Here is a 56,108-nt window from a genome sequence, read left to right as displayed (position 1 = left end):
CAAGGCCACCTCCACCGAATGCCTCGTGCCCCTGGCCAACAGCCGGCGCTGGGTGCTCGTGGGCGATGAGAAGCAGCTGCCGCCGTTCGTGGACAGGTCGTTAGAGGAAACGCGTTTGCTGGAGGAGTTCTCCCTGACAAGCAAGCAGGTCAGGGAGACGCTTTTCTCAGTGTTGGCCGAGCGGCTACCCGACACCTGCCGGTTCGCGCTTACGCACCAGCACCGCATGCATCCCGTCGTGGGCCAGCTGATCAGCGACTGCTTCTACGATCGCACGCTCACCTCGGAACCTCGCGACATTCGCGGTTCCGTGCAGCTGGCATTGACAGCCCCCGTGGTGTGGCTGGACACAAGCGGTCGTCGCGACAAAGCCGAGCGCAAATCCGGTACCAGCGCCCGCAACAAAGGCGAGGCCAGGGTTATCGCCAATATGCTCGACAAGCTCCAATGGGTGGCGGACCTGCAAAAGGACACGTTGTCCGTCGCGGTGTTGACAGGCTACGACGCTCAGCGTCAGGAAATCCTGGACACCTTGGCGCCAGGAGAACTTGAACGTCCCCGCCTGAACGTTCGGGTGGCGACCGTCGACTCCTACCAGGGGCAGGAGGCTGACGTTGCCATCTTCAGTGTGACCCGCTCCAACGGGGACAAGGAATTCGGGTTCCTGCGCAGCGAGGAACGCATCAACGTCGCCCTGTCGCGGGCGAGGGATGCCCTGATCGTGATCGGCGACGCCGACTTCATCGATTCCGCCCCGGACCCGTCCGGGAACCCACTTCTGCGGGTGCTCAACTACATCAGGTCGACTGACTCCTGCGTTCTCGAAAGGGTTGACTAGACGTGCCCGAAACCAAGGTCGAGGACGTGGTCCAGCGGCTGTCTCGAAGGCCCGGTTACCGCCTGATCACTTACCGGGAGGTCGCGATCCCTCACTGGGACGTGCCTCTTCAGTGCCGAGTGCTGGCCAGGAAACCTCTTCCGCCACTCGACGAGTTCTCGCTCCGCTCGATCGAGGCAGGCCTGCACACCAGCGATGAGGTGACGCGCTTCTTGGGTGTTCCCGCCAACGTGGTTGAGGCGACCCTGGGGAAACTCCTGTCACACGGCCACATCGCACCGACGCCGGTCGCGTCGGACACGTCCGTGCTCAAGTACTTCACCACTGAGAGCGGCAAGAAGTTACTTCGCGACATGTCCGAGATCTCCATCCAGGACAAGACAATCAACATTCCGTACGACGGTCTAACGAACCAGTACAAGATAGTTGACAACACGCTTCGCTGGCGTCCGCGCGACCTGCGTGACGAGAATGTGCTCGAAATTCCAGCTTTCCCCGCCGATCCACCAGAGGTGTATGCATCTGACACAGCCGCGATCGCCGGCGCGATCAAGGAGATCACAAACAAGATCGACATCGAGGTGATCACCGTAACCGGAGTGGACGGGAGGCGAAGCCGGTTCTTCGTGCGCGGCATCGCACTCGTGTTCCAGTCAGTCGACAGTCCCAACGAGTTCCAGGTGCGTTTCGCGATCGACGGCAGGCCCAGCGAGGAACATGATCTGGCGTTCGCCAGGGCGGAGGGAATGCGCAAGCTCGGCATCACCGACGCGTTGAAGCAGTCGGCGATGGCTGCTGAGAAAGTCCTGTCCCAGGACCTTCTCAGCCAGCGGCTCGACGAGACGCAGGTGTCCTCGCTCCGGCGGACCACTGAGTTGCTCAAGGCCCAACTCAACACGCTCGAGGAGAAGGGCGCGGTCGCCACCGAACCGGACTCTGACGCGGGTGAGATGCTGACCGATGAGGTGGCGGATCTAGCATCGAGGCTCGACGACGCGCAGGCCGCGCTTGAACGAGCACCCGTCCGGATCCTCGAGGTGCACGAGCACCCCTCGGTTCTAGAGGACGCGCTGGGCACCGCGAGAAACCGTCTCCTCATCATCTCTCCGTGGATCCGGGCAGCGGTGGTGGACGACGCGTTCGTCAGAAGCGTGCGCATCCTGCTGGAGTCGGGTGTGCAGGTCTCCATCGGGTACGGCATCGACGACGGAAAAGGTGCTTTCGACAGGGACAGGGCTGCGGAGGGCAAGTTGCAGCAGCTCTCCGAGAACTTCGAGAACTTTCACTTCGCGCGCCTCGGCGACACCCACGCCAAGGTGCTGGTCGTTGATGACCGGCACGCCGTAGTGACGAGCTTCAACTGGCTTTCGTTCCGCGGTCACCCCAACCGCCCGTTTCGGGACGAGCGTGGCACCCTGGTCACGGTCGGCCGCGAGATCGAACGCCTATACACCGACTACCTCGGCCGTATACGTGTGGCTACGGCGGTAGGAACGATCTCCTGATCCCGCTTCCGTGATCCCCGCCGCGTTGAAACGATGCAGTGGGGCGAGGGACACGAGCCAGCAGCGGACGAGCCGCGAATTCCGATTGTCCTACAGAACAGGTCAGGGACCGTTGAAAGTTCGGTGCAACTCCCGATCATTGACAGAATCTGAGACCTATGGATACAAGGGGCCGCTGGCTCATTCTAAGCGAGCTATGTCGATGTGGATCTCATTTCCCGGAAATTGAGCTGCAGGCATTCGGATCCATGCTTCGAGCTGAATATCCAAGAGACTTAGATATCTTGGATATTTGTAAAAATAGAGGTGATGTTGTTTTTTCGGGCCAGATGGGATTGTGTGAGGTGGCTGCGCCTCCCGTAGATCTAATTGCCATGACGCTGGATGAAGAGCGTCATTACCAGTTCATTCGGACAACTGGTGCTCAACTTCTGTCCGGTGACGGTTCTACCCGAGCCGCTGAGTAGCAGGACGCGTGACGGCGTCACGGTTGAGTCCGTTCGCGATCGCCCGGCCACCCCGTCCACTCAGCTACTTGGCACAGATCCAGCCGACCGCCTTAACACACGACTCAACGATCGATAGCGCCCTCAAGCAGTAGCCCAGGGCGGGCCTTGCTGGGATGCAGTTGACCGCCGCATATCCGGACGACGCGTGACCACCATGATGTCGTCCTTCATTGACCGCTTGGGTACCCTTGGTGAGCTTTCCTCCAAACACCGATGCCGAACTCAGTCTGCTGTCGTAAGCGCGCCTTGGTCAGCCGACGGCGACATGGTGGAACGATTGTCGGATGCTCGTCACCCCGTATTCCGGCACAGACATCTCCAACCTGCGCATGGTACTGGAGCGAGTGCGCATGGCCGCGCAGAACGTGGTCAGGGGAACCGATCCGAAGCAGTACCTCCGCGACTACCGCCGATGGGTAATTAACTCTTACCGCCTGCTGCGCAGCCCAATTGACGAGGGAGACATCTCGCGACTGGTGATGACAAAACGCTAAGACCGCCTGCTGGCCGAACCCGGGTCGATCTCCGAAGCCTCCTCCATCGCAGACCTCGCCGCCCTCGAACTCGACGAGCGAGTGGCCATACTCGAAGACGCCCGTACGGCTCTTGTCCGCGAACGAGCACGCTGGAAACGCCCGGGGGTGTTCGTCATGCCAGACGCCAATGTCTACCTCCACTACAAGAACAAGATCAGGGATATCGACTTCGCGGCCGAGGTCGACATGCCGGGCTCTCCGGTGCAAGTGATCGTGCCCCCTGTGGTCGTAGACGAACTTGACCAGCTCAGGCGCAACAGCAACCACCGCAGGCGAGCCGGATTAACCTTGTCGGTCCTCAGCCGCGAGCTCGCCGAACCCGATACCAGTGGGCGACTGCGCGAACCCGTCGGCTCTGGCAACTCGCCGCCCCCTGTCGGCCACCCCGATGACACCATCGAGTTGCTGCTCGACCCACCTGGACATGTGCGACACGACCGCGCTGACGCGGAGATCATCGCCAGAGCTCTCGTCGTCGAGATATGGCTGGGACGCAAGATCAAGCTGGTGACATTTGACATCGGAATGGCACTGCGAGCGCGAGCCGAAGGGCTCGCCGTAATCACGCTGTCCACGCCGCCTGACGAGGATCCGCCTCCAGGCAAGGCAAGTTCACCACGTTGTGGCGACAGGGAGTCGACGACCTGACCTCACAGGCCGCCCGTCGGTACCCGCCATCATGCCGCAAATTCTCACGGAGACCACAACCGTGGCACTGCGCGGGTTCACTCAGAGAGAACGTGGTGGCGAGCCGGGTGGATAGTGTGCAACTCGCCCCTCGGACACAATCTCGTGGCGTTCACGGTGCATCTGACGTTGTCGTGTGCAAGCACGCTTGAACACCCCGCCGCATCGTCTGGCGGCACCCATCCCACTGTCTGCGGTGGTGGTCTTGGCCGGCACCCTGATCGCACCGGGACGAGCCGGGCCAACGTTCTGGGTGTCGGTGACATGTCCCCGGCATGAACACGATCGCGCCTGCGCGGGTTCCGCGTCCACCCCGGCCTGCCCTGTGTTTGGTCGGCTCCCGTCGTGTGCCGAGCCGCAGCTCGGAATTCGTTGCCCCTGTGGGCAGTCACGAGGGCAACACCGTCCATTGTGGCCGGTGCGGTCCTAGGGTGCCCGCCATGGGGAGGACGACGCGCGCCACGATGCTGGTGCTGTTGCTGGGTGGACTGGGTTTGGCCGTGCCTGCTGTCGCGGTGGCGGCGGAGACGCCGGTGGAGGTGGCGATCCAGAGCCGGGCGGAGGGTGGCGGGCCGGGTGAGCTGACCATGACGGTGACCAACCGGGGTGCGCGGCCGTGCAAGCTGGCCGCCACGCCGGCGGGCACGGTGGAGGTGCTGTCGGTCACCAGGGATGGGCAGCCGGTCGAGCCCGAGTTCATCCAGACCGCTTACCACGCCGGGTTTGACGCGATGTTCGCCGCCGCGACCCGCGAGGTGGCGCCGGGGCAGAGCCTGTCCTTTCCGCTGGCCGAGGGTGGTGCGCTGGACACGGTGACCCCGGTTCCCGGCGGCGGCCTCGGCGCGCACTGGGCGCTGGAGCAGGCGGGCCGGTACGCGGTGACCGCCGCCTACCGGATGCCGCGGGACGTGGAGACCGGCGAGGGTTCGGTGTGCGCGGGGGCGGGTGCGCCGGTCACGGCCGCGCTCGCGGTGGGGCAGCCCAGTGCGAACGGCTTGTCCTGGTTGGTGATCGGCGGGATCGGGGCCGGTGTGCTGGTACTGGTGCTGTTGCTCGCGTTGCTGTTGCGGCGGCGCCGGCGTACCGGGGTCGCGGTGCTGGTGTTGCTGGCCGCGGTGGCCGGGCAGCTCGCGCCGACCCGGACGGCACAGGCGAGCTTCAAGGTTGTCGCGGGTGATGACGGGTTCGGGGCCGCGGTGGCCGGCTGCCTGTCGCTGTTCCGGGGCAACGATCCCAAGGGGCCGCCGCGTGGGCCGCTGGACCCGGCGAAGATCATGCCGTTCCTGGACGGCAGCTACAAGGTGTGGATCAAACCGGCCAAGGGCCAGACCAACGTAGAGACCCGCGGCACCGCGGACTGGTCATCCATCTACTGGGATCCCAGCGACAACAGTCCGATCATCGGCGATCCCGCCGTCTCCTACCATCCCTGCGCGGCGCTGTACCACGAGCTGACGCACGCTTTCGACGCCGGCAACAACCAGCTGCCCGAAGGGGAATGCGCCGCGGCCAAGCCCACCAAGGCAGGAAAACGGGTGCCCACCAAGGATGTCCGGGCGGTCCGGGCGGAGAACGAGTTCCGGGCCAGCCAGGGTTTGCCGCCGCGCAACAACTACGGTGGCGCGCAACTCCCGCCCGGCAAGGAGCTGGACGCGGCGAAGATCAAGGGCGAATGCGGCGAGGACAAGACCAAGACACCGGCCAAGGGCGGGCCGCAGCGGAGCAAGCTGGTACCGGGCGGCAGTGTCGGCGATCCGCACCTGACCACGTTCGACCGCAGGGAGTACGACTTCCAGGCGGTCGGCGAGTTCGTGCTCGCCAAGTCACCGCAGTGGGAGGTGCAGGTCCGGCAGAGCCCGCTGGCGGGCAGCCGCACCGTCTCGGTCAACCAGCAGGTCGCGTTGCGCGCCGGTGCAGACCGGGTGGTCTTCGACCTCGCCGCCGACTCGGGTGTGCAGCGGATCCTGGTCAACGGCAAGCAGCTCAGCCCCGCCGACGAGCGGCTGCCCGGCGGTGGGCGGATCGTGGCCACCGACTCGGGGCACACCGTGAGCTTCCCGGACGGCAGCGAGGCCGACATCGATCCGATCGGCCGCTGGGGCCTGCACGTGCTGCTGTTCCCGCGTCCGGAACTGGCCGGGAAGCTCACCGGCCTGCTCGGTGACCTCAACGGCGATCCGGCCAACGATCTGTCCACTAAGGATGGTCGACCGCTGCCGGAGAAACCTTCCAGGGAACAGCTTTACGGCGAGTTCGCCGACCGTTGGCGGGTCGGCACCGAGTCGCTGCTGGACTACCCGGCCGGGCGCGGCACCGCCGACTACACCGACCGGTCCTTCCCGGACAAGGAGGTCGTGGTCGCCGATCTGCCCGCGCCGCGCCGGGAGGCCGCAGCCCGTCGCTGCGCCGCACTGGGCCTGTCCGGCCCGGCCCTGGACGGCTGCACGCTGGACCTGGCGCTCACCGGCCAGCCCGCCTTCGCCCGCAGCGCCGCCACGATGGCCGACACCCTCGCCCGCGGCCCGGAACCCAAGCCGGTCAAGGGCGAGCAGGGGGTGCTGCGCGACGGTTCGACCGTGTCCGGCCGGGTGAGCAAACCCGGCATGGTGCACACCTATCGCCTGGAACTGGGCGAGGCCACCGTGTTCCGGCTGCACGAGGTCCGCGGCGAACTCCTGGACCGCGGCAAACTGTCGATCAAGCTTGACGGCGTCTACGACCCGGACTCTCCCGGCTTCACCATCACCAGCGTGTACCAGTACCGGATCATCAAGGGCGGCAAGTACACCTTGACGGTGACCAGTGACGACGGCGCGACCGGGACCTTCGCCTTCCGGCTCGACACCGCCAAGGAGCGGCGCATCCCGGTCCGCCTCGGCGAGACGGTGCGGGGCAGGCTGGACGTGCCGGGCCGGGTTGACCTGTATTCCTTCCAGGCCACCGAGGAAGTGCAGCTGGTGCCCGCCGACGGCACCGGCTGCGAGATCACCATGGCCCTGGTTGAGGACAGCCCGGCGCCGTCGGCGCACACACCGCACGGGGTCTGTTACGGCGTCGGGATGGGCCGGTTGGAGCCGGGGCGGCGGTACCTGCTGGCGGTGTGGTCGGCGGAGGGGCGGACCGGGGCGTACTCGTTCAAGCTGACCGGCGAAGGCTGAGCGGTCAGCTCCAGGGCCGCGATCATCGCGCGGATTCACGCACCGTGGAATCCGTGGCGTGCGCGGGTTCGCTGGCCTAGCCTTGATCGCGTGTTGATCGGCGTGAACGTCCCGAACTTCGGTCCCGGCACCAGCCCGGCCGTGCTGCGCGACTGGGCGCGGACAGCGGAGGGCCTGGGCTTCGACCTGCTCATGGTGTCCGACCACGTGGTGGTGACGCCCGATGTGGCGCAGCAGTACCCGGCGCCGTTCTACGAGCCGTTCACCACGCTGTCCTGGCTGGCCGGGGTCACCGAACGGATCAGGCTGGGCACCACCGTGCTGATCGCGCCGTACCGGCATCCGCTGCTGGTCGCGCGGATGGCGGCGAACCTGAGTGAGCTGAGCGGCGACCGGCTCGTGCTCGGGGTGGGAATCGGCTGGGCGCGCCAGGAGTTCGAGGTGCTCGGGGTTCCGTTCCAGCGCCGCGGAAAGCTGACCGACGAGCTGATCACGACCGTGCGCGAGGCGTGGCTGGACGCGGGTTACCGCGCGGGCCGCATCCCGATCTGGGTGGGCGGGCACAGCGACGGTGCGCTGCGGCGCGCGGTCCGGCTCGGCGACGCCTGGCACCCCCTGCGGCAGAGCGCCGGGCAGTGGCGGGAGTCCTTGGCGCGGCTGGCAACGGTCGCCGCCGACGAGGACCGCCCGCTGCCCGAGTTGACGCCGCGCATCCTGCTCCGGCTGACCGAGGAGCCACTCGCGGACCGGCGGCTGGGCGAGGGCACCCTCGATCAGGTCGTCGGCGACCTGGAACTGCTGCGCGCGGACGGCGCGCGGGCCGTGGTGCTGGACCCGTTCCTCGGCGACCCGGAGGAGACGCGGCACCCGGAGGCTGCCTGGCACGCACTGGCCGCGGTACGAAAGGAATTCCGGTGAACGAAGAACACTTGCGGCGGGCCATCACACTGGCGGCCGAGGCTCGGGCAGGCGGAAACCCGCCGTTCGGATCACTGCTGGTCGGGCCGGAGGGATCAGTGCTCGCCGAGGAACGCAACTCCAGCCTCACCGACGACGACATCACCGCCCATCCCGAGCTGAAGCTGGCCCGCTGGGCTGCCCAGTCGCTGGACGCGGCCACGGCCGCCGGCACCACGATGTACACCAGTTGCCAGCCGTGCGGGATGTGCGCGGGGGCGTTGGCGCGGTCGGGGATCGGGCAGGTGGTGTTCGCGCTGTCGGGCGAGCAGCTCAACGGGTTGAAGACCACTGGCGGCTTCTCCGAGGTGCCGACCGACGGGCCGCATCTGTACGACGAGGCGAAGGTCCCGGTCGAGGGGTACTACGCCTAGCAGCCGCGCCGCCGCCGTCGGGCACGCGTGGCCGGAGCGGGCAACGTTAGACGAGGCCGTCGAGCACATCGGCGCGGGGGTCACCGCGGTGGCCGGTGACATCACCGATCCCGCCGACCTGGACCGGCTCTACGACACGGTCCGCGCGCACGGCCGGGGCCTGGACGTGGTGTTCGCCAACGCGGCCACCGCCTCGTTCGCGACGGTGGATCAGATCACCGAGCAGGACTACGACCGGATCTTCGACGTCAATGTCAAGGGCACGCTGCGCACCGTGCAGAAGGCGTTGCCGCTACTGAACGACGGCGCCTCGGTGATCTTGAACGCCGCCACCGCAGCCGAGAACGGCACCCCGGCCTTCAGTGTGTTCGCGGCGTCCAAGGCCGCCGTCCGGTCCTTCGCCCGGACCTGGGCCAATGAACTCAAGGACCGGGGCATCCGGGTCAACGCGATCTCGCCGGGCCCGATCGACACCTCCGGGATCACCGAACTCGTCGACCCGGGGAACGCGGCCGCCGCCGTGGCGTTCCTCGCCACCGCGGACAGCAGCTACATGATCGGCGCCAACCTGTACGTCGACGGCGGGGAGAACCAGATCTGACGCCGTGTCATGCGCCGGACGCATCCCGGTGATCCGCGATTCGCGTTGGTGGCCGGCTGATCCGCGGTGAACGCTGACGCGCATGACGCAGTACGAGGGCATCACCAGACGCGGCCTGCTCGGCGGCCTGGTCGGCACCGCGGCCGCGGCCGCCACCGTCCCGCTGGGCAGCGGGGACGCCGGGGCACAGAGCGCGCCGACTGGGGAGGTCACCGTGCGCCTGACGGTCAACGGGGCGGCCACCTCGCTGACCGTGGACCCGCGGGTGACCCTGCTGGACGCGGTGCGGGAGCGGCTGCGGTTGCCTGGCACCAAAAAGGGCTGCGACCGCGGGCAATGCGGCGCGTGCACCGTGCACGTCGACGGGCGGCGGGTGCTGTCCTGCCTGACCCTGCTGGCCACAGTGGACGGTGCGGCGGTGACCACAATCGAAGGGCTGGCCGACGGCGATCGGCTGCATCCGTTGCAGCGGGCGTTCATCGAGCAGGACGGCCTCCAGTGCGGGTTCTGCACCCCGGGGCAGATCATGTCCGCGGCCGCGATCATCGGCGACGGGCGCGCGGGCACGGACGCGGAGATCCGCGAGCAGATGTCCGGCAACATCTGCCGGTGCAGTGCCTACCCGGGCATCCTGGCCGCGATCCGCCAGGCCCGGACGGAGCTGAGCTGATGCGCCCCTACGTGTTCGAGCGTCCCGGCACCGTCGAGGACGCGGTGCGCCGGTCCGGCGACGGCACCGCGTTCCTCGCGGGCGGGACAACGCTGGTGGACCTGATGAAACTCGAAGTGATGACGCCCGGTCGCGTGCTCGACCTCAATCGCCTGCCACTACACGGGATCGAGGCGGCGGGTGACGGACTACGGATCGGTGCGCTGGAAAGGATGAGCGAGGTGGCGGCGGATCCCCGCGTCCGCCGCGGCTACCCGATGCTGAGCCAGGCACTGGAGTCGAGCGCGTCCGGCCAGCTCCGCAACATGGCCAGCATCGGCGGGAACCTGTTGCAGCGCACCAGGTGCGGCTACTTCCGCGAGGTGAGCACGCCGTGCAACAAGCGGCAGCCGGGCAGCGGATGCCTGGCGATCAACGGGGAGAACCGGATGCACGCCGTGCTGGGCACCAGCGACTCCTGCGTGGCCACCCACCCCAGCGACCTGGCCGTGGCGCTGGTCGCGCTGGATGCCAAGGTGCGGCTGCGCGGCCGGGACGGCGGGCGCACCGTCGAGCTGCGAGACTTCTACCCGCTGCCAGGCGACACCCCCCACCGCGAACATGACCTGCGGCCGGGCGAACTCCTCACCGAGGTCCTGGTGCCGCGGCTGGACTGGGCCCGGCACTCGCTCTATCTGAAGGTCCGCGACCGGCAGTCCTACGAGTTCGCGCTCTCCTCCGCGGCGGTGGCGGTTCGCACGGCAGGCAACACCATCGTCGAATCGCGGGTGGCGGTGGGCGGCATGGGCACCCGGCCCTGGCGATTGCCCGCGGTGGAACGGGCGCTGGCCGGTCGACCGGCGACCGAGGCCAGCTACACGGCAGCGGCCGCCACCGCCGTGGACGGGGCACGGCCGTTGCGGCACAACGCTTTCAAGCCGGCGCTGATGAAACGCACCATCGTGCGCGCCCTGCTGGAACTGGAGCGGACCCGATGACCACCTCTCCGCTGGGACGCGAGATCGATCGCGTCGACGGACCGCCGAAGGTCACCGGCAGCGCGCCCTACGCCGCCGACTACCGTCCCGACGGCCTGGTGCACGGCTACCTCGTGCAGGCCACCGTCGGCCGCGGCACCGTGCGCGCCATGGAGGTCGCCCGCGCCGAGGCCGCACCCGGGGTGCTCGCCGTCTTCACGCCCTTCCGCCCGCTCCCGCTCAACCCGCCGAACGGGGGCGGCGGTGAGAACTACAGTGCGTTGCAGGACACCGCGGTGCGCTTCCGCGGTCAGATCATCGGCCTGGTCGTGGCCGACACCTTCGAACACGCCAGGGACGCGGCCGCGCTGGTCTCCGCCGACTACGCGGTCACTCCGTCGCGGACCTCCCTGGCCGGGGCGAGCCCGGGTGTGTCCCAGGGTGTCGTGCAGAAGCTCGCGCCGGGAGTGCCCTCCATCGAGGCCGCGCTGGCCGCCAGCCCGGTCACCGTCACCACCTCGGTCAGCCAGCCCGCCCACCACCACATCGCGATGGAACCGCACGCCACCACGGCGGTGTGGGTGGACGACCAGCTCACCGTCTACTGCGGGGCGCAGGCGCCGCAACGGGCCGCCGCCACGATCGCCGATCGCCTCGGGGTGGAGCGGGCCAAGGTCCGGCTGATCTGCCGGCACACCGGCGGCGGTTTCGGCCAGCGCTCACCGGTGTGGAACGAGGCGCTGCTGTGCGCCGCCGCCGCCCGCGCGCTGCGGCGGCCGGTGAAACTGGTGCTGAGCCGCGAACAGGTGTTCACCGCCATCGGCCACCGCGGCGCCGTCCGGCAGACGATCCGGCTCGGCGCGGAGGCCGACGGCAGGCTGCGCGCGCTCAGCCACGACAGCGACGGTGAACTGCCCGCGGCGGGCGGCTGGCAGATGATGCCCGGCCGGGACACCTCGGCGGTGACCTACCGCACGCCGAACATCCGCATCGACCAGCGGCTGGTCACCCTGGACACCCCGCCGACCTGGTCGATGCGGGCGCCCGCCGAGTCACCCGGCATGTTCGCGCTGGAGACCGCGATGGACGAACTCGCCGTGCGCACCGGCGTCGATCCGGTGGAACTGCGGCTGCGCAACTACGCGACGGAAGACCCGGTGGAGGGCCGCCGCTTCTCCAGCAAGCACCTCGACGAGTGCTACCGGGCCGGGGCCGAGCGATTCGGCTGGAAGCGCCGCCAGGCGCGTCCCCGGTCCCGGACCGAAGGCGACTGGCTGATCGGGATGGGCATGGCCAGCGCGATCTACCCGGCCTGGCGCCAGTTCGCCACGGCGCGGGCCCGGTTCCGCGACGACGGTTTCGTCGCCGTCGCCTCGGCCACCTCCGACATCGGCACCGGCGCCCTCACCATGCTGGCGGCGGTCGGGGCGGACGAGCTGGGCCTGCCGGTCAGCGCCATCGCGGCCGAGGCAGGCGATTCCGCCCTCCCACCCGGCGGCGTCGGCGCGTACGGATCCAGCGTCACCACCAGCACGGTGCCCGCGGTGCAGGCCGCCTGCCGGGCCGCCGTCACCGCGCTCATCCAGGCGGCCGTGGCCAACCCGCGGTCCCCGTTCGCCGGCCTCGATCCCGCGACCGTGCGCTATCGACGGGGCCGGATCGAGGCGTCGGGGAGAGCGGTTGATTTCGGCACCCTGTTGCGCACCATGGGTGTGCCCTCGGTGGAGGCGGTCAGCACCTCGGCGCCGGCGGCCGGCGCGGACCAGTACCGGTTCCACTGCTTCGGCGCGCACTTCTGCGAGGTGCGGGTGAACCGGCTGACCGGTGAACCGCGGGTCAACCGGTTCACCTCGGTGTTCGACGTGGGCCGGGTGGTCAACGCCAAGGCGGCCCGCGGCCAGCTGGTGGGCTCGATCATCTGGGGCATCGGGCACGCCCTGCTGGAGGCCGACCCGATCGAACCGGACGGCCGGTTCGCCGCGGCGAGTCTGGCCGACTACCTGGTCCCGGTGCACGCCGACACCCCGGAGATCGACGTGCACTGGCTGGACCGCCCGGACCCGCACATCAGCGAGTTCGGCGCCAAGGGGCTGGGCGAGATCGGCCTGGTCTCGGCCGCCGCGGCGATCGGCAACGCCGTGTACAACGCGACCGGGATCCGCGTGCACGACCTGCCGATCACCCTCGACAAGCTGCTGTGAGACAGCAGTGGTCAGCCGGTCAGGTCCCGCGCCGCCGCCCGGATCATCTCGCGCAACCAGGAGTGCATCGGATCGGATTCCAGGCGGGCGTGCCAGATCATCCCGTACGGGAACGCGTCGAACCCCTCCGGCGCCTCGACCAGCCGCACCCGCGGATCAGTGGCCGCCTGCGGTTCGGCGAGCCGCCGCGGAATCGTGGCCACCAACGTTGTGCCGGGCAGGGCGCCGAACGCCGCGCTGAAGTGCGTCAGCCGCACCGCGGCCGTCCGGTGGTGGCCGACTGCCTGCAACCACCGTTCGATCATGGGTTGCTCGCGTTCGATCAGGGCGACGACCACGTGCCGGGCCGCGACGTAGTCGGCCAGCTCGAAGCGGTCCCGCACCGGGTGATCGCGGTCCACCGCGCACACCACATCGTCGGTGAACAGCCGTTCCCAGCGCAGCGGGGTGGCCGGGCGGAGCACGGACAACGCGAGGTCGGCCCGCCCGCGTTCGAGGTCGGCGTAGGAGTCCTGGTCCCGCGGTTCGATCCGGATCTCCAGCTCGGGCGCGGCCAGGTGCAGCCGGGGCAGCAGGTGCGGTCCCAGTGTCGCGGTGGAGTAGTCGGTGCCGATGATGCGCACGATCCCGGTCGCCGTGGCCGGATCGAAGACCCGGCCGGCCACCAGACTCTCCAGCCGGGGCAGCAGCAGGGCCAGTTCGCGCTGCATGTCCCGCGCCCGCGGGGTCAGCTCGTAGTCGCCGCCGGACCGGACCAGCAGCTCGTCCCCGAACAGCGTGCGCAGCCGCTGCAGCGTCCGGCTCATCGAGGACTGGCTCAGGTGAAACCGCACCGCGGCCCGGGTCACGTTGCGTTCCTCCAGCAGGATCGAGAGCGCACGCAGTTCGTGCAACAACCCGAGATCACTATGCGGCATGCGCATAGTATGCACCCGCATAACGCGTTGGCGGCGCCGGACACGGCTCGGCAGACTTACTGACGTGTTTCGGACCTCGGTCGCGGTGCCGAAATGCCCGTGAAATACCAGGCTGTTCTCAAAAGGCGTGCGGAATACCCGACCGGCCTGGGCGGCAAAGCTGTGCGAAAGGTTGATGTGCTGTGCCTGATGATACTGCTGCTGATGACGCTGAGCTGGATATCGCCACCGCGCTTTACTTCAGCGCGGCTGAGCCCTACGTGCGAATCCTGGGCCGGCTCGCCGCCGATGCGCCACACCAGCTCGCCATCAGTTGTGCCGGCGAGACGATCACGCGGGCCGAACTGGCGGCCCGGTCGAACCGGCTCGCGCGGGCGTTCGCCACACTCGGCGCCGGGTACGGCGACTTCGTCACCATCGGCCTGCCCAACTCGATCGACTTCTTCGTGACCGTGCTCGCCTGCTGGAAACTCGGCGCGGTGCCCCAGCCGATCTCCGCACGGCTGCCCGCCGCCGAGCGCGCGGCGATCGTCGACCTCGCCGACTCCGCGCTTGTCATCGGCGCCGACCCGGCCGAGCACCCCGGCCGGACCTGCGTCGCCGCGGACTTCCAGCCCGATCCGGCCCTGGCCGACGGGCCGCTGCCGGAGGTGGTGTCGCCGTCCTGGAAGGCGCAGACCTCCGGCGGCAGCACCGGCCGGCCCAAACTGATCGTGGCCGGCGCCGCCGCTGAGGGCACCCCGGAGCTGGCCGCAGCCGTGGCCCGGATGCGGCCGACAGACAGCCAGTTGGTCGCGGGCCCGCTGCACCACAACTCCCCGTTCACCGCCGCGTTCACCGGGCTGCTCGTGGGTCAGCACCTGGTGCTGCTGCCCAGGTTCGACGCCGGGCGCGCGCTCGCGGCGATCGCCGGGCACCGGGTCGGCTGGGTGCAACTCGTGCCCACGATGATGCTGCGGATGCTGCGGCTGATCGAGGAAAGCCCTGGTACGTATGACGTGTCCTCGCTGCACGCGCTGTGGCACGGGGCCTCGGCCTGTCCGCCGTGGCTCAAGGAAGCCTGGATCACCCTGCTCGGTGCCGACAAGGTCTTCGAGATGTACGGCGGCACCGAGTCGCAGGCCGCCACGCTCATCACCGGCGAGGAGTGGCTCACCCATCGAGGCTCGGTCGGCAGGGCCGCGCTCGGCGAGATCGTGGTGCTCGACGCGGAAGGCGAACGCGCACCGACCGGCGAGGTCGGCGAGATCTACCTGCGCGGACCAGCTGGGGCCCCGCCCAGCTACCGCTACATCGGCGCGGAGGCCAAGAAGCGGGACGACTGGGAGTCGCTCGGCGACCTCGGCTGGCTGGACGCCGAGGGCTATCTCTACCTCAGCGGCCGACGCACCGACCTGATCATCGCCGGCGGCGCGAACATCTACCCCGCCGAGGTGGAAGCCGCCATCGACGCCCACCCACTCGTGCTGTCCAGCGTGGTGGTCGGACTGCCCGATGACGACCTCGGCGAGCGGGTGCACGCATTGGTGCAGGCCAAGCCCGGACTGACCGTCGACGACCTGATCGAGCACCTCGGCGCGCGCCTGGTGCGGTACAAGGTCCCGCGCTCGGTGGAGTTCATCGACGAGCCGCTGCGCGATGACGCGGGCAAGGTCCGGCACGGCGCGATGAGAGAAGCCGCCATTGCGCGGATGACGAATGTACTAGGAGGTTAGGTGCTCGGCATTCAGGAAATTTCCGACCGGTTGGAGATCCAGGAACTGATCGTGGCGTACGCGACCGCGATCGACAGCCGGGATTACGACGCGCTGGACGAGGTGTTCGTGGACGGCGCCCCCATCGACTACCGGGCCTTCGGTGGTATCTCGGGTACCTTCCCCGAAATCAAGGAATGGCTCGGCCAGAGCATGGCGCAGTTCCCCGCGTTCCAGCACCTGATGGTCAACCCGCAAATCCGCGTGGACGGCGACCGGGCGACCGGGCGGGTGATGTGCCTGAACTCGATGGCGTTGCCGGTCGGGGCCGAGGGCGGCGAGCCGCGGATCGCGCTGCTGGGCATGTGGTACACCGACGAGTACGTCCGCACCCCGCGCGGCTGGCGGATTTCCCGCCGCGGCCAGCAGCGCAGCTGGGTACAGGGACTCGACCTCACCGCCGCACCCGCGAGCTGACCCGGCCGTTCCCGGCCTGGCCCGCGGCAGACCGGGCTGACGCCGACGGCCTACCGCCGCAGGTTCGCCGTCTGAGCCGCTGTCAACGGGTTCATGCACCGCTGAAACCCTTGTCCAGCACGGGTTTCGCCTCGCTATGTTCGGATGGAATCCGATCTTGTGGAGGCAGACATGCGCATGTCCAAGCTCGCCGCCGCCGCTTCGGCGCTGGCCCTGACCGCCACCGGGCTGTTCGCGGGGGCCGCGAGCGCCGCGCCCGCGGCGGACCCGTGCGGCTACTTCGAGCGCGGTGCCGACGCGCTGTACAACCACTGTCCCCACGACGAGTGGCCGGTCGAGGTCTACATCGACAACCACGACGGCTCCAAGCGGCAGACCTGCGTGAACACCGGCACCACCAGGATCGGCGAGGCCAAGGTCATCGCGTTCGCCTGGTCCAACCGGAGCGCCTGCCGGGTCTGACCCCTGCGGGTGAGCCGGTTCCCACCTCGGCGGGAGCCGGCGCACCCGGTTCCGGACGACCCTTGCCCTGACGGCATAGAGGGGAGTCAGGATGATCGGGACGGTGTTGGCGGCGGCGTTGCTGGCGCTGCCGGGGGCGCCCGTGGGGGCCTCGGTGACTGGGACGGCGCTGATCCAGATGCAGGACCCGGTCAGCGTGTTCGAGGTGACCGTGGCCGCCAGAGGTGACGCGGGCACGATCCGGGTGGCGCACCACTACCAGGGCGAATCGGGCTGGCTGACCGGGATTGTGGACTGCGTGCGGACCGGGGGACCGGTGGGCGTGGTGACCGGGAAGGTCGACCGGGTGCACGGGATCGGGTGGCTCAAGCCGGGGGACCGGTTCAGCCTGAGCGTGTACGACCGCGGGCGGCGGGACCTGATCGGGATGGCCTGGCAGGCGGAGGCGGCGCACTGCCTCGGCCCGGCCCCGGACCGGGCGATCACCGGCGGGAACCTCAAGGTCGGGGCCGCGGCGGCGGACTAGACTTCGGGCACATGGGACTGGGGGGACCGGAAACCGTGGCCGAGGGCGTGCCGCCCGAGCTGACCCTGCTGGGCCGGGTTTCCTTCCGCGGCAACGAGATCACCGGCCCGCGGATCCACGGGCTGCTCGCGTTGCTGGCCGGGGACCTGCGCTCCGGACGCAGTGTGGGCTCGCTGGTCGCGGGGCTGTGGCCGGAGGTCCGGCCCGAGCACCCGGTGAAGGCGGTGCAGATCCTGGTGTCCCGGGCGCGGGCGCAACTCGGCGCGGAGGTCATCGCCAGCACCCCGACCGGATACCGGCTGGCGCTGGGCGAATCGCGGGTGGACGCGGCCGCGGTACTGGCCAACGCCGAGGCCGCCCGCCGGTGCGCACAGGCCGGGGAGCACCTGGCGGCGCTGACCGCGGCGGAGGCCGGATTGGCGCTGTGCCAGGGGATCGAGCCCGCGGACGGGGACGATCCCGTGGCCCGGTTGCGGACCGAGCGGGCGGCCACGGGGGTGGAGCTGGGCCGGATCCGAGCGATGGCGCTGGCGCGGCTGGGCCGGTTCGCCGCCGCGGTGGGACCGCTGAGCGAGCTGGCCGGGCAGCGGCCGCGGGATGAGGAACTGCTCCTGGAACTGCTGCGCGCCGAGCAGGCCACCGCCGGGGTGTCCGCGGCACTGGCCCGGTACGAGGACTACCGGCGCGGGCTGCGCGAAGAACTGGGCACCGAGCCGGGTGCGGCACTGCGACGGCTGCACAGTGAGTTGTTGCGGGCTACCCAGCCCGCGGTGCGGCGTGGCGTGCCGCACGAGCCGAACCCGTTGCTGGGACGGGAAGAGGACCTCGCCCGGGTGGCCGAACTGCTGCGCGGATCCCGGGTCACCTCGATCGTCGGGACCGGCGGACTCGGCAAGACCCGGCTGGCCTACGCGGTCAGCCGGGCCGCCGACCACCGCCTGGTCCACATCGTCGGACTGGCCGGGATCGGCGCGGACGAGGAGGTCGCGCTCACCGTGGCCGCCGCCCTCGGCGCGGACCGCGCCGACCCGGTGCGCGGGATCGCCAGGGTCCTGGCCGGCGGCTCGGCATTGCTGGTGCTGGACAACTGCGAGCACGTGGTGCGCGGGGTCGCCGAACTGGTGCGCGCGCTGGTCGCGCTGACCCCCGAGGCCCGGTTCCTGACCACCACCCGCACCCCGCTCGGCCTGTCCTCCGAGGCGGTCTACCCACTGCCCGAACTGAGCCCGGCGGCCACCGTGGCGCTGTTCACCCAGCGCGCCCGCGCGGCCCGGCCCACGGTGCCACTGCCCGCCGACACCGTGGCCGAGCTGTGCCAGCGCCTGGACGGCCTGCCGCTGGCGGTGGAACTGGCCGCGGCCCGGGTCCGGGTGCTCTCGGTGCCCGAGATCGCCCGCCGCCTGGACGACCGGTTTTCCTTGCTGGCCGGGGGATCCCGGGACGCCCCGCCCCGCCACCACACCCTGCGCGCGGCCCTGGACTGGAGCTGGACGCTGCTCGAACCCGCCGGACAGGCCGCGCTGCGGGCACTGTCGATCTTCCCAGGCGGGTTCACCGCGGCCGGTGCGGCCGAGTTGCTCGACGCGCCGGATGTGCTTGCCGTGCTGGAACACCTGGTCGACCAGTCGCTGCTGAAGGTGGTCGACACCCCGCTGGGCGCGCGGTTCCGGATGCTGGCCGCGGTACGCGAATTCGGTGCGGCCCAACGCGCCGAAGCGGGGGAGCAGCAGCAGGTCAGCGCCGGATTCCTGCGCTGGGCCACCGAATTCGGCCGCCGCCACCACGAAGAGGTGTTCCAGGACAACCCGGCCGAGACGGCCGAACTGATCCGCGCCGAACAGGACAACCTCACCCACGCGCTGCGCCTGGCGACGGAACTGGCCGACGGTCCGGCCACCGTGGCCGCGACCGCCCTGCTGTCCATCCTGGGCCTGCTGGACAACAACCTGCTCCGGCTGCTGCAGGTGGTCGAGCTGTCCGGCCCGGTGCTCAGCCGCTACCGCCCGTCCCCGGAGCTGACCGAACTCACCCGGACCGCGCTGACCCTGTGCTCGCTCCACAACTTCCAGGGCAGCGGCCTGCGCGCCGGGCGGGCCCTGCTGGCCCTGCGCCGGCTGCCACCCGGTCCGCCGGACTCGCCGATCCGCGCCTTGGCCCAGGTGCTCACCGTCCTGGTCCAGGTCAGCGGCGCGGACGACCCGCTGCTGCGCGCGCTCTGCGAACGCCCGGAGCCGCTGCTGGCCGCGACCGCGGAATTCCTGGCCGGCTACCTGTGGGAGCGCGACGGCGTGCCGGAACGGGCCCTGCGCTGCACCGAGAAGATGCTGGCCACGCTGCCGGCACAGGTTCCGCTGCTGGTGGTGCTGGCCCGCGGCCGGCTGGCCGAACTGCACCTGCAACTCGACCGCGCCGACCTCGCGCTCACCCAGCTGCGCACCGCGCTGGCCGAACTGGACGCGCTGCGGCTGAGCCCGGACTTCGTCGGCACCAGGGCCGGATTGATGCTGGCCAGCCTGCACCTGGGCGCGCTGGAAGAGGCCGAGGAGTGGCTGCCCCCTGGTGTGCCCGGCGACCAGGCCGACTACCAGGAAGCCTTCCGGCTCGGCGTGCGCGCGGAGATCCTGTTGTCCCGCGGCGAGATCGAGATCGCCCTGCGCCAGTACCGCGACCTCGCCGGCCCGCCCGAACCAGCCGCGGTGGAGCCCTGGGCGTTGCTGGCCCAGGGGGTCGCGGTGGTCGCGCACGCCCAGCACGGGCGCCTGGACCAGGTGGCCGGGCTGGTCCAGACACTGCCCGCGCGGCTCTCGGCGGTGCTGGCCACCCCGGCCAGTCCACGCACCACGGTGGAGGAGTTCCCGGCGGCCGGGGTGCTGCTGGTGGCACTGGCGCTGGTGCGGCTGGACCGCGGTGACCCGGCGGTGGCCGCCCGGCTGATCGCACTGGCCGAACGGTTCCGGTACTCCCGCGCGTTCCAGCCGACCATGTCCGCCGAACGGATCAGGGACACCGCGGTACGGGCCGATCCGGCGGCCTACGCCGAGGCGGTGCTGGCCTACGCGGGCCGCTCGCAGCACGAGTTGCAGGCGGCGGCCCGCGCGCTGGTCGAGCTGTGCCTCACCGGGTGAGCAGCGGCAGCGTGCGCACGCCCAGGGTCTCCGGGTTGGGCATGAACTCGGCCGGGCGGTCCGGATCGGCGCGCAGCTTCGGGAACCGGTCGAACAGGATGTCCAGCACCACCCGCCCCTCCAGCCGGGCCAGCGGCGCGCCCAGGCAGAAGTGCATGCCCCGCCCCCAGGCCAGGTGCGGGTTCGGGTCCCGGCCTGCGTCGAAGCGATGCGGGTCGGTGAACACCTTCGGATCGCGGTTGGCCGCGGCGGTCCACAGCCGCACCATCTGCCCTGCCGGGATCGTCTCGGCCCCGACCTGCACCTCGGCGGTGGTGACCCGGTAACCGGTGGCGAACGGGCTGAGCATCCGCACCGCCTCCTCGATGGCCAGCGGGATCAGCGACCGGTCGGCCCGCACCCGCGCGCCCTGCTCCGGGTTGGCGTCCAGCAGCAGCACGGTGTTGCCCAGCATCATGGTGGTGGTGATGTGCCCGGCCAGCAGCAGCAGACAGCCGAAGGTGGCGATCTGCCGGTCGGTGAGCCGCTCACCGTCGACCTCGGCCTGCACCAGCTCGGTGAGCAGGTCGGCCCGCGGCTTGCGGCGCCGTTCGACGGCATGCTCGGTCATGTACGCGCCGAGCTGGGCGGTCAGCTCGTACTGCCGCTGCCCGATCGCCTGCTGGGCCTCGGCGTCCTCGGGGTTGAGCGAGAGTTCCATGTCCCCGCTGAAGCGCTCGTCCACCCAGGACCGGAACATCTCCTTGTCACCGCTGGGCACCCCGAGCAGATCGGCGATGATCGTCACCGGCAGCGGGTAGGCCAGCTCCGCCACCCACTCGAAACCGTCCCGCCCGTCCACCTCATCCAGCATCTGGTGCGTGAGCTGGGCGATCCGGGGCTCCAGATCGGCCACGGTTTTCGGCGTGAACGCATGGCTGATCAGCCGTTTCAGCTGGCGGTGGGCGGGCGCGTCGGTCTGCAGCAGGTTGCCGTCGCCGAACTCCGCGGCCGCCTCCTCGCCGGCGACCAGCTTGAGGGTGTTGGCGGAGAAGTTCTCGTTGTCGCCGAGCACCTCGACGATCTCGGCGTGGGTGAAGACCTCCCACAGGCCCAGCTTGGCGTTGAAGCGGACGGACTCCTCGGGCTGCTCGTCGCGCATCCACGGGAACTGCTGGTGCACGGTGGTCAGGACGGAATTCGTGGTCATGCCGCCGAGGCTGTCGGCCACCGGTTTCACCGTGGTTTCAGCGCGGCTTCCCGAGTCGGCCGGTTGACCGGTCGCGGCCGGATCGCTAACCTCTGTTCCAACCAATCGATTGGTTGGAACCAGGGCCGAAAGGAGCAACGTGCGCGATGCCGAGTGGGAGCCCCGGCGGCTGGCGGCGGTGGCGGTGGCCCTGCCGGACGGGGTCACGCCGTCCGGGACGCGCGGCCGGATCCTGCACGCCGCGCTCGGCCTGTTCGCGGAGTGGGGATTCCACGGCACCTCGATCCGCAAGATCGGCGCGGCCGTGGGCATCAACTCCGCCACGCTCTACGCGCACTACCCGTCCAAGGAACAGGTGCTGGCCGACCTGGTCCAGATCGGGCACGCCGAGTTGCACCACCGGCTCACCGAGGCGGTGCGCGCGGGCGGCACCCCGGCCGCGCGGCTGGCCGCGCTGATGCGCGCGCACGTGCTGGCGCACACCGATTTCCCGCTGCTGTCGGTGGTGACCAACAGCGAACTGCACGCGCTCTCCGCCGAACTGGCCGCACCCGCGCTGGCGCTGGGCGTGGCCTCCGAACAGCTGCTGCTCGACGTGCTGGCGGCCGGCATCGAGGACGGCAGTTTCGACCTGCCCGACGTGCGACTGGCCGCCCGTGCGATCGGCGGCATGGGCCAGCGGGTCGGGAACTGGTTCGGACCCGACCAGCCACACACCCGCACCCAGGTGGCCGAGGCGTTCGTCAGCTTCGCCCTGCGCATCGCCGGGATCACCACCCCGATCCCGCCGGCCTGACCCCCAGACCCCGGCAGCACCCAGGAGAGCGCCCGACCATGGACACCCTCGTCAGCACCCGGCACGGCGACGTCCGCGGCACCCGCACCGCGGCAGGCATCCTTGAATTCAAAGGCATTTCCTATGCCGCGCCCCCGGTCGGCCCGAACCGGTTCCAGCCGCCGCGCCCGCCGCTGCCCTGGTCGGAGCCGCGGGAGGCCACCGAATACGGCCCGACCGCCCCGCAGAACCCGCCGGAAGACCCCGCGCTGGCCCTGCTGCCCCGGGTGGTGATCCCTGGCGAGGACTACCTCAACCTCAACGTCTGGACCCCGGGCACCGACGAGCGCCGCCCGGTCATGGTCTTCATCCACGGCGGCTCGTTCACCGGCGGATCCGGCTCGGTGCCCTGCTACGACGGCGCCGCCTTCGCCAGGGACGGCGTGGTGCTGGTGACCATCAACTACCGGCTCGGCGCCGACGGGTTCCTGTGGTTCGGTCAGGGCGCGCCCAACCTCGGGCTGCTGGACCAGATCGCGGCCCTGGCCTGGGTCCGGGACAACATCGCCGGGTTCGGCGGGGACCCGGCCAACGTCACCATCTTCGGTGAGTCCGCGGGTGGGATGAGCGTGTGCACCCTGCTGGCGATGCCCGCCGCCCGCGGGCTGTTCCGTCGCGCCATCGCCCAATCCGGCGCGGGCCACTCGGTGATCAGCCCGTCGACCGCCGCGCTCATCGGCACCCGGCTGGCCCAGATCCTCGGCGTCGCGCCCAGCCGGGAGGCGATCGCCGAGGTCGAACCGGCCCGCCTGGTCGCGGCCCAGGAACAGCTGGCGCAGGAGGTCGTGGCCAAGCCGGACCCCGCGCTCTGGGGCGAGGTGACCCGCAACCTGATGCCGTTCGAACCGGTCGTTGACGGCGACCTGCTCTCCGCGCCACCGCACGAATGCATCGCCGCCGGCGCGAGCGCGGACATCGACATCCTCATCGGCAGCAACACCGAGGAAGCCCGGCTGTTCCTGGTGCCCACCGGCCTGCTCGGCCTGGCCCCCGAACCGTTCCTGCTCGCCGCGGCGGCGGGCTACCGGCTGCCCGCCGAGGGCCTGGCCCGGTACCGCGCCAACCGGCCGGGGGAGAGCCCGGGGGAGTTGGTGGCCGCGATCATGACCGACTGGTTCTACCGGATCCCGTTGCTGCGCATCGCCGAGACCCACCCCAGCACGCACGTGTACGAGTTCGCCTGGCGTTCCCCGGCCTACGAGGGCACGCTCGGCTCCTGCCACGCCGTCGAACTCGGGTTCGTCTTCGACACCCTGGCCGATCCCGGGCTGGGCCGGATCCTGGGTGATCAGGCCCCGCAGGCACTGGCCGACAGCATGCACCGGGCCTGGGTCGACTTCGCCACCACCGGCGATCCCGGCTGGCCCGCCTACCGCCCGGACAACCGGGTCAGCAGGCTCTTCAACACCGTCTCGTCGATCACCACCGACGACCGGGCAGACGAACGGGCGGTCTGGGACGGTCACCGCTGACGGCAGGCCGTCGCGGCTGGAACACTGGCCGGACAATCGGGGTGAGGGGTGTCGGATGAGTTCGGCGGATCGCTACGAGCAGGCCGCGCACCGAGGCATCGACTGGCTGCTGTCCCAGCTCAAGCCGGACGGCTCCTACGGCGAGGCCGACCTCGCCTGCTACTACAAGTCCCCCTCGGCCCTGGCCCTGGCCGGGCACCCACGTCAGGCCCGCCGCCTGCTGGCGGTCGCGGTCGAGCGGTTCCGCACCGAGGACGGCGACTTCGTCACCAGCGCGGGCGTGAAAAGCGCGAACCCGATCTTCGGCGAGTTCTGGTCCTACCCCAACGGCTGGCTGGCCCTGGGCGCGGCCAGACTCGGCTGGCTGGGCGTGGCCCACGAGGCATACGCGCACCTGCGGAAGTACCGGACACCCGACGGCGCGTTCAGCGCCAACGACTCCGGTATCCCGGACGCCATCAGCACCGCCCACCTGGGCTACCTGGCACTGACCCTCGGCGACCTGGACACCGCCGCGACCGCGGCCACCTGGCTGTTCCACCTGCTCGCCCAACCGGATCCGGCCGCCCGGTTCTACCTGCGCACCGACGAGAACGGCCCGCGCCAGTCCGACGACTCACCACTGCACGTGCTCAGCACCGGCGCCCCGGACCAGCCCTACTTCATGATCGGCTACCCGCTGGCCTTCCTGACCCGCCTGCACCAGGTCAGCGGGCACCCGGACCACCTGGTCGCGGCGCAGAGCTACGCCGAGTACGCGCACCTCTGCGGCGACAACCTCATCCGCACCCCGTTCAGCCACAAGGTCGGCTGGGGCGCGGCGATCCTGGCCCGGCACACCGGCGACCAGCGCCACCAAGCACTGGCCACCGGCATCGCCGACCACCTGCTGTCCCTCCAGGGCCCCAACGGAAACTGGTCCCCGGACGGCCCGGCCCACGCCACCTTCGACGACACCGCCGAGATCGCGCACTGGCTCCTGGAGATCGCCGCCGAACTCCCCGGCTAGAAGGCGGGAATCTTTGTCGTCGAAGCGTTTCCGCCGACCACCGGGGTCAGCGTGATCTGCCAGTGCGCGTTCCCGCTGAAGGACTGGTCGAACTTCTGGAACGCGCAGTCCCTGGTGAATCCGCGCCGCTTGCCGTCCCAGTCGGCGCCGGACTTGAAGTAGACCTCGTAGGTCCCGGCCAGGCTGGACAGGGTGGCCTTTGACTTGGCCCGCACGTAGATCGTGGCCCGCGGGTTGTCCGGCTTGCCCACCACCGCCGAGACCGCGACATCCGAGTCACCGTCGTTGCTGATGTCCAGCCGGGCCCGGCCCTTGGGGCCGCTGCGGTGCACCACCTCGCCGTTCTTGGCCTGCCGGTTCTGCTCCGCCGGCTCCTCGACCTCGGCCGGGATCAGGTTGCCCAGCTTGAGGTTCTGCTTGTCCAGCTCCTCGGCCACCCCGGTCAGCGCGGTGTGCAGCGCGGTCCGCACGTACCGCTTCACCTGGGCCAGATGGACCTCCGGCCCCGGCGCGATCCCGCATTCGTTCGCTTCGACCTCCGGCTTGGGCGTGACCCGCAACTGCGGCGCCACCGCGACGAACGCGGCGAACCGGGTGTGCGCCTGCTTGGCCGCGGCCGGCGGCACGATCTTGTCGATCTCCCCGCGTTTGACGTCGAGCAGCTTGGCCAGTTCCTCCCGGGCCGCGGCGAGATCCTCGACCGATCCGGCCCCGCTGATCCGCTCGATCAACGGCCGCGCCGCCTGCTCCACCCCGGTCAGCACGGCCTGGTACTCCGGCGCCGACATCCCGGCCACCGTGGCCGAGGTGCTCGGCGACGTGGTCCCCTCGCCCTCTCCAGCGCCACACCCGGCCACGGCGACCAGCACCCCGGCCAGCACAGCGATCACGGGCAGCCTGCTACCCAGCACGATTCCCAAATCCCCCACCCCCACTGAACTTCCAACTGGCGGAAGCCTATCGAGGGTGGCCAACGGAAATCGGACTTCGTGTCCGGTTCGTGCCCAACCACTTGCTCAGGCGTACAGACCGCCGTCGATGCGCAGCACGGCCCCGGAGACGTAGCCGGCACTGGGACCCGCCAGGTAGGCGATCGCGTCGGCGATGTCCTCGGGGGTGCCGATGCGGCGCAACGGAATGCTGGGCAGCGCGGCCTCGGCTCCCGCGCGGTCGAGCATGTCGGTGTCCACAGCCCCGGGCCGGATGCTGTTCACGGTGATGCCGCGCGGTCCGAACTCGTGTGTCCAGGCCCGCCCGTAGGCTTCCAGCGCCGCCTTGGACGCGGCGTAGTCCCCGACCAGCAGGCCGTTGCTGCGGTCCGAGCCCGCGGTGCTGATCAGGATGATCCGCCCGCCCTGGCCAAGGTGCGCGGCCGCGGCCCTGGTCCCGGCCACCACACCGTGCAGGTTGGTGCGGAACTGCCGGGCCAGCAGTGCCTCGTCCCGCCCGGGATCGGTGAGCGCGCCGCCGTGGAACAGCCCGGCGTTGTGCACCAGGATGTCCAGCCTGCCGAACCGGCCCACGGTGTCCTCAACTAGGCGGACCATCTCGGCGTCATTGCCCACATCCGCGCGGAAGGCTGCCGAACCCGGCGCCGACGCGGCGACCTCCCTGGCCTTGTCCGCGGCGTTGAGGTAACTGAACGCCACCCGCGCGCCATCCCGGGTCAGCCGGCGAACCGTAGCCGCGCCAACGCCCCTGGACCCACCGGTCACCAGCGCCACCCGCCCGTTCAGCGGGCCGGCGATGATCGTCTTTTCGCTCATGCCCCCACGCTGACAGCGCGCCGCGGGCCGCGCCTGCCCCTGCGCTGGGTACCCAGGCCGCGGGAACCCTAGGCCGGTTCGCCCGTGCGCACGGCCAGTCCACCGGGCTCAACCCGCCGGCCGTCCTTGGTGACAAAGCACAACTCGACCTCTTCGCCGGTCTCCGCGTCGGTGTAGACCGGCGTGGTCCCGGCCTCCACCGGCCGGTGCTGCTGACCCCAGCGGGCCAGTCCGGCCAGCACGAACACCAGGTCGTGTCCGGCCGCGGTGAGCACGTACTCCTCGCGGGCCCTGGCCCCGGTCACCTGGTAGGTGCGCCGCTCCAGCACGCCCTCGTGCACCAGCGCGGCCAGCCGGTTGGCCAGCACATCCGGCGCAACGCCGAGGTTCTTGCGGAAGTCGGAGAAGCGGGTGCGGCCCCAGAAGGCCTCCCGCGTGATCATCAGAACCCATTTCTCGCCGAGCAGGTCAACGCCGCGGGCCACCGCGCACCGCGCCTGCCTGCTGATTGCCTGCGTCATGGGGCAGAGGTTACCCCACTGGGTTGGCCACTCCTATTTAGTGGTCTAGGTTGGCGATACCTACTCAGAGGGAGCGATGATGGATCTGCACGATCGAGCGGGCGTGGTCACCGGAGCCGGCAGCGGGATCGGCCGGGCGCTGGCAGTGGAACTGGGCCGCCGCAACGGCGAACTCCTCCTGGTCGGCCGCCGCGAGCACCTGCTCCAGGAGACCGCGGACCTCACCGCCGAGGGCGCGATCGAAGCGATCACCACCGCCGCCGAGGGGTCAGCCTCGCCGTGGACGGACTCCGCGCCCGCTGACCCTCAGCGGCCCTTGCGCTTGATCTTGATGTCCCGCATGTCGGTGACCGCCACCTTGTACCCCTCGCGCACCGGAAGCCCGTGCGCGGCAAGCACATCCAGGGCCTTCAGCTCGGCCACCTCGTCATCGTCGTCCGGCTCGGCGGGCAGCTGGCAGCGGAAGGTGAACACGGTCGCGCCCGGATCGTGGCTGAACGCTCCCGCCTCGGTGAACCCGATCCCGCTGGCCGCGGCCAGCGCTGCCCGCTGCGCCTCGGACAACGGCTCGAACTTCCCCCGGATACTGACCCGAAACACCACTCTGTCCTCTCGTACGGCATAACCCAGCACTCGATCCCCGAGCACGTCCTGCACCCCGTCCAGCAGCCGGAGCACCGCGGCGCCGATGGTCGCCGGACGCTGCCCGGCCACCACCCGCCGCCCGATCTCGCCGAAGACCAGCGCGTGCGCCCAGCCGATCTGCTCCGCCACCAGCCGGGGCAGCAGCCCACGGTCGCCGGTCTCCCGAACCAGTTGCGCGGCAAGCGAATCCACCATCTCCGCACCCAGCCGCTCCAGCCGGGCGGCCAGGGTCGGCGCGGCCAGCATCATCGGCAGCACCCGGCCGAAGCCCTCGGTCAGCCCGACCGCCCGGTCCCGCCGCCGCACCTCGGCCCGCAGCTGCGCGAGCACGGCCCGCGCCGCCGACATCCCGGCCGGCCGGACCCGCACGATCTCGGTCAGCCGGTCCGGCGAGGCCTGATCCGGCGGCAGCACCAGGTCTTCCTTGGCAGGGAAGTAGTTGTAGACGGTGTTCACCGAGACCTCCGCCGCCTCGGCGACCTCGGCCACGGTCACCCGGTCGAAGCCCCGGGCCACGAACAGCTCCAGCGCCACGTCGGTGATCCGTTGCGCGGTCTGCCGCTTCTTCCGCTCGCGCAGCCCCGGCGTGCTCACCATCGAAGTGAAACACACCCCAAACTTGGAGTGCACCCCAATATTCGTGCTCGTTGCCAAACCCACGACCAGGGGATGTGCGCCGACTCGCCGTAACCGATCCACCCGGACTTCGTTAAGGCCGACATGAGCGAAGCCCTGCTCCTCGAAGACGGAACCGTGCTGAACCTGCTCCGCCGCGGCGACCCGGCCGCCCCGCTGACCGTGCTGTTCGCCCACGGCTACGCCCTGGACCACCGGGAATGGCACCGCCAGCTCGACGTGCTGGAAACCGCGGTGGCCCGGCCGGTGCAACTGCTCGCCTACGACCACCGCGGCCACGGCGAGTCCAGCCCCGCCACCCCGGAGACCGCCACCATCGACCAGCTGGCCGACGACCTGGCCGTGGTCATCGAACGCGCCGTGCCCAGCGGCCGGGTGGTGCTGGTCGCGCACTCCATGGGCGGGATGGCCGCGCTCGCGCTGGCGGTGCGGCGCCCGAGGCTGTTCTCCCAGCGGATCGGCGGCCTGGTGCTGCTCTCCACCGCGGCCGGCGGCTTCGCCGAGACCAACCTGGGCCTGGCCCAGCCGGTGGGCAGGCTGGTGCACGAGCTGGAACGGCTGTTCGGCCCGGTGGTGCGCAAGGTCCGGGAGAAGATCGAACCGGCCAAGACCGCCGGCCTGCGCTGGTTCCTCTTCGGTGCGGCCCCCCGGGCCGAGGACGTGGAACTGACCGCGGACATGGTGTGGTCGAACTGGCCGGAGACGGTGGCCCAGTTCAAACCCGCGCTGGACCGGCACGACCGGCAGGCCGCGATGGCGGTGGTCGAGGGCGCCTCGCTGGGCGGCGCGGAGATCGTGATCATGACCGGCGACCAGGACCGGCTGTGCCCGACCAGCCACGTCGCGGAGATCGCGAAGGTGCTCGGGGGAGGGGAGCAGGTGATCGTCCAGGGTGCGGGTCACATGCTGCCCCTGGAGCACCCGGATGAGGTCACCGGCCGAATCGCGACCCTGGTAGACCTGCTGCCCTAGTCGATCAAGCCGCTGACCAGGGCCGATCTCGCTCGGCTTGTGTTCTTTGCTATCTCGATTGCTTCAGTGATGGCTGAAATCAAGCGAAGAAAGGCAAAAGGAACCCAAGCCGCCGCGAACAGGGGAGTGGCCCGGCGCCTACCGCTCCTCGTCCTGCTGCCCGGGCCGCGCGATCGGAAAGAAGATCGGGCTCACCAGGTACGGAGCCCGGTCCGCCGCGGCCTGGTTGCCCGCCCGCGCCCGCAGCAACGCCACCATCTCACCCGCCAGCTCCGTCACCTCCGCCGTGCTCAACCACAGCGTCCCCTGCTTGTACCCCACCCCATCAGCGGGCGGATTGGCCCCGTCGCGGTCCAGGTACGCGTTGAACTCCGCCAGCAGTGCCGCCATCGCCGCGGCGAAGCCGTGCCGGTGATCATCCAGCGTCATCGCCGCGGCGGCCGCGGGATCGACCACGGTGCGGTCCTGGCGAAGCCGGTAGTGGCGTTCGACCGCGCCGTGCACGCGTTGTTCGTCGGCGACCTCCAGGATGCCGCCCTCGGCGAGTAGGCCGACATGCCGGTACAGGGTGGTTTTGGGCACGTCGGGCAGCTGGGCGCACAGGTCGGAGGTGGTGACGGTGCGGCCACCGGACAGGCACCAGGTGATGCGCAGCCGGACCGGGTGCAGCAGCAGGTCGAGGGTGTCCACCCGGCCTACGATCCCACATCTGGTACCGTTCCCAAAGTTGGAAACGCACAGAGGGGGATCCCGGTGAGCACGAACATCTCCAGCCAGGCCAGGCTCAGTGACGCGGCGGTGCTGCCATTGCACACGCTCGATCCGGCCGCGCCATTCGACGATCTGGCCTGGCTGGACGAGGTGATCGGCGACGCGCGAGTGGTCGCGATCGGCGAAAGCTCGCACTACAGCACCGAGTTCCCGCGGCTGCGGCACCGCGTGCTGCGCTACCTGGTGCAGCGGCACGGGTTTGTCGCCGGCACCGAGGAGAACGGGTTCGTCCAGGGACAGCTGGTGCACGACTGGATCAACGGCGGCCCCGGCGCGGTGGGCACGGTCCTGGCCGACGGGTTCGGCTCGCTGACCGGGTTGTGGCGGCCGGTCCGGCTTCAGCTGGAATGGCTGCGCGAGCACAACCGCACCGCCGCGGAGCCGGTCCGCTACTACGGCATCGACCTCGGCGGCTCCAACGTGACCCCGCTGCCCAGCCTGGACGCCGTGCTCGGCTACCTCGCCGAGGCCGATCCCGGCTACCGGCCCGACCCGGTGCTCCGCGAGATCGCGCTGACCTTCGCCGCCACCTCAGCCTTCGGCATCCCGGCCGCGGTGGGCGGGTACGGCGCACTCGAACCGGAGCGCAAGAACGCGCTCACCGCCGGACTCGCCGGGCTGCTCGCGCGCCTGTCCGCCAAGCGGATCGACTACACCGCCCGCACCGGCGCCGAGTGCTACCAGCGGGCCCAGCGCGCGCTGCACGCCGCCATCACCCTGGACGTGATGGTGCGCGCGATGGCCCAGGGCGACCTGGAAACCGCCTCGCTCAGCCGCGAGGCCACCCTGGCTGACACCGTGGAGTGGGTGCTGGGCCGGGAGGACCGGATCGTGCTCGGCGCGCACAACGGGCACGTGCAACGGGTCCCCGGCGCGATCCCGGGCACGCCGCCGATGACCGGCCTTGGCGTGCACCTGGCCGACCGGCTGGGCGCGGACTACCGGACCATCGGCACCACCTCGGGCCGCGGCCAGGTGCTGGGCAGCGGCTTCTTCGCCGGCGACTTCTTCGAAGAGCTGCCCGAACCCCAGCCCGGCAGCCTGGACGCGCTGCTCGCCGCCAGCCACGACGGCCCCTTCGCCGTCAACCTGCGCACGCTGGGCGAGGCCGACCGGCAGGCCGTGCGAGCCGCCAACCAGCACCGCCACGGCACCTACTACAACGAGCTGGACCCCCTGGTCGCCTACGACGCGCTGGTGCACGTCCCGGTGGTCAGCGCGGGCGAACCGGACGCCGAGGCACTGGCCGCCTCGCCGCCGGAGGTGCGCGAGATGTTCGCCAAGTGGCAGGGGAGTGGTGGCTGATCGGCCAGAATCGCGGTCATGCGCGAGGTCGAAGCACGCACGGTGACCCTGCCCGACGGACGGCGGCTGGGCTACTACGAGTTCGGCGACCCGGCGGGCCTGCCCTGCGTGTACTCGCCGGGCTGGCCCGCCTCCGGTCTGCTGGGCGGGGTCTACGACGAGACGGCCCGGGAGGCCGGGGTCCGCTGGCTCTCGGTGGACAAACCTGGTTGCGGCGCCTCGGATTTTGACCCGCGCCGCTCCCTGGCCCGCTACGCCGCCGACCTCGCGACCCTGGCCGATCACCTCGGGCTGGCCAGGTTCGCCGCGGTAGGGGAGTCCGGCGGCGGTCCGCACGCCCTGGCCCTCGCGCACGCGCTGCCGGACCGGCTGACCACCACGATCCTGCTGGCCGCCCTCGGCCCAGGGCACGAAAGCCAGGTGCGCCAAGGCATGCGCGGCGGCAACCGCTGGCTGTTCCTGCTCGCCCAGCACGCGCCCTGGCTGCTGCGCCTACAGCTGGGCGGGCTGAGCCGGCTGGTGCGCGACCCGGCCAGGGCCCGCAGGTTCGAGCAGTCGATGCTGCGCCGCGCCTCGCCAGCGGACCGCGCCGCCCTCGACGGCGTGGACACCGGCTGGCTGGCCGGGGCAGCCGCGGGCGCGTTGCGGGACGGCGGCCGCGCGGCGGCCCAGGAACTGGTCATGATCGCCCGGCCGTGGGGGTTCGCGCTGGGGGAGATCACCGCGCCGGTGCTGGCCTGGCACGGTGATCAGGACACCAACGTGCCGCTGTCAGTGGCCCGGCGGCTGGCGGACACACTGCCGGACTGCACGCTGCGAGTGATCCAGGGCCAGGCGCACGGCGTCGGCCTGGTGGTCCGGGACGAGGTGCTGGCCGCGATCCGGGCCGCGGGCTAGTTCCGCACCCCCGACCAGCAACAACACCGCCTCTGCCCGATCTAAAATTCTCTTGCCACGATGGCTTCAGTGTCGAGTGAAATCAATCCCAGCGAACCAAGTGCAACCCCAAAACCCGCCGGGGAGCACACAAATCGGCTTGCCCTCGCCGCGATGATCGACCCATGGCTCAACCCACCCTGCACACCCCGCGGCTCACCCTCGTGCCGCTGGCCGAGGAGCACCTCGACCTGGAGATCGAGCTGGACGCCGACCCCGAGGTGATGCGCTACCTCGGCGGGGCAGCCTCCCGCGCCGTGGTCGAGCAGTCGCACCGCAGGCGGCTCGCCGCGGCACGAAAGGTGCCCGGCCTCGGGTTCTGGGTTGGCTTCGCGGAGGACGGTTTCGTCGGCTGGTGGATCCTGCAGCCGCCACACGGGCCGGACCAGCCCGAGGTCGACGGCGAGGCCGACCTCGGCTACCGGTTGCTGCGCAGCCGATGGCGCCGCGGCTACGCCAGCGAAGGCGCGCGCGAACTGATCCGCTACGGCTTCACCGAGGTCGGGCTCGACCGGATCTTCGCCCAGACCCTGGCCGGCAACACCGCCTCCCGGGCGACCATGACCAGCGTCGGGCTCACGTTCGTCCGGGCCTTCCACTCCGGCGGACAGGACGAGGTCGAGTACGAGATCACCCAGACCACCTGGCAGCGCGGCGCACCGGCCTCCCCCTGACGCGGGAGCCACTTCGCCCCGTGGCGGCAGCCTGGACGGTTGGGAATGCGGGCCTGAACCAGGTGCTCGACGGTCCGTGGATCGTCCTCGGCCTGCCGCCGGAGTACCTGGACGAGATCGAGGGCTTGGTGAACGCGCCCGGCCTCTTCTCCTCCACCAGGACGGCCACGGAAGCGCTGCGGGACAAGCTCGAGTACCCGTTCCCGCGCCCGGACGACCCGCTGGCCTCCGCCCGGCAGAAGGCGGTGAACTCGCGTGGTGGCAACGGCTTCCGGACCGTCGCCGCCACGCACGCCGCCGCTCGCTACGGCGGCTTCATCAGGGCCTCACTCCCGCCGTTCTGGACGACCTACGACCCCGAGGTGGTCCGCAGCGCCCTCAAGCGCCTGGACGAGGCCCGGACCCGGTGATCCGCTCGACCAACTCGTCGCGGTAGGCCTGAGCGTCCTGCAGTTCCGGTTCGGAGCCGTCGGTCCGTTTGAGTGCGCCTTCGAGGATCCTCAACGCCTGCTGTTCGTCGCCCTTCGCGTCCGCCAGCCGGGCCGCGTTCTCCATGGCTTTCGCGAGCTTGGTGCGCGCCTCGGGTTCCTCGGCGGACTTGTTGATCCGGATCCAGTTGCCACCCGGATCGATGACGGCGAACCCGGTGTACCGGTCGTTGCGCAGCCGAGGCCTGGTCATGCGCGGAATGCCGGAGATGAGCAACTTCCCGTGCACAGCGCGCATCCCCGCCGCGAACGCCTCGAACAACGGCCCGGTGTCCTGCACGATGATCAGGCACGTGCTGTGCGACTGCTCCGGAACGTGGCCGTCCATCCCGTAGAAGTGCAGGTTGATGTCCTCGCGCTGCAAGGCGATGTGCGGGTTCGGCCGCGTCTGCCGATAGGTGATCGAGAAGCCGAGCATCTCGTAGAAGGACGCGATTTCGTCGATGTCTCGACAGGGCAGGAGCGGAATCGTCAGTTCGTTTGCCACCGCCCGAAACTAAGCCCGGACCCGCCGAAACGACACGGAGCTATTTGCTCAAGCGAACATCGGAACGGCTCCCCGGCAAGAGCAACGCCGACCCCACGGCGATGACGAGCACCCGCCCACGTGACGTCCCCGCGTGCTTTCCCGTTCGCCCAGCGCCGTGCGCATAATTCTTTCTTAGCTCGATAAATTCAGTGTCAACTGAAGTCAATCCCTCAAGAACCAAGAAAAAGCCCAGCCCAGAGGCAGGCGAGTGCCAGACTGCGTCGGTGGTTTCCGAATACGCCCAGTGCGACCAATTCCGCGGTGCCCGTATCCACCTGTGCGATCTCGCCGGCCTGGAGATCCGGGATTGCGAGGTGGACGGCCTGAAGATCGTCGACTGCTACGGCAGCGAGGTCTACCTCGGTGGTGACTTCGAGCGCGTCGTGGTCAACGACGTCGACGTGACCGCCTACGTCGAGGCCGAGCTGGACCGCCTGCACCCCGCACGGGTGCTGGCGCGGGATGCGGCGTCCCCCGAGGACTACCGGGCCACGTGGCAGGCCGTCGAGTCCCTGTGGGGTGCGACGCTGGACCGGGCGAAGCTGTTGCCCGAGGCGAAATTGCACGAGCGGGTCAACGGCGAGTGGTCCCTGGTGGAGACCCAGCGGCATCTGCTGTTCGCCAGTGATGCCTGGCTCGGCAGCGCCGTGCTGGCGGAGGAATCGCCCTACCACCCGTTGGGCTTCCCGGCCGGGGGGATGCCGCCTGAGGCGGCGGCGAAGCTCGGCCTCACCCTCGATGCCACCCCGACTCTGGAGGAGGTGCTCGCGCCGCGGCTCGCCCGGATGGCCGTGATGCGGCGGGTTGTCGACGGGCTCACCGCGGCCGAGTTGGACCGGGTGTGCGGTCGTAAGCCGGCGGAGCCGTATCCCGACCAGGAGTACGTCGTGCGCCGCTGCCTCAAGGTGGTGCTGAAGGAAGAGGCCGAGCACCACCGTTACGCGGTGCGTGACCTCGCGGTGCTTGAGGCAGGTGTGTCCGGTGAGCCTTCGGCCCGGGGGTGAAGGCCGGGCTAGATGATGATCCCGGGTAGGCCGGCGTGCGCCGGTCGGCGTTTGCGGCGGAGCCAGATCTTGCGGGTGCCGTCGGAGAACAGCAGTACCCTGGACAGCTCCCACCCGGCGAACTCGGCGTGGATGGCGAGCTGGGTGGCCGCCGCGCGCCGGGAGACTCCCGGGGGGATGCGCAGCGGCTGGTACTCCCAGTCTCCGTCGACCACCGCCTCGTTGGCAGCAGCACTCATGGTTGCACCACCTGTACCCCTCCTCCGTCCGCGGAGGCGACCAGTACGCGTCCGCTCTTCGGATCCACCGTCACCGAGTTGGGCTGGTGCACGGTGGCAAAGCGATACTTCTCCTCCGGCGAGCCGGAGGCGACGTTGTAGCCGACCACCTCGTCGCGTTCGGTGAGGGTGATCCACGCGAGGTCCCTGGTGCGGTCGTAGGCGATCCCGTAGGGCGCACCTGGCACGGGGTAGCGCTGGCGCATGATCAATGGGTTCGTGGAGAAGGCGAGTAGTTCGCCGCCGCGGGTGTCCACGGCCAGGACGCGGCCGAAGCGGTCGGTGACCGCGTGTGTGGTGGCGTCGCCGGCGCGCAGGCCGGCGCCGAGTTCGCCGGTGGCGGGGTCGACCTCGATGACGGCGGTGCGCAGTTCGTCCAGGACGACGACCTTCTTGCCGGCGGGCAGGACGGCGCTGACGCCGCGGAAGCCTTCGTTGATGGTGCGTTCGAGTTTGCCGGCGGCGTTGAGTACGGCGATGCCCTGGCCGGGTTCACGCAGCGCGACGATGGTGCGGTCGCCGACCTGGGTGGCCGCGAGCGGGCCGCCGTTGACCTCGAAGGTCTCGGCGGTGCCTGCGGGCAGGGTGATGCGGAGGAGTTTTCCGTTGGCGCGCACCGGGGCGAGGAGTTTTCCGTCCACAAGGGAGAGTTGGTCGACCGGGCCGGGCAGCGGGATTTCCCGCGGGGTGGCGGTGAGGTTGTCGGCCGGGTAGAGCAGCAATCGGGCGGGGTCGGTGACCGCGATGGCGACCGTTCGGGTGGTCTCGTCCAGGGTGAGGGCGGTGGCCTTGCCCGGGAGCGGGGTGACGGTGCCGGCGGGGATCGCGCCGCGGGCCGCGGCGATCGCGGGGCCTGCGGGGATGACCTCGTCGGGTGGCTGTTCGTTGGTGCTGCTCTGGCTCGTTGAACAGGCCGTGAGCAGGACTGTTCCGGTAAGCAGGGCCGCCATCAGCCGACGCACTCGTTTCCTCCCGTGTTGACCGCGGTGCGTTCAGCATCCCGGAAGTTCACGCGCTCGTCACGTTCCGGGTGTGAACAACTCCACGACTTGTAACTCGTAGTAGTTGTTGAACGAAGTATTACCGTGTTGGCCGTATCCGCCCCGAACCGCCCCACCCGTTGAAGGAGCCCTCGATGAACAGCACCGGCTCGCGGGGTTCCTTTGTGCTGGAGGGGTTGCGGGTGGGGGAGCACGCGCACGGTCACGGGCACCTGGTCGATGGCCGGGAGTTCTCGTTCGTGTTGCGGCACGGGGTCGCCCGGTTGGTGGTTTATCGGGCGGATGCGCCCGCGGTGCCGGGGCGGGCGCATGTGGAGCTGAGCAGGGAGGCTCCGGTGGACGGGGTGGAGCCGAGGGACCGGCGGGCGGTGGGGGCGTTGTTGCGGTCGATGCTCACGGCAGCGGGCGTTCCGGGTAGCTGAGTTCGACGGCGCTGACGTCGTCGAGGGCGGCGCGGATGGCCGGGGGCAGGGTGAGTTCCTCGGCGGCGAGGCAGCCGGTGAGCTGGGCGGTGTCGCGGGCGCCGATGACGGGGGCGATGACCTGGGGGCGGTCCCGGACCCAGGCGAGGGCGACGGCCAGGGGTGAGGTGCCGAGGCCGTCGGCTGCGGTGGCCACGGCCTGGACGATGCGGGCGGTGCGTTCGGTGCGGTGGTGTTCGACGTAGGGGGCGTAGTGCGGGCTGGCGCCGCGGGAGTCGGCTGGGGTGCCGTTGCGGTATTTGCCGGTGAGCACGCCGCGGCCGAGTGGGGCCCAGGGGAGCAGGCCGAGGCCGTGGTGGGTGGCGGCGGGGATGACTTCGCGTTCGACGCCGCGTTCCAGGAGTGAGTATTCGACCTGGGTGGAGATCAGTGGGGCTGGGCTGTGCTGGGCGTGCTGGCGGGCGGCGGCGGTGGCGGTTTGCCAGCCGGAGTAGTTGGAGATGCCGGTGTAGCGGACTTTGCCGCTGGTGACGGCGGTGTCGAGGGCGGCGAGGGTTTCCTCGATGGGGGTGCTGGCGTCCCAGGCGTGCAGTTGCCAGAGGTCGATGTGGTCGGTGCCCAGGCGGCGCAGTGAGTCGTTGAGGGCGGTGAGCAGGGCGCCGCGGGAGGCGCCGCCGCCGAAGGGGCCTTCGGTGCGGCGGGCGACGGCTTTGGTGGCCAGCACGATGTCGGTGCGCGGGATGGCTTCGGCGAGCAGGTTGCCGAGGATTTCCTCGGCGAGTCCGTCGTTGTAGACATCGGCGGTGTCGACGAGGGTGCCGCCGGCTTCGCAGAAGGCGAGCAGCAGGTTGGCGGCTTCGTCGGCGTCGGTGTCGCGTCCCCAGGACATGGTGCCGAGGGCCGTGCGGGAGACCCGGAGGCCGCTGCGGCCGAGCTGTCGCTGTTCCACGGCGATTTACCCTAGGTGGTTCGTGAGCCGGTTGTGGGTAGCTGGGGCGTGGTGGCGAGTCACTCGGTCGTGTGACCGGTGTCACGGTGGCCTACCCGGTTTGTTACTAGCGAGTAAGGTTCGGCGGGTGCGACTTGGGCTGAACCTCGGATATTGGGGCGCCGGTAACGACGCCGAGAACCTCGACCTGGCCAAGGAGGCCGACCGGCTCGGCTACTCCGTGGTCTGGGCCGCGGAAGCCTATGGCTCCGACGCGCCCACCGTGCTGAGCTGGATCGCCGCGCAGACCGAACGCATCGACGTCGGTTCCGCGGTCTTCCAGATCCCGGCGCGGACCCCGGCGATGGCCGCGATGACCGCGGCGACCCTGGACACCCTCTCCGACGGCCGGTTCCGGATGGGACTGGGCGTGTCCGGACCGCAGGTCTCGGAGGGCTGGCACGGCGTGCGTTTCGACAAGCCGCTGGGCCGGACCCGGGAGTACGTGGAGATCGTGCGCAAGGCACTGGCCAGGGAGCGGCTGAAGTACGAGGGGCAGCACTACACGCTGCCGCTGCCGGATGGCCCCGGCAAGGCGCTGACGCTGACCGTGCACCCGGCGCGCGAGCACATCCCGATCTACCTGGCCTCCATCGGTCCGAAGAACCTGGAGCTGACCGGCGAGATCGCCGATGGCTGGCTCGGGGTGTTCTTCTCCCCGGAGCACTCCGCGGAAAGCCTGGAGTCGATCCGGGTCGGCCGCGAGCGCGCCGGCAAGACGATGGAGGGCTTCGACGTCGTGCCGACCGTGCCGCTGGTGGTGGGGGAGGACTGGCAGGCCTGCGCGGACAAGGTCCGGCCGTATGCCTCGCTGTACCTGGGCGGGATGGGCAGCAAGCAGAAGAACTTCTACAAGGACCTGGCCACCCGGATGGGCTTTGGCGCGCAGGCCCAGGAGGTCCAGGACAAGTTCCTGGCCAAGGACTACGAGGGCGCCCTTGCCGCGGTGCCGCTGGAGTTCATCGACGCCACCTCGCTGCTGGGCCCCCAGGAGCGGATCACCGAGCGGATCAAGGCTTTCGCGCAGGCGGGGGTCACCACGCTGACCGTTTCGGCGATGCTGCAAGATCTTGACGAGGCGACGCTGTCCCTTCGCGTCGCGGTCGAAGCCTTGGAAGCAGCTGGAGTGGGGTAAGTGGCGCATCATCTCGCGGTCGCCGACCGGGTCATCGAATCAGTTGGCGACCGCGGGATGGTGGTCTGAGCCATGACCTGGCTGGAAGCCCTCGTCCTTGGCGTGGTCCAGGGGCTGACCGAGATGCTGCCGATCTCCAGTTCCGGTCACCTGCGGATCGTCTCGGAGTTGTTCTTCGGGCGGGACGCGGGCGCGAGTTTCACCGCGGTGACCCAACTGGGCACCGAGGCCGCGGTGCTGATTTATTTCGCCAAGGACATCTTCCGGCTGGTCGGCACCTGGTTCCGCGGGTTCGGCAACGCCGCGGTGCGCCAGACCCAGGACTACCGGCTGGCCTGGTACGTGATCATCGGCACCATCCCGATCAGTGTGCTGGGGCTGCTGTTCAAGGAGCAGATCCGCACCAGCGGCCGCAACCTGTGGGTTGTGGGCACCACACTGGTGGTGTTCGGTCTGGTGCTGGGCGCCGCGGAGCTGTACGGCAGGCAGAAGCGCACGGTGGAGCAGATGACGCTCAAGGACGGCCTGATCATGGGCTGTGCGCAGGCGATGGCGCTGGTCCCCGGGGTGTCGCGCTCCGGTGGCACGATCACGGCGGGTCTGTTCATCGGGTTGAACCGGGCGGCGGCGACCCGGTATTCGTTCCTGCTGGCCATCCCGGCTGTGGTGGCGGCGGGGATTTTCTCGCTGCCGGATGTCTTCGAGCGGGCCGGGGCGAACGCGCCGAGCATCGCGCAGATGATCGTGGCCACCGCGGTGGCCTTCGCCATCGGCTATGTGACCATCGCCTGGCTGCTGAAGTTCGTGGCCAAGCACAGCGTGTACGTCTTCGTCTGGTACCGGGTGGTGCTGGGCCTGTTCGTGCTGGCGATGCTGTCCTCGGGCTACATGTCGGCGACCTGACCGTCCGCGCGGCGGGTGCAGGTGCCCAGGCAGCGCCGGTAGGCCTGCTCGGCCCGGGCCCGGCAGGCCCGGTTCTGTTCCCGGCACTTGACCGCGGACGTTCCGCCGCGCAGGCAGCGGTCGTAGGCGAGGTCGCAGTTGCGGCGGCCGTCCTCGTACTTGCGGCGGCAGTTGTCCGTGCACGGGCCGGCGGCCAGGTCCTCGGCGCAGGCGGGTGCGGGGGCGGCGGGGGCCGCGGCCGCCGCCGGTGCGGTGAAGAGCGCGCCGAAGGCGGCGAGGGCGAGCAGGCCACGGGCCAGGCGAGTGCTGTTCGACATGTCTTCGTTCCTAGCAGTCGGGTCCGGCGAGCGTGCGGTGAAATGGCCGATCCTCACCCGCTGGGTGCCTGGAACCGGTGGCGTGGGTGGTGGCACGTAAGCTGCCGGGGTGGCGACGCTCATCCTTCTGCGGCATGCACGATCGGTGGCCAACGGTTCCGGGACCCTGGCCGGACGTGCCGAAGGAGTGGGCCTGCACGAGGACGGCCTGGCGCAGGCGCAGGGTTTGGTGGAGCGGTTCGCCGGGGTGCCAATCGCCGAGATCGTCTCCTCGCCGTTGCAGCGCTGTGCCGAGACCCTGGCCCCGCTGGCAGCCGCGCGGGAGCTGCCCCCACTGGCCGAGCCGCGACTGTCCGAAGTGGACTATGGCGAGTGGACCGGCAAGGCGATCACCGATCTGCTCAAGGAACCGCTGTGGAAGGTCGTGCAGCAGCACCCCTCCGCGGCGGTCTTCCCCGGCGGTGAGGGTCTGGCCGCGGTGTCGGCGCGGGCGGTGGCCGCGGTCCGCGAGCACGACGCGCGGATCAGTGCCGCGCACGGGGCCGAGGCGATCTGGGTGGCGTGCAGTCACGGTGATGTGATCAAGGCGATCCTGGCCGACGCGCTGGGCTCGCACCTGGACGCCTTCCAGCGGATCCTGGTCGATCCGGGGGCGGCCTCGGTGATCCACTACACCGAGCACCGGCCGTATGTGTGGAAGGTCAACGACTCGGGTGCGCTGGCCGGGCTGGTGCGGGCGGAACGGCCCAGTGAAGACGCCACGGTGGGTGGGTCAACCGGTGGCCAGACCGCTCCCGCCGAGACCGCTCCCGTCGGGTAGGGCCGGGTTCGCGGGCAGTTCCAGGGTGATGATCGCGCCGCCGTCTTCGGCGTTGGCGAAGGTCAGGGTGCCGCCGAGCACGCGGGTCTGGGCGGCGGCGATGGTCAGGCCGAGGCCGTGTCCGGTGCCGCGGTCGCTGCTGCCGGTGCGGAAGCGGCTGGGTCCGTCGCGGAGCAGGTCGGTGCCGAAGCCGGGTCCGTGATCGCGGACCCGCAGGGTGCGCCCGTCGACGTGGACCTCCACGGGGGGTTTGCCGTGGCGGCGGGCGTTGATCAGCAGGTTGACCAGGACTCGTTCCAGGCGGCGGGGGTCGGTGAGCACGGTCTGGGACTCGCCGCTGACCTGGGCTTCGGGGGTGAGGGCGGTGACCCGGCGCTGGACGAAGGTGAGCAGGTCGAACTCGGTGAGTTCGGCCTTTTCGGTGGCGGTGTCCAGGCGGGCGACTTCGAGGACGTCCTCGACCAGTCCGCGCAGGGCTTTGATGCGGTCGCGGACCATTTCGGCTGGGCGGCCCGGCGGCAGGAGTTCGGCGGCGGTGACCAGTCCGGTGACCGGGGTGCGGAGTTCGTGCGCGATGTCGGCGGTGACGCGTTGTTCGGCGGCCAGGCGTTCCTGCAGGGCGTCGGCCATGGCGTCCACGGCCTGGGCGAGTTCGGCGGTCTCATCGGCTGGGCGGCCGCCGATGGCGTCGCGGACCCGGACCTCGGTGTCACCGTCGGCGACCTGGCGGGCCGCGGTGGCGGCCAGGCGCAGCCGGCGGGACAGGCGGGCCCCGAGGATCACGCCGAGCAGGGTGCCGAGCACGACGACCGCGGCCGAGCCGATGACCAGGACCTGGTCGAGCTGGTCGAGGGCGTCGTCCTTGTCGGCGTAGGAGGTGCGGATGGAGAGGATCTTGCCGTCGGTTTCCGCGGCGGCCCAGATCCAGGCCTGGCCGGGGCGGCGTTCCAGGTAGGTGGCGCGCTGGCCGCCGTGCACGGCCTCGCGGAGTTCGCGGGGCAGGTCGGGGGAGTCCAGGTCGGCGCCCAGGGTGGCGGTGCCGGACATGGCGTAGTCGCGCACGACCAGTTGGATGCGTTCGTCCTGCAGGCGGCGGGCGTCGGTGAGTTGCATGCGGGCGAACTCGGTGCGCACCAGCACGCTCAAGCCGATCGCGACCAGGGCGCCGACCACGGCGATGACCGCGCTCAGTCGCCAGCGCAGGGTTGTCGGGAACACCGGCTCAGCCCCGTAGCTTGTAGCCGAAGCCGCGCACGGTCTCGATCCGGTCCTGCCCGATCTTGACCCGCAGCCGTTGCACGTGCACGTCCACCACCCGGGAGTCCCCGCCCCACTGGTAGTCCCACACCTGTTCCAGCAGCACGTCGCGGGTGAGCACGTTGCCGGGGGATTCGGCGAAGCAGAGCAGCAGCCGCAGTTCGGTCGGCGTCAGCTCGACCTGTTCGCCGGCGAGGCGGACTTCCAGGCCGTTCTTGTGGATCTCCAGGTCGCCGAAGCGCAGCACGGTGTCCTCGACTTCGCGGCCGGCGCGCACCATCCGGCGGACCACCGCGCGGATGCGGGCGACCAGCACGGTGGAGTCGAAGGGTTTGGTCACGTAGTCATCGGCGCCGGCCTCCAGTCCCAGGACCACGTCGATGGGGTCGGCGCGGGCGGACATCATGATCACCGGGGTGGGGCCTTCCTCGCGGATCTGGCGGCACAGGCTGACCCCGTTGAGGCCGGGCAGCATGATGTCGAGCAGCGCGACGTCGGGTCGCGCTTCGCGGTAGGCGGCCAGGCCGGCCAGGCCGTCGGCGGCCACGGTGACGGTGAAGCCGTCGCGTTCCAGGGTCAGCTGGGTGGCCTCGCGGATGACGTCGTCGTCCTCGACCAGCAGCACGTGCAAGCCGCTCACTTCTTGAACTCCTCGAAGGCGGTTCCGGTCCAGCGGTAGACGGTGATCTCTTCGCCGCTGGGGCAGCAGCTGCGGTCGGCGGGCTCGTAGACGGGGTGGCTGAGCACGAACCCGATGCTGGGTTCGACCTTGATCACGTTGCCGGGTTCCTCGGTGCCGAACAGCCGGCGCGGCGGGGTGGCGGTCAGCTCGTAGATGTAGCTGCCCAGCACCCCGCGACCCGGGTAGACGCCGGATACGCTGCCTGCGCAGGCGCGGATGGAGGCCAGCAGTTCGGCGTTGCCGTCCCCGGTGAGGTCGATGAAACGGACATCCACCGCGTACCGGCTGTCCCCACACGGTTTGAGCTGGAGTTTGATCTTCTCCCCGACCTGGGGGTCGGCGCGCAGGATCGCGATGGCATCGGCGCTGGGGGCGGTGCCGCTGCTGGTGGGCGGGCTGGTCGGGGGTGGTTTGACCTGGCTGGCCGGGCCCTCCAGCTGGACGCCGCCGACCGTGGCGCACCCGGCTGTGACACACCCGGCGGCCAGCAGGGCGGCGCCCAGGGCCGCCGCGGGGCCGATCCGCCTTCGCATGCCGCTCATTGTGCCCAGGCAACCACGCCCCGGCGTCGACGGCACACCTGCCCCACCGGGTGTTACGTGCCTGGTGGGGGAGTGCCGGGCGGCTGTTACAGAACCGTCGGACGGCCATGACAAAGCGCGCTTAGCGTCGGAAACGTCCTGCTCAGACAACTTTCGGGGAGTTGTTCACATGCTCAAGCGTCTCGGTCCGTTCCGTTACGTGGCCGCGGCTGTGCTCGCGTTGATCGTGGTGGCGCTGCTGCTCAACCGGAACACCGCCGGGACCCCCGAACCCGCCGCGAGCAGCCCCGGCCCGGAGTCCACGGACAAATCCCCGGATCCGGCGCCGCGCCCGGTGCCCAGTGGCGAGCCGGCCAAGGTGGTCTACAAGGTCGACACCCAGGACCGGGTGGTGTTCCTGACCATCGACGACGGCGCCACCCGCCGCCCCGACATGATCGACATTCTCAAGCGCAACGGGGTCAAGGCGACGTTCTTCCTGACCAACTCCTACGTCAAGCAGGACCCCGGCTTCTACAAGAAGCTCCGGGATGAGACCGGCGGCGCGATCGAGAACCACACCGAGTCCCACCCCAACCTCAAGGGCCGCTCGCTGGAGGCCCAGCGCACCGAGATCGGCCCGGTCTCCGACACCTACGCCACCGAGTTCGGCGCCCGCCCGACCCTGTTCCGCCCGCCGTTTGGCAACTTCGACGACAACACGCTCAAGGCCGCCGGTGAGGCCGGGATCAAGTGGGTCGTGCACTGGGGCTCGGAGATCATCAACGGCAAGGTGCAGTTCAGCGGGCCGCACGAGTTCCGGCCCGGCTCCATCGTGCTCATGCACTTCCGCAACACCTTCGAGCAGGACGTCCAGGCATTCGTGGACCAGGCCCGCGCGAACAACCTGACCCCCGCCCTGCTCACCGACTACCTGAAATGAGCGCGATGAACGCGAAAAAGTCCACCTCGACTCGCCGGGTGCTGACCGGGATAGGCAAGACCGGCCTGGTGCTGGTCTCCGTCGCCGCGCTCACCGCCACCGCCGCCGGCTACCTGACCTACCGGCAGGCCACCGTCGGCCTGGCCACCGACAACGTCATCACCGACGACAAGGGCGAGCCGGTGCTGCCCAAGGCCCCCGGCACCGACACCAACATCCTCCTGGTCGGGGTGGACTCGCGTACCGACGCCCAGGGCCGCCCGCTCTCCCGTGAAGTCCTGGACGCGTTGCAGGCCGGGGATGCCAACGGGGAGCAGAACACCGACACCATGATGCTGGTGCACGTCCCGGCCGATCCGAACAAGAAGGCATTCGCCGTCTCGCTGCCGCGGGATTCCTATGTGGACATCGCGGGCGGGTTCGGCAAGCACAAGCTCAACTCCGCCTACGCCCGCGGCAAACTCGCCAAGGCCAAGGAACTGCGCGGCCAGGGCAAGGACGCGGCCACGGTGGAGAAGGAGTCGGTGACCGCGGGCCGCAAGAACCTGATCAACACCATCGGCAAGCTCACCGGGCTGACCGTGGATCACTACGCCGAGATCAACCTCTACGGCTTCAGCGAGATCACCAAGGCCGTCGGCGGCATCCCGGTCTGCCTGAACAAGCCGGTCAAGGACGACTTCTCCGGCGCGAACTTCCCCGCGGGCAAGCAGACCCTGGAAGGGGTGGACGCGCTGAAGTTCGTCCGCCAGCGCCACGGCCTGCCCGCCGGCGACCTGGACCGGGTACGCCGTCAGCAGGCGTTCCTGGCTGGGCTGGCCAACCAGGTGCTCAGCGCGGGCACGCTGACCGACCCCGGCAAGGTCAAGGACCTCATCGACGCGCTGACCCGCTCGGTGGTGCTGGATCAGGGCTGGGACCTGCTCGGTTTCGCCCAGCAGGTCCAGGGGCTCTCCGGCGGCAAGATCCAGTTCCACACCATCCCGACCCTGCGCTCCAACCTGGCCACCCCCGGCGACGGCGTCGCGGTGGAGGTCGACCCGAACAAGGTCAAGGGCTTCGTGCAGGGCCTGCTCACCGGGGACGGCACCCCCGCCAGCGCCTCGGGCGCCGGCACTTCGGCTGGCAAGGTGCGGCCGGTGGCCAACACCGCCCAGCAGCCCATCGACGCCGCCGGGATCCCCTGTGTCAACTGACCCCCACACTCGCGCGGGCGAGCAGCACCCGAGCGCCACTCGCCCGCGCGTCCCCTTCTGGGCCGCCATCCTGATCGCCTATCTGCCCGGCGCCGCCGGTGGTCTGCTCGGCGGGTACTGGTTGCCCGCGGGGATCGGACTGGGCTGTGTGGCCGCCGCCCTGCTGGTGGCACCCGGTGGCCTGTTCACCGCAGCCGTGCAGCCTCCGCTGATCACCGCGGCCGTGGTGGCCACCGTCGTCGCAACGGGCACCCCGCTGCTGGCCGCGGTGTCTGACCTGGTGAAGACCTTCCCCTGGCTGGCGGCCACCACGGCTGTGGTGATCGCGATCGTGCTGGGCCGGGTGAACCGCGCACGGCGGACCTGCGTAGTCAGGAGAGCCTCGCCCGGCGCAGTGAACCGGCGTGAGACGCGCGTGAAGGCGGGCTCGACCTCCCGGAGCGGGCGGTCGGAATGGTTGCGTGGTGGCAGGGAAGGGGTGAGCGCCGATGAGTCTGAGAGCACGCCACGCCCGGCGTCTGGCCAGTCTGCTGACCGCCCGCACCGGCGCCTACGTGCTGGTGCGCTACGACCGGTCAGCCGCTCGGTACCAGGTGCAGTGGAGCGGCGGTCCTGATCGCGACGCCATGCGCGAGCTGGCCGCCGAATACACCGAGGAGGTCGCCGAACTCGAGCTGGCCGAGCTGATCTGGCTGCGCAGCAGCGGCTGAGGCAAGGCGTTGTCCGCTTCCCGCCGCCGTGGGAGGTTCCCGATGATCGTGCTCAGTCTGGAGATCGGCAGCGACGCGCACCGGCTGCCCGCCGTGCGCGCCGAGGTGGATCCGGTGCTGCGCCGCCTGTTCCCGCCCGCCGAGGCCGAGCAGCTGGGCCAGGCGGTGCGGGAGGCGGTGGCCAATGCCATCCAGCACGGCAACGCCGCCGACCCGCGTGCCGCGGTCGGCATCACCCTGGCCCTGGCCGAGGACGAACTGCTGATCCAGATCAGCGACCAGGGCGAAGGGTTCGTGCCCGCCGCCACCGCAGGCCCGGACTACCCGCCGGCGTTGTTGCGCCCGCACGGCGGCGGCCTGACCCTGATCCTGGCCGCGGTCACCGGCCTGGACGTCACCCGCGCCGGCGGCCGTTTCCAGCTCACCCTGCGCGCGGCCTTACCGGCCCCGCAGTCCGACGCCGCCTGACTCAGGTGGGCGGGTCGAGCTGGGCGGTGACCGCCGCCCGGACCTCGGCCCGCAACACCGCCCGGTCCCGCCCGCCCACACTGCTCCACTCGCCGTGCAGCGGGAAGACCTGCGCCAACGGCGCCGCCACCACCGCATCGTCGTACCCGGCCACCCGGCAGATCCAGTCCACCGCGGCCAGCACCTGCTCCTCGGTGACCAGCCCGTCCGCACACCGCCGGGCCACCGCGGTGAACACCACCCGCGCCGCCGCCCCCAGGTCCGGTTCCGGCGCCCCGGCCTCTACCAGGGCCCAGGGCAGCACCGAGCGGACCTCCTCCAGATCCTGCCCACTCATCCCGGCGAGCATGCGCAGGTCGGTGCCGTCGAGATCCTCGGTGAGCCAGTGCGCCGCCCACCGCGGCATGCGCTCCGGCGGCGCGATGCCCAGCCGCAGTCCGGCGGCCGCCAGCTCCGGCGTCGGCGTCTCCTCGAACAGCGGCATCATCGCCGCGCCGCCAGATCCGGTCCCTTGACCAGCTCACCCAGCCACCCCGGCACCGCGTCCGCCCACTCCGCCAGCGCGGACTCATCAGCCCCGAGCAGGGCGCGTTCCCAGGCCAGCGCCCGGCTGATCGCGCCGAGCCGGGTGGTCAGCGCGAGGGTGCGGCCCAGTTCGGCCGGGGAGCCCAGATCCGACCACGGCTCCAGATAGGCATCCCGCAACCGCAGCATCTCCGGCGCCGTCTGGTCCAGCTCGAACTTGCGGGCGGCCACCCGCAAGGAGACCAGCAACGTGGTGAACGGGTGCGCGATGCTCGCATCGCCCCAGTCGAAGAACCGGTACCGGCCCCGCACGTCGACCAGGACGTTGGCATCGTGCAGGTCATCGTGCTGCAACCCCAGCGGCACCGGCGATCCGGCCAGCTCGGCGCACCAGTCCAGGAACCGCGGCCGCGCCGCGGCGACCTCGGGCAGCTCGTGTTCGCCGAGCAGCCGGTCCAGGTGGGCGGGCAGGGCGGCGGGGGAGAGGTCGGGCACGCCCAGCCCCAGGAAGTCCGCCGTGTGCGGCGCCAGTTCACGTTGCAGCCCGGCGTACTCGCCCAGCAACCGCGCCCAGGCCGCGAGCCCGTCCTGCGCCGATTCCCGTAGCGTCGTGCCGCCGTCGGGCAGCAGCGCCCAGCCTCGCTCGACGTCCACGGCCAGGGGCGTGATCACCCGATCTGGCGCCAGCGAGCCGAGCGCGCGCAGCAATCCCGCCTCGTAGCGCAGACCCGGGCCGTTGGCCTTGAACCACACCGGACCCGTCGTGGTGGGCACGGTGGCCACCGTGGACCACGGCCGTTCCCGCACCCGTTCGATCTCGCCGGTGCGCACCCGGCCGTCCAGGTTCGCCTCGATCCAGGCCACCGCCTGCGGCCACCACCCGGGTTCGCTCATGGCGGGCACCGTAGAGGAACTAGTACTCCCAGTTCATCCCAGTTCCCTGGTACTCCGCCACCGGGATGGACTCCGCCTCGGTGCGCATCCGCTCCGGGTAGAGCACCCCGTGCAGATGATCCACTTCGTGCGCGATCAGCCGCGCCACCCCGTGGCTGAAGATCGTGATCCGCCGCGCGCCGGAGAGTTCCTGGTGTTCCACGTGCAGCGCCAGTGGGCGGGTCACCAGGCCGCGGACGTCGAAAAAGCTCAGGCAGCCCTCGTATTGCTCGTCGGTCTGGTCCCCGATCTCGATGATGCGCGGGTTGAGCAGCATGATCAGGTCCTCGCTGCCCGGCGGCAGCACCAGTGCGGCGGCGCGGTCGATGCCGAGCTGGTTGGCGGCCAGTCCCATGCCCTTGCCGAAGGTGTGCGCGCGACAGATCCGCTTGGCCGCGGTGCGCAACTCGTGCAGCACCCGGCGCGCATCCTCGGCCTCATCGGGCAGGACGAACGGGCGGGCCGGGCGGTGTAACAACGGGTCGTCGCGTTGCAGCACACCCAATGCCTGCATGACTTCACTGGGACGCTGCTGTCGGGCTTCCGCGGCGATGCGGGCGGCGGCCCGGAAATGCCATTCGAGGCGGTAGCGGGCATGTAAAGGAGGGTCCTCGGTGGCCCAGGAGTACACCCGTCGGCCCTGCTCGTGGCGCTCGTCGATCGCGGTGCGAAACGGCATCGCCTCGGCGGTCATCGAGGTGTGCAGCCCCCACACGGTGGGTTCCAGCTCGGCCGGGAAGTCCAGCCGCATGGACAGGCGTTTGGTGGGCAGCCGGACCGCGCGGCGGAACCACGGGCCCCACTTCTCCGCGCGCACCGAGTAGGTGTACTCGATCCAGGTGCTCTGCCCCGGATACAGCGGGAAGTGGCCGCTGTCGTTGGCGAAGAGCAGCCAGAGTTCTTTGAAAGCGTCCCGGTCGTGCTGGGCCACCCAGTGCATCGGCTCGGCCCTGCCCTCGCCCCACCAGGCGGTCAGCGCCAGCTCGTTCCAGGTCAGCGGGTTGTCCCGGTACAGCCGGTTGGACTGCTCCGGGTTGTCCGGGTAGCGGTCCACCGCGATCCGGATCAGGTAGCGGGTGATCGGCTCGGTGCCGGAGTTGACCAGCTTGCGGCGCATGGTCGCCCGGTAGGAGTGCCCGTCGAAGTGCAGTTCGGCGTCATCGTGCTCGACCAGCAGGCTGGAGCCGGTGGCCGCCTCCACCCCGACCTCGGGGCTGGGCTGGATCAGCCGGATCGCCACCGGCCGGTTGGTGTCGTAGTCCCGCCAGGCCCGCCGCAACGCCCCCGCCGCCCGCAACGCCTCATCGGCGGCCTTGGCGAACTCCCGGGAGGGACGCTCGTGCGCGCTCTCCACCTTCGAGACATAGGATCGGCTGTAGCCCATGGCGTTGGCCAGCGCCGTGCGAGAGAGTCCGCGCACGTCACGCCACCGCCGTAGCTCGGCGATGAACGCATCCAGATGCGCGACATCCTCGCCCGGGGGCTCCTCGTCAGACACCATGCCGCCGCCTCCACCGCTGAGGCGTGAGTCGGCGTGAGAGGCGCGTGAGTCCACGCACATCTTCCGTTAGCCGGCCCACCACTGGTCTGCTCTAACCACAGATAGCACACAAGCGACCGCGCGGAGTGTTCAGGAGGGCTTCTGTTATGGAACTTGTCCAGCGGGTGCTTCGCGCGGTTCCCAGCGGAATGAGCACCATGAGCCACCGAGCCCGCAGTGCCCGACGTCTCGCGACGCTGCTGTCCACGCGCTCGGGGGTGTCGGTCTCGGTGCGCTACGACCGGGAGCTGCGCCGCTATCGGGTGGTGTGGGCCAGTGGCCCTGACCAGGCCCAGATGCAGACCCTGGCGGTCACCAGCGTGGCCGCGGTCCCCGACTTCACCGTCGGCGAGCTGTTCTGGCACCGAACTCCCGCGTAGGCGCCACAAGCCACTACGCGGGGAAGCCGCCCCGGTGGCGGCGGGTTTTCCGGGCCTGCAACCCGGCCGCCACCGGTTCGGCAACCACCCTGCTTCATCCCGTCACCCTGCGGGAGCCCTCCGAGCTGTCTGCCGGGACAGCTCAGGCGACCACCAGCCGGTCGAGCAACGCCGCCAGCTCGACCGGCTTGGTGGCCATCGGCCAGTGCCCGGTCGCGATCTCCGCGCGCACCCAGTCCCGCCCGTAGTGCGGCAGCTCGTGCGCAGGCCCATCACCCGTGCAGTGCACGAAGACCCGCGGTACCGGTGAGCTGTCCGGGGTGGCCAGGGTGATCACCTCGCGGTGGGTGGCGATCGGCACCCCGTGGGCATGCTTGCGCAGCCAGCCCAGGTGCTGGCCGGTCAGCCCGTGCTCGCCGTAGTAGAGGTCCAGGGTCTCATCGCTGATGAACGGGATCCGCCAGCCCTCGCCTTCGGCGTCGGCCATGGCCTGCATGATCTCCTCCACCCCCGGGATCAGGTCGAACAGCCGCTTGCCGTGCTCCGGGGTCACCCCGGCCACATAGATCACCTTGGCCAGCCGCTCCGGGATGCGGTCGGCGACCACGGTGGCCACCGATCCGGCGTAGCTGTGCCCGACCAGCACCACATCGGTCAGCTCCTCGGCCTCGATCGCCGCGATCACGTCCTGGACGTGATCGGACAGGTTCGTCTCCGGGGTGCCCAGGTGGGCGCGGTCGCCGAAACCGGTCAGCGTCACCGGGTAGACCTGGTGCCCGGCCGCCCGCAGTTCCGGGGTGACCGCCCGCCACGCCCAGGCGCCGATCCAGGCCCCGCCCACCAGCACGATGTTCGCCATTGTGATCTCCCAGCTTCGTGATTCCGGTTGTTTCCGCTGGTGAGAACGCTAGAATCACATCCGGACAGAATCCGCCCGGATTAACTGTGAGAGTGGCCCGTGTCACACCCGACCACCCGGATCCTGGCGCTGCTGGAACTGCTCCAGGCCCACCACCGGCTCACCGGCGCCGACCTCGCCCAGCGCCTGGACGTCGACGAACGCACCATCCGCCGCTACGCCACCCGCCTGGCCGAACTCGGCATCCCGGTGCAGGCCGACCGCGGCCGCTACGGCGGCTACCACCTGCTGCCCGGCTACAAACTCCCGCCGCTGATGTTCACTGACGAGGAAGCCGTCGCCGTCGTGCTCGGCCTGCTCGCCGGCGCCCGGCTGGGCCTGGCCACCACCGCACCCGCGGTGGACAGCGCCCTGGCCAAGGTCCAACGCGTGCTGCCCGCCCAGCTACGCGAACGCACCGCCGCGGTACGCGAGGCCCTGGACTTCACCCTGGCCCCGCGCGAGGCCCGCGCCCCCGGCACCGGCACCCTGCTCGTGCTGGGCGAGGCCACCAGCCGGCGCCGCCGGATCCGCCTGACCTACCGCTCCTACCAAGGGCAGGACAGCGAACGCGAACTCGACCCCTACGGCCTGGTCTTCCACCACGGCCGCTGGTACGTCACCGGCTACGACCACCACCGCGCCGACCTGCGCACCTTCCGGCTGGACCGCATCGGCGAGGCCACCATCACCGAACACACCTTCACCCCGCCCGCCGACTTCAACCCGGTCCAGCACGTCACCCAGTCCCTGGCCGGCGTGCCCTATGCCTGGGAGGTCCAGGTCACCCTGCACACCACCCTGGACGAAGCCCGCAAGCGCATCCCGGCCAGCACCGCCACCCTGACCGACACCGAGGACGGCGTGCTGCTGCGCACCAGGGCCGAACGCCTGGACGGAATGGCGATGATGCTGGCCGGACTCGGCTGGAATTTCCGCATCCACCACCCGGCGGAGCTGAAGGAAGAAGTCAGATTGCACGCGGCGCGGCTGGTGGCGGCCAGCGAACACTGAGCCAGCCCGGCCCCGGCGAGGGAAGTCGGGGGGTAGCTTCCCTCGCCGGGGCACCGGCTTCTGGTCGGAGTAACGCCCGACCGCCAGGTTCGTCGTTCGGCGCAGCGTGAGCGTTACACCACGGAGCGAGAAATCCGGCCCGGAAGTCCGCACACTTGACCCTCACGCGACGTGAGGCCACAGGCTCGGAGCCGTCAACGAAAGGAGCGGGGAAGGTGAGTCACTCGGTCGGCCAGGTCTCCCGGTTCGCCGGCGTCACGGTGCGCACACTGCACCACTACGACGAGATCGGCCTGCTCAGCCCGAGCGGCCGCACCCTGGCCGGCTACCGCCGCTACGAACAGGACGACCTGGACCGTCTCCAGCAGATCCTGTTCTACCGCGAACTCGGCTTCCCCCTGGACGAGATCTCGACCCTGCTGGACGACCCGACGGTCGACGCGCGCGAACACCTGCGCCGTCAGCACGCGTTGCTGAGCGACCGGATCGAACGCCTCCAGCAGATGGTCAAGGCCGTCGAACACACGATGGAGGCACGAGCCATGGGAACAAACCTGACCCCGGAAGAGCAGTTCGAGGTCTTCGGCGCCTGGCGCCCCGGCCCCGGCTACGCCGAACGCGCCGAAACCCGCTGGGGCCACACCCAGGAATGGCGGGAAGGCATGCCCAAGGCCGCGGCCATGACCAAGGAGGAATGGGTCGCCGACCAGCAGCGTGTCGCCGACTGGCTCACCGACCTGGAAGCCCTTCTGGACAGCGGAGCCGCCCCCGACAGTGGTGCCGCGCTGGCCCTGGCCGAACGGCACCGCGACATGCTGAAGAAGTTCTTCGACTGCTCCTACCCGGTCCAGGTCAGCATCGCCGAAAGCTACGTCACCGACCCGGAGCAGTTCGCCTTCCTGGTCCGCCCGGAACGGCAGCGTCCCGGCATGGCCGAGTTCATCCGCGACGCGGTCAAGGCCAACGCCGCCAACGCCGGGTAGTTCACGGGTCAGTCCGCCGCCAGCCAGTCCGCGACCAGGTGGTGACCGATCGAGTCCACCCGGAACGCCGCCGGATCCGCCGCCACCCGCGCCCGGATCTCCGCCGCGGTGAACCACCGGGCCTCGATCAACTCCTGCTCATCCACCGCGATCGCCGCATCCACCGCGGTGGCCTGAAACCCGACCATCAACCCCGCCGGGAACGGCCAGGCCTGCGACGCCAGATACCGCACCGGCCCCACCGCCACCCCAGCCTCCTCGGCGACCTCCCGGCGGACCGCGTCCTCCAGACTCTCGCCGATCTCCACAAACCCGGCCAGGGTCGAGAACGCCCCCTCCGCCGCGCCCCGGTGCCGCCCCAACAGGCAGCGCCGGGGCGCGTCCGGGGCTGTGACCAGCACAATCACCGCAGGTTCGATCCGAGGGAACAACAACCGTCCGCACCCATCCGCCCCGCACACCCGCAGATGCCCGCCCTCGCGAACCTCGGTCCCGTGCCCACAGGCGCCGCAGAACCGCTGGGTCCGATGCCAGTGCAGGATGCCCTTGGCGTAGGCGAGCAGCGCGGACTCGGTCGCGGACAACACGGGGAAGAGCGCCCGAACGTCCACAGCGGACTCCGCGCCACTCAGTCGCAGCGCCTCCGCCTCGTCCACATCGGACAGATCAACCGCGAACCGCCCGCAATCCCCATCCAGCGCAAGGAAAACCAGCTCCCGCTCACCCAGGGATGCAGCCCGCACGCCGTTCCGTCCACTGTGGCCAGCGGAATCGGACTGGGCATCATCCCGGCCCGCATCATCCCGGCCCACGCCGTCCCGGGCCACGCCGTTGTGGGCTGCGGCGTCTGGGCCACTACCCCCGCCCACCACACCGTTGCCCGCTGCGCCCGCGCGCCCGACGGCACCGTCGCCCACCACGCCCACCACGCCCACCACGCCCACCACGCCCACGGTGCCCACTGCGCCCACGGTGCCCGGCTGTCCGGCCCCGTCCCGCTTTCTGGCCCCACCCCAGTGCCCGACCGCCGCGGGCAGTGCCACCGGCACCCCATCCCGCACCAGGCACCGATCCCGCCACAGCGCCAGCACCGTCGACCCCGCCCGCTCCCGCACCCCCGCCAGCCAATCCGGATCGGCGCGATGCTTGCCCGCACGGTCCAGCGAGAGTCCGTTGTAGGCGATGGCCAGGTCAGACACGGTTCGGCTCCAGGCGTTCGTCGGCGGTGACGGGCCCAACTCCACCGTCCGCGACCCCGACCGTCAAGATGATTAGGTGCCAGCCAGCGACCGCCCGAGACAAGCCACCGGCCACGGCCACGGGCATGGTCACGGCCCCGCCGAACCGGTCTCCCGCCGCGTCCGCACCCTGCTCACCATCCTGCTCGCCCCGCTGGCGCTGGCCGCGGTGCTCGGCGGCATCCTGCTCTACCCCTTCGGCAGCCAGCAGGCCACCGGCGGCGACCTGGGCCTGCACCGCACCCCCGTGCACGCCGACGTCAAAGCCGTCGCCCAGCAACCCTGCGCCACCGGCGGCCAGGGCGACAACTGCCAGGTCGTCACCGTCACCCTCACCGACGGCCCCGGCGCAGGCGCCACCGTGCGCGTCCCAGTGCCACTGGGTCCCAGCGCCCCGAAGTTCACCATCGGCGACGCCGTGGTCCTGGCCTTCTCCGGTGAGGGCAACCCCCGCGACGGCGCCGCCTACGAACTCGTCGACTTCCAGCGCGGCCTGCCCCTGGGCGTACTCGCCGCGATCTTCGCCCTCGCTGTGCTCATCCTGGCCCGCTGGCGCGGCCTGGCCGCCCTGGGCGCCCTCGCGCTGAGCTTCCTGGTCCTGATGTACTTCATGCTCCCGGCCATCCTCGCCGGCAAAAGCCCACTGGCCGTGGCCGTGGTCGGCGCCGGCATCATCATGTTCGCCGCCCTGTACCTGACCCACGGCTTCAGCGCCCGGACCTCCACCGCTGTCCTCGGCACCCTGGTCAGCCTGGTCCTCATCGGCCTGCTCGGCGCCTCCTTCGTCGCCCTGACCCACCTGACCGGCCTGGACGAGGAATCCACCAACCTGATCACCCTGCTCGGCCGCCCCGTGGACACCCGCGGCCTGCTCCTGGCCGGCATCATCATCGGCGCCCTGGGCGTACTCGACGACGTCACCGTCACCCAGGCCAGCGCCGTCTGGGAACTCCGCCGCGCCAACCCCAGCCTCAACTGGCGCAAGCTCTACGCCGCCGGCCTGCGCATCGGCCGCGACCACGCGGGCTCCGCGGTCAACACTCTGTTCATGGCCTACGCAGGCGCCGCCCTGCCCATGCTCATCACCTTCTCCGTCTCCGGCCGCACCTTCACCGAAATCGCCACCACCCAAACCCTCGCCCAGGAAATCGTCCGAACCCTCATCGGCAGCATCGGCCTGGTAGCCGCGGTCCCCGTCACCACCCTGCTCGCCGCCCTGGTCGCCGTCCGCGAACCCGTCGACACCCCACCCGACCCCGACCCCCTCGAGCCCATCCCAGCCCCCGAACCCCTCCACCCAGCACCCACCACCGGCCCCCAGCCCCGCCTGGCACCACCGCCAGACACCGGAACCCAGCCACGCCGATCACCGCCTCCGGACACCGGCTCCCAGCCTCGCCTGCCGCAACCATCGGCCACCGGCACACACCCGCGTCTCCCCGGACCGCCGAGCACTGGCGCGACTCACCAACCCCCGGCGACCACGACGGGCCGCCATCCGCGACCGTCTTCCCCGGCCACAGGCACCCAGCCAAGGCTGCCCGCACCGGCTGCCGCAGATCCGAGGATCCGTCCCGCCACCCCCAGCACCACGCCACCCGGCAATGCCCCGCCCGGCATCACCCCGCCCGCCACCACAGCCCCCGGCAACGCCCCACACCCTGGTCACACGTCGCCCGCCCCGGCTCACCCCAGCGAGCACTCGAACCCGGCCCTCAACCCAGCCTCCGGCCGCTGGCCCGCCCCCACACACCCGCACAACCTTCCCAACAGCCCCACCATCGCGCCTGCGCCTAACCCCAATCGCGTCCCCGCCTCCGCTCCTGGCCCCACACCCACCCATGGCCCTGCTTCTGCCCCGATCCCCGCCACCGGCCCTGGTCCTGGTCCCACTCCGGCTCCAGGTCTCGCCCAGGGCGCCAGTCCAGGCACCGGCCAGTGGCCAGTCCCCGAGTGGACAACCTCCGACCAGCCGTGGTCAGCCCCAGCCCAGCCCAGGCCACCCCACTCG

The 56,108-nt window shown here is 70.4% G+C and carries 57 protein-coding genes and 2 pseudogenes (2 of these 59 only partly in view); 38 read left to right on the top strand and 21 right to left on the bottom strand.

Annotated features, from left to right (window positions below; genetic code table 11):
* From MZC64_RS13955 to MZC64_RS13905, 11 genes are all read left to right on the top strand, one after another.
* Positions 1-838, top strand: the 3' end of a protein-coding gene (locus MZC64_RS13955) for a serine/threonine-protein kinase (RefSeq protein ID WP_247756750.1). It extends 2,672 nt beyond the left edge of the window; only the last 838 of its 3,510 coding nucleotides appear in the window; the start codon falls outside the window, past its left edge; the stop codon is at positions 836-838.
* A 2-nt stretch (positions 839-840) separates the two neighbouring features.
* Positions 841-2,343 (top strand): hypothetical protein, encoded by a 1,503-nt coding sequence (locus tag MZC64_RS13950; protein WP_247756751.1) that lies wholly within the window; start codon positions 841-843, stop codon positions 2,341-2,343.
* A gap of 793 nt (positions 2,344-3,136) precedes the next feature.
* A complete protein-coding gene (locus MZC64_RS13945; protein WP_247756752.1) occupies positions 3,137-3,346 on the top strand; it encodes a hypothetical protein in 210 nt (69 codons plus the stop codon).
* A 156-nt stretch (positions 3,347-3,502) separates the two neighbouring features.
* Complete coding sequence (locus tag MZC64_RS13940; RefSeq protein WP_247756753.1) at positions 3,503-4,036, top strand: PIN domain-containing protein; 534 nt, start codon at positions 3,503-3,505, stop codon at positions 4,034-4,036.
* Positions 4,037-4,515: 479 nt separating this feature from the next.
* Positions 4,516-7,233, top strand: a complete 2,718-nt coding sequence (locus MZC64_RS13935) for a VWD domain-containing protein (RefSeq protein ID WP_247756754.1) — start codon at positions 4,516-4,518, stop codon at positions 7,231-7,233.
* Between the two features lie 90 nt (positions 7,234-7,323).
* Positions 7,324-8,151: an LLM class flavin-dependent oxidoreductase gene (locus MZC64_RS13930; RefSeq protein WP_247756755.1), complete on the top strand. Its 828-nt coding sequence runs from the start codon at positions 7,324-7,326 to the stop codon at positions 8,149-8,151.
* Positions 8,148-8,564 (top strand): nucleoside deaminase, encoded by a 417-nt coding sequence (locus tag MZC64_RS13925; protein ID WP_374205719.1) that lies wholly within the window; start codon positions 8,148-8,150, stop codon positions 8,562-8,564. The genes MZC64_RS13930 and MZC64_RS13925 overlap by 4 nt, the downstream gene beginning before the upstream one ends.
* Positions 8,482-9,165, top strand: coding sequence for an SDR family oxidoreductase (locus MZC64_RS13920; protein WP_282105360.1), 684 nt, complete (start codon positions 8,482-8,484; stop codon positions 9,163-9,165). Before MZC64_RS13925 ends, MZC64_RS13920 begins: the two co-directional genes overlap by 83 nt.
* Before the next feature lie 214 nt (positions 9,166-9,379).
* The gene (locus MZC64_RS13915) at positions 9,380-9,835 is read left to right on the top strand and encodes a (2Fe-2S)-binding protein (RefSeq protein ID WP_247757435.1); all 456 of its coding nucleotides are present in this window, start codon (positions 9,380-9,382) and stop codon (positions 9,833-9,835) included.
* Positions 9,835-10,812 (top strand): xanthine dehydrogenase family protein subunit M, encoded by a 978-nt coding sequence (locus tag MZC64_RS13910; RefSeq protein WP_247756757.1) that lies wholly within the window; start codon positions 9,835-9,837, stop codon positions 10,810-10,812. The genes MZC64_RS13915 and MZC64_RS13910 overlap by 1 nt, the downstream gene beginning before the upstream one ends.
* Entirely contained in the window at positions 10,809-12,992 is a 2,184-nt protein-coding gene (locus tag MZC64_RS13905) for a xanthine dehydrogenase family protein molybdopterin-binding subunit (RefSeq protein WP_247756758.1), read from the top strand. The genes MZC64_RS13910 and MZC64_RS13905 overlap by 4 nt, the downstream gene beginning before the upstream one ends.
* Before the next feature lie 11 nt (positions 12,993-13,003).
* Here the strand turns inward: MZC64_RS13905 and MZC64_RS13900 are convergent, their stop codons facing one another.
* Positions 13,004-13,909: a LysR family transcriptional regulator gene (locus tag MZC64_RS13900; RefSeq protein ID WP_247756759.1), complete on the bottom strand. Its 906-nt coding sequence runs from the start codon at positions 13,907-13,909 to the stop codon at positions 13,004-13,006.
* A gap of 182 nt (positions 13,910-14,091) precedes the next feature.
* Between MZC64_RS13900 and MZC64_RS13895 the strand changes: the two genes are divergently transcribed.
* The 5 genes from MZC64_RS13895 to MZC64_RS13875 all read left to right on the top strand — a co-directional run bounded on the left by MZC64_RS13895 (position 14,092) and on the right by MZC64_RS13875 (position 20,193).
* On the top strand, positions 14,092-15,624 hold the full coding sequence (locus MZC64_RS13895; protein ID WP_247756760.1) for an AMP-binding protein: 1,533 nt from the start codon (positions 14,092-14,094) through the stop codon (positions 15,622-15,624).
* Positions 15,625-16,080: a nuclear transport factor 2 family protein gene (locus MZC64_RS13890; protein ID WP_247756761.1), complete on the top strand. Its 456-nt coding sequence runs from the start codon at positions 15,625-15,627 to the stop codon at positions 16,078-16,080.
* Between the two features lie 171 nt (positions 16,081-16,251).
* The gene (locus MZC64_RS13885; RefSeq protein ID WP_247756762.1) at positions 16,252-16,542 is read left to right on the top strand and encodes a DUF6355 family natural product biosynthesis protein; all 291 of its coding nucleotides are present in this window, start codon (positions 16,252-16,254) and stop codon (positions 16,540-16,542) included.
* A gap of 91 nt (positions 16,543-16,633) precedes the next feature.
* Positions 16,634-17,068, top strand: a complete 435-nt coding sequence (locus tag MZC64_RS13880) for a hypothetical protein (RefSeq protein ID WP_247756763.1) — start codon at positions 16,634-16,636, stop codon at positions 17,066-17,068.
* Between the two features lie 11 nt (positions 17,069-17,079).
* Positions 17,080-20,193 carry a BTAD domain-containing putative transcriptional regulator gene (locus MZC64_RS13875; RefSeq protein ID WP_247756764.1) on the top strand — a complete coding sequence of 1,038 codons (3,114 nt, stop codon included), beginning with the start codon at positions 17,080-17,082 and terminating at the stop codon, positions 20,191-20,193.
* Here MZC64_RS13875 and MZC64_RS13870 read toward each other — a convergent pair.
* Complete coding sequence (locus MZC64_RS13870) at positions 20,183-21,382, bottom strand: cytochrome P450 (protein ID WP_247756765.1); 1,200 nt, start codon at positions 21,380-21,382, stop codon at positions 20,183-20,185. The two genes, MZC64_RS13875 and MZC64_RS13870, sit on opposite strands and share 11 nt — an antisense overlap.
* A gap of 139 nt (positions 21,383-21,521) precedes the next feature.
* Between MZC64_RS13870 and MZC64_RS13865 the strand changes: the two genes are divergently transcribed.
* From MZC64_RS13865 to MZC64_RS13855, 3 genes are read left to right on the top strand one after another with little or no spacing between them, the layout of a single operon-like run.
* Positions 21,522-22,178: a TetR/AcrR family transcriptional regulator gene (locus MZC64_RS13865; protein ID WP_247756766.1), complete on the top strand. Its 657-nt coding sequence runs from the start codon at positions 21,522-21,524 to the stop codon at positions 22,176-22,178.
* A gap of 38 nt (positions 22,179-22,216) precedes the next feature.
* Positions 22,217-23,689, top strand: a complete 1,473-nt coding sequence (locus MZC64_RS13860) for a carboxylesterase/lipase family protein (RefSeq protein WP_247756767.1) — start codon at positions 22,217-22,219, stop codon at positions 23,687-23,689.
* Between the two features lie 55 nt (positions 23,690-23,744).
* Complete coding sequence (locus tag MZC64_RS13855) at positions 23,745-24,698, top strand: hypothetical protein (RefSeq protein WP_247756768.1); 954 nt, start codon at positions 23,745-23,747, stop codon at positions 24,696-24,698.
* Here MZC64_RS13855 and MZC64_RS13850 read toward each other — a convergent pair.
* From MZC64_RS13850 to MZC64_RS13835, 5 genes are all read right to left on the bottom strand, one after another.
* A complete protein-coding gene (locus tag MZC64_RS13850) occupies positions 24,695-25,588 on the bottom strand; it encodes a hypothetical protein (protein WP_247756769.1) in 894 nt (297 codons plus the stop codon). The genes MZC64_RS13855 and MZC64_RS13850 overlap by 4 nt on opposite strands.
* Before the next feature lie 126 nt (positions 25,589-25,714).
* Complete coding sequence (locus tag MZC64_RS13845; protein WP_247756770.1) at positions 25,715-26,464, bottom strand: SDR family NAD(P)-dependent oxidoreductase; 750 nt, start codon at positions 26,462-26,464, stop codon at positions 25,715-25,717.
* A 68-nt stretch (positions 26,465-26,532) separates the two neighbouring features.
* Complete coding sequence (locus tag MZC64_RS13840) at positions 26,533-26,985, bottom strand: helix-turn-helix domain-containing protein (protein WP_247756771.1); 453 nt, start codon at positions 26,983-26,985, stop codon at positions 26,533-26,535.
* Between the two features lie 64 nt (positions 26,986-27,049).
* Positions 27,050-27,184 carry a hypothetical protein gene (locus tag MZC64_RS47780; RefSeq protein WP_282105234.1) on the bottom strand — a complete coding sequence of 45 codons (135 nt, stop codon included), beginning with the start codon at positions 27,182-27,184 and terminating at the stop codon, positions 27,050-27,052.
* Positions 27,185-27,291: 107 nt separating this feature from the next.
* Positions 27,292-28,224 carry a DUF6204 family protein gene (locus MZC64_RS13835; protein WP_247756772.1) on the bottom strand — a complete coding sequence of 311 codons (933 nt, stop codon included), beginning with the start codon at positions 28,222-28,224 and terminating at the stop codon, positions 27,292-27,294.
* A 126-nt stretch (positions 28,225-28,350) separates the two neighbouring features.
* Here MZC64_RS13835 and MZC64_RS13830 point away from each other — a divergent pair, with 126 nt between their 5' ends.
* A complete protein-coding gene (locus tag MZC64_RS13830; RefSeq protein ID WP_247756773.1) occupies positions 28,351-29,238 on the top strand; it encodes an alpha/beta fold hydrolase in 888 nt (295 codons plus the stop codon).
* Between the two features lie 138 nt (positions 29,239-29,376).
* Here the strand turns inward: MZC64_RS13830 and MZC64_RS13825 are convergent, their stop codons facing one another.
* Positions 29,377-29,928 carry a helix-turn-helix domain-containing protein gene (locus MZC64_RS13825; RefSeq protein WP_247756774.1) on the bottom strand — a complete coding sequence of 184 codons (552 nt, stop codon included), beginning with the start codon at positions 29,926-29,928 and terminating at the stop codon, positions 29,377-29,379.
* A gap of 63 nt (positions 29,929-29,991) precedes the next feature.
* Between MZC64_RS13825 and MZC64_RS13820 the strand changes: the two genes are divergently transcribed.
* The 4 genes and pseudogenes from MZC64_RS13820 to MZC64_RS13805 form a co-directional block, all read left to right on the top strand.
* Positions 29,992-31,314 carry an erythromycin esterase family protein gene (locus MZC64_RS13820; protein WP_247756775.1) on the top strand — a complete coding sequence of 441 codons (1,323 nt, stop codon included), beginning with the start codon at positions 29,992-29,994 and terminating at the stop codon, positions 31,312-31,314.
* Positions 31,315-31,332: 18 nt separating this feature from the next.
* Positions 31,333-32,211 carry an alpha/beta fold hydrolase gene (locus MZC64_RS13815; protein WP_247756776.1) on the top strand — a complete coding sequence of 293 codons (879 nt, stop codon included), beginning with the start codon at positions 31,333-31,335 and terminating at the stop codon, positions 32,209-32,211.
* A gap of 164 nt (positions 32,212-32,375) precedes the next feature.
* Entirely contained in the window at positions 32,376-32,924 is a 549-nt protein-coding gene (locus tag MZC64_RS13810; protein ID WP_247756777.1) for a GNAT family N-acetyltransferase, read from the top strand.
* A gap of 89 nt (positions 32,925-33,013) precedes the next feature.
* Positions 33,014-33,334, top strand: a pseudogene (locus MZC64_RS13805) (ATP-dependent helicase); the annotation flags it as partial.
* Here MZC64_RS13805 and MZC64_RS13800 read toward each other — a convergent pair.
* Positions 33,303-33,899 carry a hypothetical protein gene (locus tag MZC64_RS13800; protein ID WP_247756778.1) on the bottom strand — a complete coding sequence of 199 codons (597 nt, stop codon included), beginning with the start codon at positions 33,897-33,899 and terminating at the stop codon, positions 33,303-33,305. The pseudogene MZC64_RS13805 and the gene MZC64_RS13800 overlap by 32 nt on opposite strands.
* 266 nt (positions 33,900-34,165) lie before the next feature.
* Between MZC64_RS13800 and MZC64_RS13795 the strand changes: the two genes are divergently transcribed.
* Positions 34,166-34,945, top strand: coding sequence for a DinB family protein (locus MZC64_RS13795; RefSeq protein ID WP_247756779.1), 780 nt, complete (start codon positions 34,166-34,168; stop codon positions 34,943-34,945).
* An 8-nt stretch (positions 34,946-34,953) separates the two neighbouring features.
* Here MZC64_RS13795 and MZC64_RS13790 read toward each other — a convergent pair whose 3' ends face one another.
* Together MZC64_RS13790 and MZC64_RS13785 are read right to left on the bottom strand one after the other, a co-directional pair.
* A complete protein-coding gene (locus MZC64_RS13790; RefSeq protein WP_247756780.1) occupies positions 34,954-35,184 on the bottom strand; it encodes a DUF5703 family protein in 231 nt (76 codons plus the stop codon).
* Positions 35,181-36,185 (bottom strand): hypothetical protein, encoded by a 1,005-nt coding sequence (locus MZC64_RS13785; protein ID WP_247756781.1) that lies wholly within the window; start codon positions 36,183-36,185, stop codon positions 35,181-35,183. Before MZC64_RS13785 ends, MZC64_RS13790 begins: the two co-directional genes overlap by 4 nt.
* Positions 36,186-36,358: 173 nt before the next feature.
* Here MZC64_RS13785 and MZC64_RS13780 point away from each other — a divergent pair, with 173 nt between their 5' ends.
* Positions 36,359-36,646, top strand: coding sequence for a hypothetical protein (locus MZC64_RS13780; protein ID WP_247756782.1), 288 nt, complete (start codon positions 36,359-36,361; stop codon positions 36,644-36,646).
* On the opposite strand, the gene MZC64_RS13775 is transcribed toward MZC64_RS13780, so the two are convergent.
* A complete protein-coding gene (locus MZC64_RS13775; protein ID WP_247756783.1) occupies positions 36,618-37,595 on the bottom strand; it encodes an aldo/keto reductase in 978 nt (325 codons plus the stop codon). The genes MZC64_RS13780 and MZC64_RS13775 overlap by 29 nt on opposite strands.
* A 127-nt stretch (positions 37,596-37,722) precedes the next feature.
* Here MZC64_RS13775 and MZC64_RS13770 point away from each other — a divergent pair, with 127 nt between their 5' ends.
* Together MZC64_RS13770 and MZC64_RS13765 are read left to right on the top strand one after the other, a co-directional pair.
* Complete coding sequence (locus tag MZC64_RS13770) at positions 37,723-38,769, top strand: LLM class F420-dependent oxidoreductase (RefSeq protein WP_247756784.1); 1,047 nt, start codon at positions 37,723-37,725, stop codon at positions 38,767-38,769.
* Positions 38,770-38,841: 72 nt separating this feature from the next.
* The gene (locus MZC64_RS13765; protein WP_247756785.1) at positions 38,842-39,672 is read left to right on the top strand and encodes an undecaprenyl-diphosphate phosphatase; all 831 of its coding nucleotides are present in this window, start codon (positions 38,842-38,844) and stop codon (positions 39,670-39,672) included.
* Here the strand turns inward: MZC64_RS13765 and MZC64_RS13760 are convergent.
* Positions 39,654-39,989, bottom strand: a complete 336-nt coding sequence (locus MZC64_RS13760; protein ID WP_247756786.1) for a hypothetical protein — start codon at positions 39,987-39,989, stop codon at positions 39,654-39,656. The genes MZC64_RS13765 and MZC64_RS13760 overlap by 19 nt on opposite strands.
* A 109-nt stretch (positions 39,990-40,098) precedes the next feature.
* On the opposite strand from MZC64_RS13760, the gene MZC64_RS13755 reads away from it, so the two are divergent.
* Positions 40,099-40,809 carry an MSMEG_4193 family putative phosphomutase gene (locus tag MZC64_RS13755; RefSeq protein ID WP_247756787.1) on the top strand — a complete coding sequence of 237 codons (711 nt, stop codon included), beginning with the start codon at positions 40,099-40,101 and terminating at the stop codon, positions 40,807-40,809.
* Here MZC64_RS13755 and MZC64_RS13750 read toward each other — a convergent pair.
* The 3 genes from MZC64_RS13750 to MZC64_RS13740 are packed head-to-tail and all read right to left on the bottom strand — an operon-like array spanning position 40,762 to position 43,281.
* A complete protein-coding gene (locus MZC64_RS13750; RefSeq protein WP_247756788.1) occupies positions 40,762-42,027 on the bottom strand; it encodes a HAMP domain-containing sensor histidine kinase in 1,266 nt (421 codons plus the stop codon). The two genes, MZC64_RS13755 and MZC64_RS13750, sit on opposite strands and share 48 nt — an antisense overlap.
* Before the next feature lie 4 nt (positions 42,028-42,031).
* The gene (gene cseB / locus MZC64_RS13745; protein WP_247756789.1) at positions 42,032-42,706 is read right to left on the bottom strand and encodes a two-component system response regulator CseB; all 675 of its coding nucleotides are present in this window, start codon (positions 42,704-42,706) and stop codon (positions 42,032-42,034) included.
* Positions 42,703-43,281 carry a hypothetical protein gene (locus tag MZC64_RS13740; RefSeq protein WP_247756790.1) on the bottom strand — a complete coding sequence of 193 codons (579 nt, stop codon included), beginning with the start codon at positions 43,279-43,281 and terminating at the stop codon, positions 42,703-42,705. Before MZC64_RS13740 ends, cseB begins: the two co-directional genes overlap by 4 nt.
* Positions 43,282-43,459: 178 nt before the next feature.
* Between MZC64_RS13740 and MZC64_RS13735 the strand changes: the two genes are divergently transcribed.
* The 5 genes and pseudogenes from MZC64_RS13735 to MZC64_RS13720 all read left to right on the top strand — a co-directional run bounded on the left by MZC64_RS13735 (position 43,460) and on the right by MZC64_RS13720 (position 46,586).
* A complete protein-coding gene (locus tag MZC64_RS13735; RefSeq protein WP_247756791.1) occupies positions 43,460-44,212 on the top strand; it encodes a polysaccharide deacetylase family protein in 753 nt (250 codons plus the stop codon).
* Positions 44,209-45,408 carry an LCP family protein gene (locus MZC64_RS13730; RefSeq protein ID WP_308301000.1) on the top strand — a complete coding sequence of 400 codons (1,200 nt, stop codon included), beginning with the start codon at positions 44,209-44,211 and terminating at the stop codon, positions 45,406-45,408. Before MZC64_RS13735 ends, MZC64_RS13730 begins: the two co-directional genes overlap by 4 nt.
* A pseudogene (locus tag MZC64_RS49110) lies at positions 45,398-45,757 on the top strand (DUF6542 domain-containing protein); the annotation flags it as partial. The gene MZC64_RS13730 and the pseudogene MZC64_RS49110, both read left to right, overlap by 11 nt.
* Before the next feature lie 139 nt (positions 45,758-45,896).
* A complete protein-coding gene (locus MZC64_RS13725; RefSeq protein ID WP_247756792.1) occupies positions 45,897-46,118 on the top strand; it encodes a hypothetical protein in 222 nt (73 codons plus the stop codon).
* Positions 46,119-46,160: 42 nt separating this feature from the next.
* The gene (locus tag MZC64_RS13720) at positions 46,161-46,586 is read left to right on the top strand and encodes an ATP-binding protein (RefSeq protein ID WP_247756793.1); all 426 of its coding nucleotides are present in this window, start codon (positions 46,161-46,163) and stop codon (positions 46,584-46,586) included.
* A gap of 1 nt (position 46,587) precedes the next feature.
* Here the strand turns inward: MZC64_RS13720 and MZC64_RS13715 are convergent, their stop codons facing one another.
* The 3 genes from MZC64_RS13715 to MZC64_RS13705 are packed head-to-tail and all read right to left on the bottom strand — an operon-like array spanning position 46,588 to position 49,545.
* Entirely contained in the window at positions 46,588-47,073 is a 486-nt protein-coding gene (locus MZC64_RS13715; protein ID WP_247756794.1) for a hypothetical protein, read from the bottom strand.
* The gene (locus tag MZC64_RS13710; RefSeq protein ID WP_247756795.1) at positions 47,070-48,005 is read right to left on the bottom strand and encodes an aminoglycoside phosphotransferase family protein; all 936 of its coding nucleotides are present in this window, start codon (positions 48,003-48,005) and stop codon (positions 47,070-47,072) included. Before MZC64_RS13710 ends, MZC64_RS13715 begins: the two co-directional genes overlap by 4 nt.
* 19 nt (positions 48,006-48,024) lie before the next feature.
* Positions 48,025-49,545 (bottom strand): peptide deformylase, encoded by a 1,521-nt coding sequence (locus tag MZC64_RS13705; RefSeq protein WP_247756796.1) that lies wholly within the window; start codon positions 49,543-49,545, stop codon positions 48,025-48,027.
* A gap of 197 nt (positions 49,546-49,742) precedes the next feature.
* On the opposite strand from MZC64_RS13705, the gene MZC64_RS13700 reads away from it, so the two are divergent.
* Positions 49,743-49,964, top strand: a complete 222-nt coding sequence (locus MZC64_RS13700) for a hypothetical protein (RefSeq protein WP_247756797.1) — start codon at positions 49,743-49,745, stop codon at positions 49,962-49,964.
* A gap of 142 nt (positions 49,965-50,106) precedes the next feature.
* On the opposite strand, the gene MZC64_RS13695 is transcribed toward MZC64_RS13700, so the two are convergent.
* Positions 50,107-50,823, bottom strand: a complete 717-nt coding sequence (locus MZC64_RS13695; protein WP_247756798.1) for an alpha/beta fold hydrolase — start codon at positions 50,821-50,823, stop codon at positions 50,107-50,109.
* A gap of 99 nt (positions 50,824-50,922) precedes the next feature.
* Here MZC64_RS13695 and MZC64_RS13690 point away from each other — a divergent pair, with 99 nt between their 5' ends.
* A complete protein-coding gene (locus tag MZC64_RS13690; protein ID WP_247756799.1) occupies positions 50,923-51,876 on the top strand; it encodes a YafY family protein in 954 nt (317 codons plus the stop codon).
* A 215-nt stretch (positions 51,877-52,091) separates the two neighbouring features.
* Complete coding sequence (locus MZC64_RS13685; RefSeq protein WP_247756800.1) at positions 52,092-52,859, top strand: MerR family transcriptional regulator; 768 nt, start codon at positions 52,092-52,094, stop codon at positions 52,857-52,859.
* 8 nt (positions 52,860-52,867) lie between these two features.
* Here the strand turns inward: MZC64_RS13685 and nudC are convergent, their stop codons facing one another.
* A complete protein-coding gene (gene nudC / locus MZC64_RS13680; RefSeq protein ID WP_247756801.1) occupies positions 52,868-54,058 on the bottom strand; it encodes an NAD(+) diphosphatase in 1,191 nt (396 codons plus the stop codon).
* A 76-nt stretch (positions 54,059-54,134) separates the two neighbouring features.
* Between nudC and MZC64_RS48645 the strand changes: the two genes are divergently transcribed.
* On the top strand, positions 54,135-56,108 hold the 5' portion of the coding sequence (locus MZC64_RS48645) for a YibE/F family protein (RefSeq protein WP_308300999.1). Its footprint extends 165 nt past the window's final position; only the first 1,974 of its 2,139 coding nucleotides appear in the window; the start codon lies at positions 54,135-54,137; the stop codon falls past the right edge of the window.

Source organism: Crossiella sp. S99.2, from assembly GCF_023094165.1.
Lineage (GTDB): Bacteria > Actinomycetota > Actinomycetes > Mycobacteriales > Pseudonocardiaceae > Crossiella.
The sequence above is the reverse complement of the archived record's forward strand: the minus strand, read 5'-3'. Positions and strand labels throughout refer to the sequence as shown.

Coding starts and splice junctions, on each gene's coding strand:
- MZC64_RS13945 (WP_247756752.1), top strand. CDS start 3,137: ATGCTCGTCACCCCGTATTCCGGCACAGACATCTCCAACCTGCGCATG.
- MZC64_RS13940 (WP_247756753.1), top strand. CDS start 3,503: ATGCCAGACGCCAATGTCTACCTCCACTACAAGAACAAGATCAGGGAT.
- MZC64_RS13935 (WP_247756754.1), top strand. CDS start 4,516: ATGGGGAGGACGACGCGCGCCACGATGCTGGTGCTGTTGCTGGGTGGA.
- MZC64_RS13910 (WP_247756757.1), top strand. CDS start 9,835: ATGCGCCCCTACGTGTTCGAGCGTCCCGGCACCGTCGAGGACGCGGTG.
- MZC64_RS13905 (WP_247756758.1), top strand. CDS start 10,809: ATGACCACCTCTCCGCTGGGACGCGAGATCGATCGCGTCGACGGACCG.
- MZC64_RS13900 (WP_247756759.1), bottom strand. CDS start 13,909: ATGCCGCATAGTGATCTCGGGTTGTTGCACGAACTGCGTGCGCTCTCG.
- MZC64_RS13885 (WP_247756762.1), top strand. CDS start 16,252: ATGCGCATGTCCAAGCTCGCCGCCGCCGCTTCGGCGCTGGCCCTGACC.
- MZC64_RS13880 (WP_247756763.1), top strand. CDS start 16,634: ATGATCGGGACGGTGTTGGCGGCGGCGTTGCTGGCGCTGCCGGGGGCG.
- MZC64_RS13875 (WP_247756764.1), top strand. CDS start 17,080: ATGGGACTGGGGGGACCGGAAACCGTGGCCGAGGGCGTGCCGCCCGAG.
- MZC64_RS13870 (WP_247756765.1), bottom strand. CDS start 21,382: ATGACCACGAATTCCGTCCTGACCACCGTGCACCAGCAGTTCCCGTGG.
- MZC64_RS13860 (WP_247756767.1), top strand. CDS start 22,217: ATGGACACCCTCGTCAGCACCCGGCACGGCGACGTCCGCGGCACCCGC.
- MZC64_RS13855 (WP_247756768.1), top strand. CDS start 23,745: ATGAGTTCGGCGGATCGCTACGAGCAGGCCGCGCACCGAGGCATCGAC.
- MZC64_RS13845 (WP_247756770.1), bottom strand. CDS start 26,464: ATGAGCGAAAAGACGATCATCGCCGGCCCGCTGAACGGGCGGGTGGCG.
- MZC64_RS13840 (WP_247756771.1), bottom strand. CDS start 26,985: ATGACGCAGGCAATCAGCAGGCAGGCGCGGTGCGCGGTGGCCCGCGGC.
- MZC64_RS13830 (WP_247756773.1), top strand. CDS start 28,351: ATGAGCGAAGCCCTGCTCCTCGAAGACGGAACCGTGCTGAACCTGCTC.
- MZC64_RS13815 (WP_247756776.1), top strand. CDS start 31,333: ATGCGCGAGGTCGAAGCACGCACGGTGACCCTGCCCGACGGACGGCGG.
- MZC64_RS13810 (WP_247756777.1), top strand. CDS start 32,376: ATGGCTCAACCCACCCTGCACACCCCGCGGCTCACCCTCGTGCCGCTG.
- MZC64_RS13790 (WP_247756780.1), bottom strand. CDS start 35,184: ATGAGTGCTGCTGCCAACGAGGCGGTGGTCGACGGAGACTGGGAGTAC.
- MZC64_RS13780 (WP_247756782.1), top strand. CDS start 36,359: ATGAACAGCACCGGCTCGCGGGGTTCCTTTGTGCTGGAGGGGTTGCGG.
- MZC64_RS13765 (WP_247756785.1), top strand. CDS start 38,842: ATGACCTGGCTGGAAGCCCTCGTCCTTGGCGTGGTCCAGGGGCTGACC.
- MZC64_RS13760 (WP_247756786.1), bottom strand. CDS start 39,989: ATGTCGAACAGCACTCGCCTGGCCCGTGGCCTGCTCGCCCTCGCCGCC.
- MZC64_RS13740 (WP_247756790.1), bottom strand. CDS start 43,281: ATGCGAAGGCGGATCGGCCCCGCGGCGGCCCTGGGCGCCGCCCTGCTG.
- MZC64_RS13735 (WP_247756791.1), top strand. CDS start 43,460: ATGCTCAAGCGTCTCGGTCCGTTCCGTTACGTGGCCGCGGCTGTGCTC.
- MZC64_RS13730 (WP_308301000.1), top strand. CDS start 44,209: ATGAGCGCGATGAACGCGAAAAAGTCCACCTCGACTCGCCGGGTGCTG.
- MZC64_RS13725 (WP_247756792.1), top strand. CDS start 45,897: ATGAGTCTGAGAGCACGCCACGCCCGGCGTCTGGCCAGTCTGCTGACC.
- MZC64_RS13720 (WP_247756793.1), top strand. CDS start 46,161: ATGATCGTGCTCAGTCTGGAGATCGGCAGCGACGCGCACCGGCTGCCC.
- MZC64_RS13715 (WP_247756794.1), bottom strand. CDS start 47,073: ATGATGCCGCTGTTCGAGGAGACGCCGACGCCGGAGCTGGCGGCCGCC.
- MZC64_RS13710 (WP_247756795.1), bottom strand. CDS start 48,005: ATGAGCGAACCCGGGTGGTGGCCGCAGGCGGTGGCCTGGATCGAGGCG.
- MZC64_RS13705 (WP_247756796.1), bottom strand. CDS start 49,545: ATGGTGTCTGACGAGGAGCCCCCGGGCGAGGATGTCGCGCATCTGGAT.
- MZC64_RS13700 (WP_247756797.1), top strand. CDS start 49,743: ATGAGCCACCGAGCCCGCAGTGCCCGACGTCTCGCGACGCTGCTGTCC.
- MZC64_RS13695 (WP_247756798.1), bottom strand. CDS start 50,823: ATGGCGAACATCGTGCTGGTGGGCGGGGCCTGGATCGGCGCCTGGGCG.